We start from the raw sequence: 57533 nt of genomic DNA on the forward strand, positions 1-57533 counted from the left end.
CTATGGACAAAACATTCCTTTGCGTACGTTCGTGGCCGCCGCCCTCCCGCCCGGGGCGATCCGATCCGCCCCGATCACCGGACCGTCCTGGAGGCCGACCCCATGAGCGTGCACATCGGGGAGGTGCACTCGGACGTCTCCGCGCAGCCCCCGGCCGCGCCCGCCGAGACGCCCGGCCCGCAGCGGACTGCCGCCCAGCTGGCCGAGCAGCTGCGCGACGACCTGCGCCGGGAGCGGGACCTGACCGCCCGCCTGGCCGCCGAGGCGTTCGATGACTGAGGCACTGTTCTCCCCGGTCGCGCCCGCCTTCACGGTCGACGGCGACCTGGTCCGCCCGCTGGCCCGCGACTGCGCGAGCCTGGAGGTCAGTGAGGGGGTCGACGGCCTCAAACGGCTGCGCGCCGAGTTCATCGCGGTCGGCGGCCACGCGGTCGGCCCGCCCGGCGCGATGTACCACCTGGACGGCGCGACCGTCGACTTCGGGCGCACGCTGCGGGTGACGATCGGCCCGGAGGGCAACCAGCGGCACATCTTCGAGGGTCAGGTGTCGGCGCTGCAGGCGGTCTTCGGTGACGGCGATCCGCCGGCCGTGGTCGTGCTGGCCGAGGACGTGCTGATGCGGCTGCGGATGACCCGCCGGATGCGCACCTACCTGGACGCGACCGACGCCGACATCGCCACCGAACTGGCCGGCGAGCACGGGCTGACCGCCGACGTCAGCGCCGACGGCCCCCGCTACGACGTCGTCCAGCAGTGGAACCAGAGCGACCTGGCGTTCCTGCGCGAGCGGGCCCGGCTGATCCGGGCCGAGCTGTGGGCCACCGGCCGCACCCTGCACTTCCGCTCGCGCACCGACCGGCCGGGCACCACGCTGACCCTGACCCAGGGCGTCGACCTGCTCTGCGCCCGGCTCACCGCCGACCTGGCCGAGCAGCGCAGCGAGGTGGTCGTCACCGGCTACGACGCGACCTCGGGCAAGACGATCGAGGAGCGGGCCGGGGCCGACGCGGCCGACGCCGAGATCACCGCCGGGCGGTCCGGGCCACGCCTGGTCGCCAAGGCGCTCGGCGATGCTGTCTCCTACCGGGTCCGGGAGGCCGCGCTGACCGCCGACGAGGCGACCGCCTGGTCCCGGGCCGAGATGCTGCGCCGGGCCCGCCGGTTCGTGACCGCGCACGGCGTCACCCGCGGCACCCCGGAGATGGTGGTCGGCAGCCGGCTCACGCTGCGGCACGTCGGGGCGCCGTTCGAGGGATCCGGCTACTACGTCACCAAGGTCTGCCACCTGTTCGACCCGCCGCAGGGTTTCCGCACCCGCTTCGAGGCCGAACGGCCCAGCCTGAACGAGGTGAGCTGAATGTCCATGCCCACGCCGGTCGACGGCGGCGCGCCCGGCTACTTCGGTGTCTACCCGGCGCTGGTCACCGACATCGTCGACCCGGACTCGCTGGGCCGGGTCGAGGTCCGTTTCCCCTGGCTGGGCGCGGACGGGGACCGGGACGTGCGGGCCTGGGCGACGCTCTGCTCGCCGTACGCCGACGACCAGCAGGGGTTGCAGATCGTGCCCGAGGTGGACAGCCAGGTCGTGGTGGCGTTCGAGGCGGGCAGCCTGCGACGCCCGTACGTCATCGGCTGTGCCTGGAACGGCGTGCGTAGCCAGCCGCGGACCCCGGACGACGCGAACGACCTGCGGGTGCTGAAAACCCGGTCGGGCAGCAGCCTGGAGTTCGACGACGGCGCGGCCGGCGCCAAGATCACCGTGACCACCAGCGGCGGCAACAAGGTCGTCCTGGACGACGGGGACGGCTCGGCCGAGGTACGCACCGCGGCCGGCCACCACGTGACCATGGACCGGGCCCAGCTGACGGTGTCGCACGGGCTGGGCTGCTCGGTGACCCTGACCGCCACCGCCGTGCAGGTCAGCGGCAACGTCCAGGTGACCGTGACGGCGCCGATGGTCAGCGTGTCGGCGCCGATCGCCACGTTCAGCGGTGTCCTGCAGGCGACCACGATCATCGCGACGACGTCGGTGGTGTCGCCCTCGTACTCGCCGGGTGTCGGGAACATCCTGTGAGCCGGCCGTCCGTGCGGGTGCGGGCGCCGGTGGTGGTGCGCTACGACCGGCCCGACTGGGTGCCGCAGCTGCTGGCCGACCCGGCCGGGCCCGGGCTGGGGGCGCCCGAGGTGTGGCGCTACTACGTGCCGCGCCTGGACGACCAGCAGGTGGCCCGCACCGCGTTCCCGGTGCCGCACCCGACGGCGTTCCAGCCCAACCACGGCCGGTTCTACGCCGTGACGACCGACCTGACCGCGGACACGGCCGACGCGCTGCGGGTCAGCCTGGTGGTCCGGCGCGAACGCTACGAGGTGGTGCCCGGCGCGTCGCTGATCCGGCTGGCCCGGCAGATCGCGGTGGACCCGGGGCGGCGCATCGACGGGCGGGACCTGCGGGATCTCGTCGAGGCGGAGGCGTTCATCCCGGCCGGACTGCGGCTGCGGTACCGGCGGCTGATGCGGCGGCGCGGGGCGCGGCGACGGCGGCAGGCGTGGCTCGACCCCGTGGGGTGGTGGCCGATCAGCCCGGTCTGGCAGCGGCGGGAGATCCCGGGCGAGCGCGAATACCCGATGTGGCGGCGGACTGATCCCGTACGCCGGCAATGGTTCGGAAATCTGCCGACCGATGCGCCGTTCCGGGAACCGGGCGACGCCGATCCGGCCTGGACGTACCGGGTGCATTGCGTGGTGCGGTGGACACCACCGGCCGGCCGGCCGTTCTGCCCGCCCGGACTGTGGGTGAGCGGGCCCGGGGCGCCGATGCGGATCGCGACGCTCCGGATGCCCGCGACGGACCCGTGACGCCCGGCGCGGCAGCATCGGCGGATGACGACCGACTGGCTCGGTAACGGATTCCGGTTCCCCGTCGCGCCGTTCGCCTACGTGACCGGCCTCGACCTGGTCCGGCAGTCGATCGGCATCATCCTCGACACCGAACCGGGCGAACGCATCATGCTCCCGGCGTTCGGCTGCGGGCTGCGCCGCCATCTGATGGCCCCCAACAGCGCCGTGACCAGGGCGGCCATCCAGGAGGACGTGACCGAGGCGCTGACCCGGTGGGAACCGCGGATCCGGCTCACGAACGTTGCGGTGACGCCCGGCGACGATCCTGCACTTGTCTGGATCGACATCTCCTGGGTCCAGCTGCTCGACCAGCGTCCGGACAACCTGGTCTACCCGTTCTACCTGCGCTGAGGGGGTGCCGCGCGATGCCGCTGATCCAGCCCGTCCTGGACGACCGGTCCTACGAGGATCTCCGGCGGGAACTCATCGACCGGATCCGCGTCTACGCGCCCGAGTGGACCGACCACAACGAGAGCGACCCCGGCATCGCGCTGCTGGAACTCTTCGCCTACCTGGGCGAGAGCGTGCTGTTCCGCCTCAACCAGATCCCGGACGCCACCAAGACCGCATTCCTCAACCTGCTCGGCGCCGAACCACGACCCGCCGTCGCCGCGACCGCCCTGGTCGAAGCGGTCACCACCACCCCGGCCGGGACACAGCTGCTCGCCCGCACCGGACTGCGCGCGGGCAGCATCGATTTCGAGACCACCGGCGAGGTGTACGTGTGGCCGATCGGCGCGACCGGGGCGGGCAAGGTCGTGCGCGTCACCGGCGCGTCCGCGACCCCGGCCGAACGGCAGCGGATCCTGGACGCGCTGCGCCGGGCCAACCTGCCGGCCGGCCCGGCCGACGTGCAGGGGACCATCGCGTACGAGACGGTTCTCCTGCCCGCCGGTGGTGTCATCGACGTCGAGGCCACCGCCGACCACGCGCTCTGGGTGGCGCTCACCCCGACCCGGCACACCGACCTGCGGCTGCTGGCCGGCCAGTCGGTGTTCCTGGGCGTGGCCGTGGACGATCAGGTCGGCGAGCTCGAAGGGCCCACCCTGGAAGCCGGACTGGCCTTCGCCGACGACCCGCCCGGCATGCTCTGGCAGCGCTGGGACGGGCCCGGCGAATGGACCGACCTCACCGTCCTGCACGACACCACCCGCGGTCTGACCAGCACAGGCGTGGTGCAACTGGAAATGCCGGCCGTGCTGTCGCCGGTCCTGGTCAGTGGCGGCACCGAGGACGACCCGCCCGTCCTGGCCGACCCGGTGGTCCTGTGGCTGCGGGCCACCCGCCCGATCCCGCCCGGCAACGCCCCGCTCCCGCCGATGCCCAGGGTCGGCTGGGTCGGCGCCAACGCGGTCGACGCCACCCAGACCCGTACCGTCACCGCGCCCGAACTGCTCGGCACCGGCACCGGCGAGGCCGGGCAGAACTATCCGCTGACCAAGCCGGACGTGATCCCCGGAACCGTGCGCCTGGAGGTCGAGGAGGTCGGCGGCTGGCAGGCCTGGCAGGAGGTCGACGACCTGAGCCGCAGCGGCCGCGACGACCGCCACTACCGGGTGGAGAGCGCGCCCGGGATCATCCACTTCGGCGGCCCCGGCACCCGCCGCCCGCAGATCGGCGGCCGGATCCGGGTGCTGTCCTACCGGTACGGCGGCGGTGCGGCCGGCAACGTCGCCGCCGACGCCATCACCGCCGTCGTCAACGGGCGCGGTGTGAAGGTGCGCAACCCGCTGCCCGCCTCCGGCGGCGGCGACGCGCAAACCCTGGCCGACGCGCTCGACCGGGCCCCGGCGACCGTGCACCGGCGGGACCGCGCGGTCACCCCGGACGACTTCCGCGCGCTCACCCTGGACGTGCCGGGAGTGGGCCGGGCCGAACCGTTGCCGGCCGGACCCGGGGAGGTCACGGTGGTGGTGTTCCCGGTCGCCGACACCCGGCACCCCGACGCGCCGCGGCCCGACGCCGGCCTGCTGCGCCGGGTCGCCGCGTACCTGGACGCGCGGCGGCTGATCACCACCCGCATCGGTGTCGTGGCACCGGACTACCGGGAGATCACCCTGGCCGTCCGGGTGGTCACCCGGTCCGGCTATCAGATCGATGCCGTACGGCGGTGGGTCGCGCTGATCCTGCGGCAGTACCTGGCGCCGCTGCCGCCGTACGGGCCGGACGGCGCGGGCTGGCCCCTCGGCCGGACCGTCCGCGCGGCCGAACTGGTCGCCGTCGCCGGGCAGGTCGAGGGCGTCGAGTACGTCGACACGCTCACCCTACGCCCGGCCGGACAGTCCACCCCGGCCGACACCGTCGACCTCGGGCCGCTGCAGGTGCCGTCGATCACCGCGCTCGACGTCAGCGCCGGCACCTCGGGCGCGCCCGCCCCCGCCCCGGCACCGCCGCCCCCGGCGACCCGGCACATCGTGGCCTACCCGCCGTCCGACTGCTGATGAGCGCCGACCGGGGCCTGAACGTCCTTACCGACCTCGACCAGTGGAGCCGCTGCCACCACACCGGCACCGCGGTCTTCGCCGGCCCCGGCGACAGCGGCGGCATCCAGCTGACCTGGCCCGACCTCGAACCACCGGCGGTCGCGGCCGGTCCGCCGGCGCGGTGCGGGCTGGCGTTCGACCAGTGGGGACACGCCTACGTGAACCGCGGCCCGGACACCGGCCACGTCTGGCGCCACCTGTCGCCGGTCGAGGTCGAACCGTTCCCGGCGGCCGACGCCGGACGGCCGGTCGCCCTGGCCGTCGACGCCGAGCAGCGGCTCTACGCGGCGCACGACGGCAGCGGCCAGATCGTGACCGTCGACATCTACACGCAGAAACGGGTCGGCACCACCCCGGTCGGGCCCGGCCGCCCCATCGACCTGGCCGTGGCCGGGAACGACGTCGCCGTGCTGACCGAGGAACCCGTCGAGATCGTGTGGCTGCGCGACCGCCGCCGCACCCCGGTGATCGGGCCGCGCTGCCCGGAAGGCCTGCGGCCGTGGCGGCTCGGCGACGGCGGGGACCTGGTGCTGTGGCGGCACCCGGAGGAACGGGTGGCGCTGATCTGCCGTACCGACGGCACGGTGGTCCTCGAACCGGACGGGGCCACCGGCTTCGCCGTCACCCCCGACGGCGTGCTCGTCGTCGCCGGTGAGCCCGGGCGGCCGTTCCGGCGTTTCGCCGCGGGACGGGAGATCGAGCCGGTGCGGGCCGACACGTACGACGGCGGGGCGGTGGCGGTCAGCGCCGACGGAGCCGTCGGATTCAGCACCGCCGGCGGGGTGGGCTGGACCGCCGGCTCGGCCGCCGACTACCGGCCGTCCGGCACCGTGATCGGCTACCGCCTGGACAGCGGCCGCTACCGCAACCGGTGGGGCCGCGTCTTCCTCGACGCGAGCCAGCCCGTCGGCACCACCGTCGAGATCGCCGCCCTGACCACCGACGAGGACGACGTCACCCAGCCGCTCGACACGTCGCCACCGGCCCGCGGCGGCATCACCGGCCGGCCCGGAACACCGCCGCTGCCACCGGCCACGTTGTGGGGCGAGGTCACCTGGCAGCCCCTCTACCGGCTCTCCACCTCGGCGTACGAGGCGCCGGTGGCCCAACCGGCCGGCCGCTACCTGTGGATCGGGCTGCGGCTGACCGGAACCGGTGCGGTGACACCGCGGGTACGTGAGGTGCGGGTCGAGCGCACCGGACACCGCCTGCTCGACTACCTGCCGCGCCACTGGTCCCGGGACCCGGTCGCGGCCGGCTTCCTGTACCGGTTCCTCACCCCGGCCGAAGGCCTGCTGCACGACGCCGGGGAGCAGGCGGCGCTGCGATCGGCACTGCTCGACCCGGCCGCGACCCCGCCCGAGACGCTGCCGTGGCTGGCCGGGCTCACCGGGCTGACCCTGGACGACAGCTGGCCCGAAGCGGCCCGCCGAACCCTGGTCGCCGAGGCGTACCGGCTGTTCGCGGCGCGGGGGACCGTGGGCGGGCTGACCCGCATGCTGGAGATCTTCCTCGGGTACCGGCCCGCCCTGATCGAACGCTGGCGGATACCGGGCGAGGTGGATCCGGCCCATCGGTTCGTGCTCTACCTGCAGGCGGCCCTGGACGATGATCGGCGGCGGATCGTCGAGGGCATCCTGCGCGCTCATGCCCCGGCCCACACGTCGTGGGAGATCCGCGAACTGGGGGCCGGGCCCGGGGTGGGCGAGGACATGCGGGTGGGGGCCAACACGGTGGCGTTGGCCGGGGCCCTGGGGACGCCGTTCGTGATCGGCGACTCCGCCCTCGGCGTCGACGGGCTCCTCGGCGGCGGCCCGTCATGACCCGGCGACCTCTCTCAGCGCGGCGACCCCCTCCTCTTCGGCGGCCCCTTCCTTTTCAGCGGCCCGTCATGACCCGGCGGACTACCGGGAGGCGCGGTCGTGGCGCCGGCGTTCTGTGGCTTTTCGGTGGTGGCTCGTGGTGAGCCGGGCGGTGGGTGCCGACGTTCGGATCGGGCTGCTCAGCGTGACCCTTCCGGCCGGAACCGACCGGGTGCGGATGGACGCCGCGCTCCGCCGGGTCGCCGGGACCGGACTGGACTCGGCCCTCGCGGCTCTCGGCCTGCCGGACGGCGAGTGGTGCGTGCGGCGGCTCGACGTCCCGGCGCGGCTGAACCTGGAACACAGTGCGGAGCGCGTCGCCGAGGAATGGGCGTCGGTGCTCGCCTTCGCGCTGCGACAGATGCTCGTGGGGACGGGCGAGAACGTCCTGCGCTACGAGTCCGTCCGGGGCGCCGCGACCGATCTGATCAGCTCAGTGGCGACCGGGCGATGGGATCGGGCCTGGGCCTGGCGGCAGCTCGGAGTGCTCCGGCCCGGCGCGAACTCACCCGCCGCGGCGATAGCCGGTGCGCTGGCGGTCATCGGCGATGACGCGCTCGGGGCGCTGGTGACGGCGGTCGAGGCGGCGGGGGTGGCGGCGCTGCATCGGGCGCTGGGACCGGCCGGATGGGCCGCGGTCGCCGACGTGGCGACCGGTACGCCGTCGGCCTTTGGCCACGGTGACGACGGAGGAACGGCGAATCTTTCCCGCACTGTGACCGCAACCTCCACGGGTGACAGCGGGTCGCCCGCAACGGCTCGGCCCGATCGCGCCGGCTCGGACCGGTCCGCCAAGGCTGGGCCTGCTACAGATCTCCTTCGCCGGTCGCGGTTTGCCGCCGCTGTAGCGAAGTCGGGAGTCCGGCCGGACCCGGCGACCGCCGCGGCGTGGGCCCGGATCATCGCGGTCGAGGCCGATCCCGTGATTCTGCGCCGCGCCGACCACGCCGAAGTTGTGGGCGCGATCGCGTTCGTCCTGGAGCAGCTGGCGGAATCATCGAGCCGTGCAGAGGAACGTCCAGAGTCGTCGAAATCGTCGGGGCCGCTGGAAGAACCGCCGAGCCGCGGGGAAGGTCCAGTTGCGGCCACCACGGCCGCGCCTACAGGGGGTGGCGACGACGCTTGGCGACTGAAGCCATCGCCGGCCGAATTGCCCGGGAGCGGCATATCCGAAATAGAGGAAATATCGGGGCCGCGAGTTGCGGAAGCTTCTGCCGACGGCTTGTCATGGCCCTCCGGCGGCGCTGTGTCCGAATCGGCGACAGCCCTCGATCGCGGCTCAGACCAGGCGCACCCTGCGCGCGGCTCAGACCAGGCGCAGTCTGAGCGTCGCTCGGGCCTGGCACAGCCTCGGCGCGGCTCGGACCGGACGCAGGCTGCGCGCAGTTCGGACCGAGCGCCGGCCGCGGCGAGAAAGGTCGGGCCCTCGACCGAAAACGGTCAGCCAAGACCAGCGAGGCCGACGGCACCGGCCGTCGATGTCGGGGGAGCCCCGGATGGCCGCGTCGGCGTCCCTACCGCCTGGGGTGGCCTGCTGTTCCTGCTCAACACCGCGTCCGAGGCCGGCCTCCCGGACGCCGCTTTCCGGCCTACGCTCACCGGCCGCAGCATTCGATGGATCGTGCACGAGCTGGCCACCCGCCTGGCCCCACTGTCGCCGGACGATCCGGCCGCCCTGGCCCTCTGCGGCCTCACCCCACATGATCAGCCGCCGAGTGAAATCGGCGAGAAGGCGACCGCCAGAGAGCGCCGCGCCCTTCAGCGCATCGCCGACCGCTGGATCATGAAGACCGCCGCCCTCCTGCCCGCTGACGGTGACGCTGCCCGGGTGGTTGGCGAGTTGGCCCGCCGCCCGGCTGTGATCGTCGCCGATCCCGGCTGGATCGAGATCCGGCTGCCGCTCGACAGCGTCCGCCTGGATGTTCGCCGGGCCGGCCTGGATCTCGACCCGGGTTGGGTTCCCTGGCTGCGGACGGTCATCCGATTCGTCTACCGCGGGGGCGACGATGGCTGATCCGGTCGTGCTGTCGAGCCGCAACGGCCACCGGGTAACTGACGGCCGGCGAGGCCTGCCGCTCGGGGACCGGCTCGCGCCGCTGGTCCGGGGTCTGGCCGATTTTGTCCAGGACGGATTTCTGTCGACGTTCGCCACGACGCTCACCGCGCCGGGTATCCCGCCGGTGGACGCCGTGGCACTGGATCGCCTGGCCGGCCGGCTCGGGCTCAGCGGTACCGAGCAGGGCCTGGTGCTGCTGGCCGGTCTGGCCGACGAGCACGAGGGGATGGCGGCGATCTTCCGGGCGCTGCACCCGTCCGGCGAGCCCTGGCCCACCGCCGGTCTGGCCGCTCAGCTGGTCTACCCGAGGGCCCGCGACCGGGCGGCGATCCGGCACGAACTGGCCGCCGGCGCCGCTGTCACGAGCGGTCTGCTGCAGGTGAGCGGGGACGGCCCCCTGTTCGAACGTTCGTTGCGGCTGGCTCCGGCGGTGTGGGACGTGGTCCACGGCGTGGACGCCTGGCCCTCGCACATTCCGCGCCTGATCCCCGAGGTCGTGGCGCTGCGGGATTGGCGGGAGCTTCCGTCCGTACGCGGAATTCGCCTGGCCCTTTCCGGAGGCGAACCGTTGCGCGTGCTGATTCCGTGCGACGACGAACGCATCGGCCTGAGCCGCGCGTCCGCTCTCGTCGACGGCCCGACCGTGGCCGGACGGGTCGCCGCGACCGACGGGTCCGGCGCCGCGCTGATCGCCCTGCACGCCGCCGCCCGCGCGGCCCGGCCCGTCCTGGTGCTCAGCGCCGGCGGCGACCTCGCGGTCCCCGGTCCGATCCTGGTCGTGACCGCGGGCCACGCGATCCGCCCGGTCGGCCCGGCGCCGGTCCTCGCGGTCCCGTCCGGCCCGGCCTCGGTCGGCGACCGCCGCCGCGCCTGGCGTGCCGCCCTACCCGACCTGCACGAACCCGAAGCCCGGCCCAACCTGCGGGATTCCGCAACCGCCCCGAAGGTGGCGCCTGAACTGTGGGAACGCGCTGCCTCGCCCATTCTGCGGGATCCCGCCGCCGACCTGGCGGCCCGCCACCCCCTGGACCCCGCGGTGATCGCCGAGGTGGCCGCCGACGTCCGGGCCGCCCGGCGCTGCGGCGCCCCGATCTCCGGCGTTTCGGCCGCCATCCGCACCCGGGCCGGCGCCGAACTCCCGCCCGGTGTCCGATTGAGCACACCGGCCCGGGACCGGTCGCGGCTGGTGCTGCCGGATGACGCCGCCGACCAGCTGAGCGCGGCCGTCGACCGGTTGCGGCTGCAGGCGACGGTGATCGAGGACTGGGGTTTCCGCGCCGGTGCCGGGGCCGACCGCGGTGTGCGGCTGCTGTTCACCGGCCCGCCCGGCACCGGGAAGTCCCTGGCCGCCGAGGTGATCGCGGCCGAGGCCGAGACCGATCTGATCGTCGTCGACGTGTCGGCCGTGGTCTCGAAGTGGATCGGCGAGACCGAGAAGAATCTCGGGGCGGTCTTCGACGTGGCCGAGCGGACCCGGGCGGTGCTGCTGCTCGACGAGGCGGACGCCCTGTTCGGTGCGCGCACCGAGGTCGCCGACGCGCACGACCGTTACGCCAACCTGGAGACCGCCTATCTGCTGCAACGCCTGGACCGGTTCGGCGGCCTGGTCGTGCTGGCCACCAACGTGCGGCAGAACATCGACGCCGCTTTCATCCGCCGGATGGACCACGTGATCGAGTTCGGTCTGCCGGACGCCGCCCGGCGTCACCGGCTGTGGCGGCTGCACCTGCCGGCGACCGCCCCGCTGGCCGCCGACGTCGACCTGGAAGCGCTGGCCGCGACGTATCCGGTTCCGGGCGCCTGGATCCGCAACGCCGCCATCGCAGCCGCATTTCAGGCGGCGGCGAACAACGAGGCCACCGAAGAGCCGGGGAGCGCGGCGATCGGCATGCGCCACCTGATCACCGCCATGCAGAGGGAGTACACCAAGGCCGTCCGCCCCTACCCGGGCGACCCGGCGAGAGGGACCCATCGATGACCCAGTCCACCGAAACCTTGCCGTCCACGCCGTTCAGCCTGCCCCGGATCACGTACGGAATGCTGCTCGGGGTTGATGATTTCCGTTCGATCCTCGGGCATCCCCGCGGCAAGCATCTGCTCCACCAGGCCTGGCTGCACGGCCCGGGCGTGATCCGCGGCTACGCCGTGACCACCGACCAGCACCAGGTCACCGTCCGGCCGGGTCTGGCGATCGACGCGATGGGCCGTGAGCTGCCGCTTCGCACCGCCCAGTGCATCGACCTGGCCGACTGGCTGAGCGCCCGCCATCGCCGGTTGAAGTCGAATGCGAAGCTGCGTCTGGACGTGGTTGCCACCGCCGGTCACGACTTCACCGATCCGGTGCCGCATCCCGGTGGCGCCCTGCTCGACCCGCTCGATCCGGCCGCCGCCGCGTCGCGCTACGCCGAGACGGTCACCGTCGATCTGGCCGAGAGCGCGCGGAGTGCCGACGGCGATCCGTTCCGGCGTCTGCGTGTTCTGCTCGGCCTGGCCCGGCCCCGGCCCGCGAACATCGAGGACGCCGAGGCGGCCGGCGAGTCCCGCCGCATCGCGAAACTGCCGCCGGGGGAGCGCCCGCGGGCGTTGCTGGCCGCGTTCCGTGACTTCACCGATCGGGCGGTCGCCGCGCTCGGCCCGCCGGACGACTGGACCGACACCGACGCGTTCCCGGCCACCGCCGAGACCGGGCTGCTCCTGGCCCGGGTGCTGGTGACGCCCGGTACCGGCGGCACCCCACTGCTCGGCCGCCCCGACCTGAGCGTCCGCCGCAGTCTGCTCCCGACCGGCCTGCTGCAGGACCTGCTCTGCGGCCTGGGTCCCGGGTTCGCCGACCGTCCGCCCGATGCCGGCGGTCCGCAGGTGATCCGTTCCTCGGCCGGGTGGGCCGACCCGCAGACGATCACCGCCGAGGTCACGGCCGCGCTCCGGCCCGCCTCGGTGACCGCGGACGCGGTGGCGGTGACCTCGGTGTCGGCCGAGGGGCACTGGGTCGTCGAGGAGGTCGCTGACGCGACCTTTCACGATCACATCATTGCCGTACGTCTCAGCCGGCCGCCCCGTCACGACCTGGTCCGCTGCCGCGTCCGTGGCACCGGCGACACGCCCGTGCTCGGCGCCGACGGATCACCCCTGGCCGGCCTCGACAACGGCCCGGCGGCCACCGGCGACGACGGCCGCGACGCGGTCTGGCAGATGCCCGGCCCGAACCAGGAGTGACCGGCCCGAACCAGGAGTGACCGGCCCGAACCAAGGATGGCCGGCCCGAAGCGCGACCGAGACGAGGGGAACGACCAATGACTGACACGATCGTGCGCCTGCACCCCTTCGACGGGCTGTTCTTCCGGGCCCGCCACCTCGACCTGCTGCAGGACTACGTCCGGGCCCTGTCGGCCGACAGCGCGATCGCCGGCGGCAGCGGCACGGTCCACGGACTCGACGTCACCGTCGACGGCACCGACCTGGTCGCCGCGCCCGGTCTCGCCGTCACCGGGGAGGGCCGTCTGCTCGCCTCCACCCGGGACGTCCGCATCCCGCTGCCCGCCGCCCCGGCCAACGGCGTCGCCGCGTGGCTCCTCGAAGCGGTCGCCGACGAGGTCGAGGGCGAGCCGGACGAGCTCACCTACAGCCGGGTGCCCGGCGCCACGGACGGCGGCCGGCGCAGCTCGACGACGATCGAACGCCTCGGCCTGCGGGTCAGCCCGGTGGCCGTGCCGCCCGGGGTGCCGGCCGCGAAGGTGCGGTCGGCCCTGGCGGCGGCCCGGTTCGCCGCCGAGCGGCCGGGCCCGGGCCTGCCGGACGGGCGTCCGGCGGCTGCTCCGGGCGCTGCTACCGCCGTACCTCTGGCAATTGTTTTCTGGGTTGGGGGTTGGGTTGTCGATGTGTGGGCGGCGCGGCGGGATCGCGGGCAGGCGCTGCCCGAGCGGGCCGGGCAGCTGGCGCTCGGGTTGCCGGCGGCGGCGACCGCCGAGGCCGGGCTGCGGCAGTTCCAGGCGCAGCTCGGGGCCGGGCCGGTCGCGTCGCCGCTGGCCGGGCTCGGTTTTGTCGAGCTTCCGCCGGCCGGGTTCCTGCCGATGCCGGCCGGTGATCGCCGCCCGGCCGACCTGCGGGAGATCTTCGGCGGGGGGACCGGCATCCGGGTGTTCGCGTGCGACGAGGCGACCGCGCGGGCCCGGGTGCAGGGTGCCCGGCGCCGGGACCGGATCCCGCTGACCGGGCCGGTCACGGTGGACGTCCTGGTGCCCGGCACCTGGTCGGCGGGCGGTGCGGTGACGTCGGCGACGCCGTGGGTGGCGTTCGCCCGGCCCGAGGTCGTCGTGCCCGAGCCGGCACCGGTGCGGTACGAGTTGGACCTGTTCGCGGTGCAGACCAAACCGGTCGACTACGCCGACGCGATCGCCGACGCGAAGGTGCACGCCGGCCCGGCCGATCAGCTGGTCACCACGCTGCGCGGGACGACCGTCCCCGGGCTCGACGCGTATCGGACGGTGGCCGCGCGGATCGACGGCGCCAACCGCATGACCCTGCTGGTGGTCGCCGCCACCGACGAGGAGTTGCCGGTCGCCGGGCAGCGGGCGGCGCGGGTCCTGTCCGGGTTCGGCGGGGTCGCCGCGACCGCCGACCGGCTGCCCGGGGTGGCGATCGCCGGGCTGGCCCGCCCGGCCATCCGGATCATCACCGAACAGCCCTGACCAGCACCGGGAGCAGCAGTCGGGTCAGGGTCGGATGCGGTTCCACGCCCAGCTCGGCGGCGAGCAGCCGCCGGTACGCGGTGAACTGGTGGACCGCCTCACCCCAGTTCCCGTGGGCGATGTGGGCCTCGATCAGCGCCCGCTGCGCGCTCTCGCGCAGCGGCTCGGCGGTCACCGCGACCAGGGCCGCGCTGACCGCCTCGCCGGGGCTGACCTCGGCCAGCCGTGCGCTCATCACTTCGAGGGCGTGCAGCAGCCGCTGCCGCAGGCGGTCCCGTTCGCCCAGCACCCAGTCGTCGTACCAGCCCGGCAGCAGATCGAGCGCGGCCGTCCCGGACGGGTGCACGGCCAGGTCGGGCCCGGTCGCGACCCCGGCCTCCAGGCGATCGGCCCACGCGCTGACCAGGTCGGCGTCGACCAGCACGCCCTCGCGCAGGGTCAGCGTCGCCTTGTCGGCGTCGACCAGTTCGGCGCAGTGCCGGTTCAGCCGCCACAGCGACGACCGCAGGTTCCCGGCCGCCCGCAGGTCGGCGACGTCCGGCCACAGTGTCCCGGCCGCGTGCCGCCGCGACACCCGCCCGTCGTTGAGCGCGACGAACGCCAGCAGCCGCTTGCTGCCCTCCGGGACGTCGACCCGTCGCGCGCCGATCGACACGTACGGGCCACCCAGCAGGTGCACCACCATGGTGGCAGCGTCGAGTCGTTCGCCCAGCATCGTTCGTACCCAGTCACGCACCGCTCTGCCCTCCGCGCCGGTGTCACCCCATGCCCGGGACGGACGCTAGGAGGCTGTGCGTCAACGATTCGTCACAGGAAGTGGGGGAGGCGTTGACGCCGCGGTGACGCCGAGCGCCGCGCACAGGGCCCGCAGAGCCCCGTCCCAGGCGCTGTCGGACAGGGCGCCGAAGTTGACGACCAGGGCGTCCTCGGTGATCGGCGGGCCGGCCCGGAACCGGCTGAGCCCGTTGATCAGCAGACCCCGGGCGGCGGCGGCCCGCAGCACGGCCCCCTCGGTCCCCGGCGGCAGCCGCAGCACCGCCTGCAACCCGGCCGCCATCCCGGTCACCCGGACGTCCGGGGCGGCCCCGCCCACGGCGGCGATCAGCTGGTCGCGGCGGCGCCGGTAGCTCTGCCGGCGCGCTCGCACGTGCCGGTCGAACGCCCCCGACGTGATGAACTCGGCCAGCGTCAACTGCTCCAGCACGCTCACCGTCTCCACCCGCCCCTTGGCCGCCGCGAGCGCCGGCAGCAGGTGACCGGGCGCCACGATCCACGACAGCCGCAGGGCCGGCGCCAGGGACTTGCTGGCCGTCCCGAAGTAGACCACCCGGTCCGGGTCCAGCCCCTGCAGCGCGGCCACCGGCTTGCGGTCGTAGCGGAACTCGCCGTCGTAGTCGTCCTCCAGGATCAGCCCGCCGGTCGCCCGCGCCCAGTCGAGCACGGCGGCCCGCCGCCCGGCCGACAGCGCCACCCCGGTCGGGAACTGATGAGCGGGCGTGAGCAGCACCGCCCCGGCCGACGCGGTCAGCTCGTCGACCCGGGCGCCCTCCTCGTCCACGGTCAGCACCGGAGTGTCCAGCCCGGCCTCGGCGAGCAGCGTGCGGTAGAGGTCCAGGCCGTACGACTCCACGGCCACCGCGCCCCGCAGCACGGACGCGACCAGGGCCAGCCCGTGATGGAAGCCGGAGCAGACGACGATGCTGCCGGGCTCGGCCGTGACCCCGCGGACCCGGGCGAGATACTCGGCCAGCGCGACCCGCAACTCCATCAGCCCGAGCGGATCGCCGTAGCCGAACGCCCCGTGCGGGGCCGTGCTCAGGGCCCGGCGGGCCGCCGCCAACCAGGCGGTACGCGGAAAGTCGGCGAAGTCGGCGGCCCCCAGGGCCAGCCCGTGCCGCGGCCGAGCGGCCTCGCCCACCGCCGTCACCCGCCGGGGAGCGGCCCGCCGGGCCACCCGCGTCCCCGACCCCTGCCGGGCGGTGAGCCACCCCTCGGCGACCAGTTCGGCGTAGCACTCCGTGACCGTGCTCCGGGAGACCCCGAGGTCGGCCGCGAGCGCCCGCGACGCGGGCAGCCGGGTGCCCGGCGCGAGCCGCCCGGACCGCACGGCCTCGCGCAACGCGGCCGACAGCCCGGCCCGCAGGCGGGTCCCGGCCAGTTCGAGATGCAGGTCCACGCCCACCGAAGTGGTCTGCTCCTTGGCCACGGAAATGGACTCTACTCGCAGGCCATTCGCCACTTAGCGTCATGGGTGTGCGAACGAAACTGCTGCTGGCGGGCGCGACCATGGCGTTCACCGGCCTGTACCTCGCGGCGGGCGCCCTCACCCCGCTGCTCGTCCTCTACCAGCATCGACGCGACTTCCCGCCGGTGCTGCTGACCGTCGCGTTCGCGGTCTACGCCCTCGGGTTCCTGGCCGCGGCGCTCACCCTCGGGTCGCTCTCCGACCACGTGGGCCGGCGACCCGTGCTGCTCGGCGGCCTGCTCCTGCAGCTGACGTCCAATCTGATCTTCCTGTACGGCGACAGCGCCGGCTGGATCGTCGCGGGCCGGGTCGTTCAGGGCCTGGCGGGCGGGACGGCGACCGCGGCGTTCACCGCGGTGCTGGTCGAGCTGGCCCCGGCGCACCGCAGACGGCTCGGCCCGGTCCTCGGCAGCGTCGGGCTGACCGGTGGCCTGGCCGCCGGCTCCCTGCTCGCCGGCCTGGGGATCCAGGTCACCCCGCGAGCCGACACGATCGTGTTCGTGCTGCTCAGCGTCCTCACCGTGGTCGGCGGCGCGGTGGTTCTGGCGTTGCCGGAGACCGCCGGGCGGCGGCCGGGCGCGCTGCGCTCGATGATCCCGGACCTGACGATCCCGCCCGCGGCCCGCGCCGAGTTCCGCGCGGCCGCCCCGGTCGTCGGCGCGGTCTGGATGCTGGCCGGGCTCTCCGGCGGGCTGGCGCCGAGCATGGTCCAGACCGTGTTCCACCGCGACAGCGGCCTGCTCGACGGTGTGGCCGGTTTCATCGCGCCGGCCGTCTCGGTCGCCGCCGGTCTGGCCCTGGCCGGTGTGCGCCCGCGAACCGCGATGACCACCGGGATCCGCGCGGCGATCGCCGGTGCGCTCGGCATCGCCGCCGGGGCGTACGCCGGAAGCCTGTCCTTGATGTTCCTGGGCCAGGCGGTGGCCGGTGTCGGGTTCGGCGCGGCCTTCACCGCGGCCCTCGCGCTGGTCGTGCCGCTCGCCGGGGACGAGCGCCGGGCCGGGGTCGTCGCCGCGATCTACGTGGTCGCGTATCTCGGCCTGGGCGTGCCCGTGGTCGCCGCCGGCGCCCTCACCGGCGTGGTCGGTGTGGTGCCGGCCGTCGGCTGCTACAGCGCGGTCGTCGTGCTTCTCTCGCTCACCGGTCTCGTCGCGCGACAGCGCCGGGGCCACCCCATCACCGTGGAAAGGTAGTCACATGTCCTCGATCTCTGCCGCCGGCAATCGCGTGTTCCTGGCCGGAGCGTCCGGTGTGCTCGGCCGGCGGCTCGTCCCGCTGCTGGTCAAGGCCGGTTACGTCGTGGCCGGCATGACCCGTTCGGCCGGTCACGTCCCGCTGCTGCGTGACCTCGGGGCCGAGCCGGTCGTCGTTGACGTCTACGACCGTGACGCGCTGTTCCGGGCGGTCGCCGGTTTCGCGCCGAGCCTGATCCTGAACGAGCTGACCGACCTGCCGGACGACGCGGCCGAGCTGCCCGCGAGCGCCGAGCGCAACGCCCGGATCCGCACCGAGGGCAACCAGAACCTGATCGACGCCGCCCGGAGGGCCGGTTCGCCGAGGATTCTGGCCCAGACCGTGGCCTGGCCGCTGGCTCCCGGCCCGGGGGCCGACGCGGTGGCCGAGCTGGAGCGCGCGATCCTGGCCGAGAACGGCGTGGTCCTCAGCTACGGCCAGTTCTACGGCCCCGGCACGTATCACGAGCTGGCGGTGCCGGCCGAGCCGCGCGTGCACATCGACCGGGCGGCCGAACTCACGGTCGAGGCCTTGACCGCCCCTTCCGGCGTCGTCGTCATCACCGACTGACCCCGCTGTTTTTGGCGACAACCTGTCGTAAACTTTTTACGACAGGTTGTCGCCAAAAAGGGGTGGGGCATTGACCGAGAACCAGCTGATCGTCGTGACCGGAGCCTCCACCGGACTGGGCGCGGCCACCGCCCGCGAGCTGTCCCGCCAGGGCTTCCACGTCCTGGCCGGAGTGCGGCGCGAGCGCGACGCCGACGCGATCCGGGCCGCCGGGGTCGAGCCGATCATCCTCGACATCACCGTTCCCGAGCAGATCGAGGCACTGGCCGCGCGGGTCGCCGCCGATCCGCGCCCGCTGCGCGCGGTCGTCAACAACGCCGGCATCCAGGTCAACGCGCCGGTCGAGACCCTGCCGATGGGGGAGTGGCGGCGGGTGTTCGAGGTGAACCTGTTCGGCCACATCGCCGTCACCCAGGCGCTGCTCCCGGCGCTGCTGCGCAGCCGGGGCCGGGTGATCAACATCAGCTCCATCGGGGGACGGATCGCCATGCCGACGTACGGTGCGTACGCCGGCGCCAAGTTCGCCCTGGAAGCGGTGAGTGACTCGCTGCGCCGCGAGGTCGCGCCGCTCGGCGTCGACGTGGTGGTGATCGAGCCCGGCGGCGTGCGTACCGAGATCGCCGGCCGGGGCATCGCCACCGCCACCGACCTGGCCACGCGCATGACGCCGGATCAGAAACAGCGTTACGGTTCCCTCGTACGGGCGATCAATACGCTCATGGACACCGGCACCGCGTCGGGCCTGACCGCCGACGCCGCCGCCCGTGCGGTCGCCCGGGCCGTGACCGTTCGCCGTCCCCGGGCCCGCTATCCGATCGGCCGCGACGCCGCCGTGCTCCTGCGCCTGGCCCGGTTCCTGCCCGACCGGATGCTGGACCGCATCAGCGCCGCCAACCTGCGCCGCCACCGGCCGGCGCCGGCCGCCGTGTGAGGATGACCGGATGCCGCGGATCCGGGGAGCCAGCATCGAGCAGCACCACGAGATGGTGTGGGCCGACCTGGCCGAGGCGATGCGGGGCCTGCTGCTCGAACGCTCCTACGACGCGATCACCATGGGGCACATCGCGGCTCGGGCCGGCCTGGCCCGCAACACCCTCTACAACTACGCGCGGGACAAGGGCGCGCTGGTCCTCGCGCTGACCGAGCGGGCCGCCGGCCCGACCGTCGAGCGGGTCACGGCGATCGCCGGGCGGGCCGGGGAGCCGGCGGCGCAACGGATCCGGGAGATCGTCGAGGCGGTGCTGACCGCCGAGGGCATGCGCCTGATGTTCCAGCCGGGTTCGGCGGTCGCCGAGGTGCCGAAGGGGCCGGACAACCCGTTCACCGCGATCGTCGTGGCGGTGGAGAGCGTCGTGCGCGACGGCATCGGGCGGGGCGAGTTCCGCGACGTCGGCGACGTGCAGCTGACGGTGGAGCTGCTCGCCGGTCTGATGCGCGCGGGCGCCGAACGCGTCGGCCGGGACCCGGACGCTCTCGCCGGCACCGTCGCCGCGGCCCAGGACCTGGTCCGGGCCGCGCTGATCGTCAATTCATAGGGAGCTTCCCGAAGCGGGCCCCGGGCCCTGGCCCCTAGCGTCGGAGCCCATGACGACATGTACGCGGGTGCGGCTGATCGGCGGCTTCGGACTGACCCTGCCGGCCGGGCCGGCCACCGTGGCCGAGTCCCTGCAACGGCTCATCGCGTTCGTGGCGCTGCGCGGGCCCACGCCCCGCACCGCGATCGCCGGCACGCTGTGGCCGGCCACCTGCGACGACCGTTCGCTGGCGAGTCTGCGGACGGCCGCGTGGCGGCTGCGGCGGCAGGCGCCCGGGCTGCTGGCCGGCACCCCGGGCGCGCTGGGCCTCGACCCGGCGGTCCGGCTCGACGTGGCCCGGCTGGGCGAGTTCACCGGCCCGGCCTGGCCCGACCTGCTGCCCGGCTGGTACGACGACTGGGTGGTGATGGAACGCGAACGTCTGCGCCACCGCTACCTGCGCCTGCTCGAAGCGGACGCGACGAGTGCGATCGCCGCCGGGCGCCCGGCCGCCGCCCTGGACCGGGCCCTGGCGGCAGCGGCCGCCGATCCACTCCGGGAGAGCGCCCACCGCCTGGTCATCCGGGCGCTGCTGGCCGACGGGAACCTGGCCGCGGCGTACCGTCACCTGGGTCTGGTCCGTGCCCTGTTCCGGGAACAGCTGGGCGTGGCGCCGACCGAGCAGCTGACCGGCCTGTTTCAGAGGGTCAGGCCCAGCCTCCCGGTGGTGGCCCGGGCCGCCAGCTCGGTCAGCGCCTTGGGCCCGTCGGCCAGCGGATAGGTGGTGACCTGCTCCGGGCCGAGCACGCCGGCGCCGACCAGCCGGAACATCTCGCCCATGACCGCGCCGAAGACCTGCGGCGCGGCCTGGATCAGGGTGCCGAGGTTGAGCCCGATCAGGTGGATCTGATGCTTGTAGACCAGGTCCCAGTTGGTGATCGACGCCGTGCCGCCGGCCAGCCCGAAGACGACGACGCGGCCGGTGACCGGCTTGGCCGCGGCCAGGCTCGCCTCGAACGTGGGACCGCCGGTCGACTCCAGGACCAGGTCGACGCCGCCGGTCCGGCGCAGGACCTCGGCGGCCAGGTCGGGGCGGCGCGCATCGAGGACGTGATCGGCGCCCCGACGCCGTACCACATCGTGTTTTTCCGGCGAAGCCGTCGCGATGACCGTCGCGCCGTAGTGTTTGGCGATCGCCACCGCGGCCTGACCGGTCGCGCCGGCCGCCGCGTGGATCAGCACGCTCTGACCGGCGGCGACGGTGCCCATCAGGGCGGCGACCGCGGTCGGCCGGCTCACGGCCAGGCCCAGGGCCTGCTCGTCGGTCCAGCCGGCGGGCACCGGGATCGCCGCCGCGGCCGGCAGCACCAGGTATTCGGCGAAGGCGCCGCCGGCGATCGAGGCGCCGACGACGCGCCCGTCACCGCCGGAGACGATCTCGCCCACGGCTTCGATGCCGGCGATGTACGGCGGCTTCGGGCCGTGCGGGAAGACGCCGGTGGCCTGCTGGACGTCGACGAAGTTGATCCCGGCGGCCGTGACCCGGATCAGGATCTCGCCGGGTCCGGGCGACGGCATCGGAGCGTCGGTGATCAGGCGCAGGTCCCGCGGGCCGTTCAGGGACGTCTGCTGCAGTGCGCGCATGGGGTTTCCTCCGGTTGGGTGACGACCTACACCCAGGAAGACCCTCCGTCGCCGGCAAAGGAATCGATCAGACCCGGATCACCGAACGACGAGATGCGCCGGATGCCCTCGTCGGTGACGGTGAGAACACATATGCCGTACGGCCGGCCGTGCGTGAGGACGACGGCCGCGGGCTGCCCGTTGGCGCTGGTCGGCCGCATACGCCAGTCGCCCGGGGCGCCGAGCAGGTGATCGCGCAGGAACGGGAGGCAGACGGTCCGCCCGGTGAACCAGGTGCGCAGCGGGGTCGCCTCCAGCGTCGCGTCGGCCAGCAACAGGCGCTCCAGCGCGGCCGGGTCGGCGTTCTCGAACGCCTTGATGTACTGGTCGAGCAGCTCCCGGGCCCGCCGCTCGGACGGCTCGGCGACCTGCCGGTCGTTGAGGCCGAGCTCGTCCATCCGTGCACGGGCCCGCTGCAGTGCGCTCTTGACCGAGGCCGTCGTCGTGCCCAGCATGCCCGCGACCTCGCCGGCCGGGAACGCCAGGACGTCGCGCAGCAGCAGCACCGCCCGTTGCCGCGGCGGCAGGTACTGCAGGCCGGCGATCAGGGCCAGCCGCACCGACTCGCGGGCCGTGACCACGTTCGCCGGGTCCAGCACCTTGGCGTCCGGCGCCGGCTGCAGCCAGCGCACGCCGGCCTCGGCCGCCTCCATCGGCGCGTCCGGATCGGCCTGCGGCGCTCCGAGCCCGGACGGCAGGACCCGCCGGGACTGCCGGGTCAGCTCGGTCAGGCACCGGTTGGTGGCGATCTGGTGCAGCCAGGTGCGCACCGACGAGCGTCCCTCAAAATCTTCGAAAGAGCGCCAGGCCCGCAGGTACGTCTCCTGAACCACATCCTCGGCGTCCTGAATCGACCCGAGCATCCGATAGCAGTGCGCCACGAGTTCGCGCCGGAACGGTTCCGTCGCCGCCACGAACCGGTCACCATCAGGCACGATTCACACCGCCCGGATCGGGGAGCGCGGCCGGACGCCGGACCGCGGTTGCCGTCACCGTCCGAGCTGGATCCATCCGGCCATTCTGCCCGTTGTCGCGTGACCGGGTCCATCGTGAGTGTGTTTCTCAAAGAATCGCAGGTCACGGGCCTGTTTGCTGAGAGCCGTGCCTCTGCCGGGTCCCATCGGGAATGTGCTTAACTTAGTGCAGCCGGTGTTGCCGCACCGGCCGCACCAGTCGGCGTGTTTGCACCATCAGTTGATCAACCGCCTTGAGCAGAGATGTTCGTCGAAGATGACCACCTCCCTTCGGGCGGGAGTTATACGGTGAGACCTGTTGATCAGTGAAGAGGAAGAGGTGTCACCGCCAGTGAATCCATGATGACTGATTGCCCGGGCAATTGCCACAGTCGTTTGCCGATTGGCATTGCCAGCAGCAATTGCCATGTGGCAGATTGAAACATGGCTTTGTTTGTGGCTGCGATCAAGGAGGTGACGATCATTACCGGTCAACCCGGTCCCCTGGTCAGTCGCCGACAACTCGGGGTGGCGCTGCGGCAACTGCGCGTCGAGTCCGGTCTCAGCCTGGGCGAAGTGGCGAAGCGATTGCTCCTTTCGCCCTCGAAGATCAGTCGAATCGAAAATGCGCAGCGGAACATTTCCGCGCGTGACGTACGGGATCTTCTGGACCTTTATCGCGTCACCGATCCCGCTGTCCGGGACGAGCTCATGAGGCTCGTCGAGGAGAGCCGGGAATCGCCGTGGTGGGCACAGTTCAGCCTCGATCAGGGCTACGAGCGCCTGATCGGGCTCGAAGCGGCGGCCGAGACCATCTCCGATTACCAGATCGGAGCCGTTCCCGGGCTGCTCCAGACAGCGGACTACTCGGCGGCCGTGATCGGCGCCTGGATCGCTGATCCCGAGGTGATCAGAACCAAGGTCGAGGTGCGGATGGCCCGCCAGCGACTGATAGGCAAGAGCACCAAGCTGAAGTTCGTCGTGGACGAGTCCGCAGTGCGCCGATCGGTCGGGGGCCGCGACGTGATGCGCGACCAGATTCGGAAGCTGATCGAGGTCAGCGCCGGATCACACATCGAATTCCAGATCATTCCCTTCTCGGCCGGCGCCCACCAGGGCCTGGTCGGCGGCTTCATCGTTCTGCAATTCCCGAATTCAATATCAGCCGGCCCGGCTGCCAGTATGTCCGACATCGTCTACCACGAGGGCGTTGTCGGCGCAGGCACGTATGTGGAGCAGTTCGAAGAGGTCAAAGCGTACCTGGACGCCTTTACCGAGCTGCAGGGCAAAGCGCTCACCCCGTCTGCGTCGATCTCTTTCCTGGAAACGCTCCTCAGGGAATCCTGAGCGTCGGCCCTGGTCCGGCCGGCACAGCTCAGGAGGCACATCATGCATGAAGAAATGACCGATTCCCTTTCGTGGCAGACCTCGTCCCACTGCACCAACGGCGCCTGCGTGGCCGTCGCTTTCTCCGGTGATTCCGTGCTCGTCCGCGACACCAAGACGACGAATCCGCCGTTCGTCTACACGGTGGGGGAATGGCGTGACTTCATCGCCGGCGTCAAGGGCGGCGAATTCGACGCCTGACGCGTCGTGACCCGGGCGGGGTCACGACCGGATCCCGCCCGGTACCCAGGTGACCATCGCGTGACGGGGGCGGCACTACCGTCCGCGCATGTCACCGTTCACCCGCCCGGGCGGATGACCGACCCGGCGTTCCTCGCCCGCGTGGCCGCGCTGCTCGTCGCCCGCGCGTCCGCCCCTGACGTGCGATCGGAACCGGACAGCGACGCCCGGCGCGTGCTCGACGCGATCCGGCGGCTGCTGGACGGTGAGCCCGCCGACCCCGGGCGCCTGACTGTCAGGATGGCGACCGACGCCGGATTCGCCGAGGCGCTCCGGACCGAGATCATTCGCGCGTACGCGATCCCGGCCCTGGCCCGCCACCTCCCCGATCCGTCCCCGGCAGCCCGTCCAGAGCGCCCGGAATCTGGGTACGGGAACTGATCCCCAGCTTCCGGTACACGCGCGACAGATGAGCCTCCACGGTCTTGCGGGACAGGAACAGCAGCCCGGCGATGGCCGGATTGCTCAACCCGCGCCCGGCCGCCAGGGCCACCTGCAGTTCCTGAGGCGTCAGCTGTTCCGCCTCGACCGCCGGCCGGGCCGTCCCGCCGGCCGCCGCCAGTTCGGCCGACGCCCGGTCCGCGAACGGCCGCGCCCCCAGCCTGCGGAACGTCTGCTGAGCGTCCGACAGCGCCGCCCGCGACCCGGCGATCCGCCGATACCGCCGCATCACCTCCCCGTGACACAGCGCTGTCCGGGCCTGCTCGAACGGCCGATGACAGCGCTCGTGCAGCACCATCGCGGCCCGGAAGTGCCGGTCCGCGGTCGCCGCGTCCCCGGCCAGCAGACCCCGGCACCGCTGCACCGCCGCCCCGGCCGTGGGCAGCCCGGTCGCCGCCGCCCGCCGCCCGAACGACTCCAGCAGCCGGGCCGCCGCGTCGGCCCGCCCGGCCCGCCAGTACGCCTCCACCAGATCCGGCTCCCAAAACACCACGCACGGATTGCCCACCCCGTGCCGCTCCGCGAACTCCCGGGCCGGCTCCAAAGAGTCGATCGCCTCCTGCGGACGCCCACCGGCCAGGTGCAGCAACCCGAGCACACCCCGCTCGTAGAGCACCAGCCCACCGGTCCCGAGCGGCCCCGACATCAGCCGCGCCTCGGCCAGCCGCCGCTCGGCCGTCGCGTCCCGGCCCTGCGCCGCGTCCAGCCGCGCCAGCAGCACCTGCACCAGGCCGATGGTCAACGGCTGCCACACCTCCCCGGCCAGCCGCAACGACTCCTCGCCGTCGGCGTGCGCCCGCGCCCACTCGCCGGCCTGCCGAGCCGTCTCGCACCGATGGCTCAGCGCGATCGCCAACGGCCCCAGCGCCCCGGCCCGGCGGCACGCGTGCACCACCCGATCCAGGGTCTGCCGCGCGTCGACCGGCCGATCCAGCCACCCCTGCGCGGCGCCGAGCATGCTCAGCACCATGCCGTCGGCCACCGGGTCCAGCCCGTCCCGAAACGACCGGAGTTCCCCGATCGCGGCCAGCGCCTCCCGCGTCCGCCCTTTCAGGGCAAGAGCCTGCGCGCGTACGAGTCGTGCCCGCCCCCGCTCCTCGACCGCCCCGGCCCGGTCGGCCAGCCGGACCGCCCGCTCGCACAGGGCCACCCCGTCGTCGATCCGGCCCTCGGTGAACGTCGGCAGCGCGGCCTCGCACAACAGCCGGGCGGCGCCGCGCGGATCGCGTCCGGCCACCGTACCGGCCGCCCCGGTGAGCACCTCCCGGGCGATGGCCGGGGTGCCGCGCACGGTGAGGGCCCGGCCCCGGTTGAGTTCGATCCCGGCGATCAGCCCCGGGTCGGCGGTCAGTTCACGGGCCGTCTCCAGCCAGCCGGCGGCCTCGTCGGCGCGACCGGCGATCAGCGCCGCCGTGGCCGCGTCGAGCAGGCGGCGGGCCCGATGCTCGGGGTCGGCGGTCAGGGCGGCGGCGCGATGCAGCATCCGGGTGGCGTCGGCGAACCCGAGCCGGTCGCGGCGGCCGGCGGCGGCCACCTCCAGTTCGGCCGCGAGCGCGTCGTCCGGCCCGGTCGCCCCGGCCGCGCGGTAGAGCAGGGCCTGGTCGCCGGTGGAGGTCGCGGCCAGAACGCCGTACGCCGCAAATCGGTCCTTGATCGTCGCATCGGCCTGGACCACGGAACGGATCAGGGGATGGGCGAAGCTGACCCGGCCGTCCTGAAACGTGAGCAGGTCGGCGTCGCGGGCCGGGCCGAACGCGGACATGTCCAGGCCGAGCGCACGCAGCGGCGGGAGCAGCCGCTCGACCGCCGACGACGAGCTCAGGGCCAGCACGAGCAGGGCCGGCCGGGTCGCGGCGGGCAACGAGTCGAGGCGTGCGGCGAACATCCGGCGGATCTGCGCACCGACCGGCAGCGGATCGGGCATGGCCAGCCGGGCGGCCAGCTCCGGCGGGCTCAGCCGGCGGCCGATCTCACGCAACGCCAGTGGATTACCGCCGGTGACCGTGTGCAGCTGATCGGCCACGGCCGGGGCGACCGGATCGGCGCCCAGCGTCGCCAGAAGTGCGCTGCTCGCATCCCGGTCCAGGCCGGCCAGGTGAAACGCGGTGAGACCGGTCGCGTCGAAACTGCGCCCCGGCTCACCCCGCAACGCGACGACGACCAGCACGGCATCGTTCTCCAGGCGGCGGGCCGCGAACATCAGCGCGGCGGCCGACTCGGCGTCCATCCACTGCGCGTCATCCACCACGACCAGCGTCGGACGGGCTTCCGCGGCCAGACTCAGCAGCGTGAGCAGGCCCTGACAGACCGCGTACCGGCCAATTCTTCTCGATCGTCGGAAGTCCAGCGCGAGCGCGGTCCGCAAGGCGGTCGCCTGCGGCGGCGGCAACTCACCCAGGCGCGCCAGCAGCGGCCGCAGCAGATCACCGAGCGTGGCGTAGGCCAGGGTGGCCTCGGAGTTCAGCCCGGTCGCGGCCAGCACCCGCATACCCTCGGCCCGGGCCGTCACCGCCCGCAACACGGTCGTCTTGCCGATCCCGGACTCGCCGAACAGCACGACACCACCACCGTGCCCGGCCCGCGCCGCGTCCAGGAACCCGTCGAAGTGGCTGAGCACCCGCTCCCGCCCGACGATCCGGTCGACCGAGACAGTCATGCTGCCACCTCCCGGCGCGTCCCGACCCCGGTCCCGTCAGCATGCCCCACCCTCGCGCGAGGAAGTGTCGGGTTTCATCCATCGGTGGATGCGTGGCGTTGCCCACCCGCGTTACGTTGCGGGTGGATCGCGGAGGTGCACTTGAGACGGTGGGTACCGTCGACGGCGGTGGGGTTGCTGTGCGGCCTCGCGTTCGCCCTGGCCGGCAACCTGGCCACCAACACCGTCGCACCACCGGATTCCTGGACGTGGTGGCCGGCCGTGGTCTGGGCCGTCGTCGTCCTGCTGATCGCCGTCTCGGTGTGGGTCCAGATCGTGCAGAGCCGGCCCGCACGCCCGGCCGGGCCGGACGATCAGGTACTCGCCGACCTGGCCGCCCGCCTGAACGGGGACTGGTCCGACGAAGCGGCCCGGCTCGACGTCACCCGGCCGGCGCCCCTGAGGGTGGCCTGGTCGTCGACCGGGCGGCCCGGTCTGGCGGCCAGTCGTCAGGCGGTGCTCGACGATCCGCTGGGCGGGGACTGGCAACAGTATCCGCTGCACGGGCACGTGGGCACGCCCATAGACGGCATCAATCAGGACATCGTGACCGCGTTTCGCGCACTGCCCCGGCGGCAACTGGTGGTCCTCGGCGCGCCGGGCGCCGGCAAGAGCGTGTTCGCGATGCTCATGACGCTCGGGCTGATCCGGGACCGGGTCGACGAGCCGCTGCCGGTCCTGCTGGCGATCAACGTCTGGGATCCGGGCGAACCGGTGGAGGCATTCCTGGCCCGACGGGTCGCCGATGAGTATGCCGACGTGCTGGCGCCCTACGGTGATCCGCGGCAGGTGGCCGAGAGGCTGGTCGGGCACCGCCGCCTCCTCCCGGTTCTGGACGGACTGGACGAGCTGCCCGACCGGTCGATCGAACCGGCGTTGAAGACCCTCGATCGGTACGCGGCGGCCGGGCGGGCCCTGGTCGTGACGTGCCGCATCCGGGAGTACGAGCAGACCGTGGCCCGCAGCGAGACGATCCTGGCCACCGCCGCGGTGGTCGAGTTGACGCCGGTCGGCGTGGATGCCGTCATGGACTACCTGTCGTTCCCGGAGCGGGCGCGTCCCCGGTGGGAGCCGGTCTTCGCGCACCTGCGGGAACAGGCGGACAGCCCGCTGGCGCAGACGTTGGCCTCGCCGTTGATGGCGGCACTGGCGCGCACGGCCTACCAGGACCCGGCGACCCGGCCGGCCGAGCTGCTGGACTTCTCGTCCCGGCAGGAGGTCGTCGGGCGGTTGATGGACGCGTTCGTCACCGCCGTCTACAGCTCGTGGGCGGCCGCGGATCGCACAACCTATCCGGCCGGCAAGGCGCGTCGCTGGCTGACGTGCCTGGCCTACCACCTGGATCAGTCGGGCACACTCGACCTGCACTGGTGGCAGATCCGGCCCGACCTGCTTGCCGTCCGCCGTCGGTGGGTGCGGGCGATGACCGTGTCCGTCGCAATCCTGGGCGCGGCGCTGATCGGGGGATTCGCGGGCGGGATCCGGACGGCGGCGGCCGGGGCGATCATCATGATGGTCGCGGCGGGCGGCCTGTTGCGGCCTCTTTTTCCGTACGGCCTACCACCCTTTATCCGGACGACGTTCCGCAGCCGTCGCCGGCGTCGGGTCGAGCGCGTGGCGCTGTCGGTGTCGTACTCGCTCGGCGGTGCCGTGCTGGCCGGGTCCATCACCGGCGAGATGGGCTCCGCGATCCTCGGCGGTCTGGCGTTTATGCTGGTCACGCTGGTGGTGCCGGCCTGGAAGCCGGGCGCCCCGTCCCGTCGGACGACCAGGGTGGAGCTGGTTCACAACCGTCGTACCGTGGGCATCTCGTTTGTTCAGCAGGCCGTGGGCAGCGGCGTGGTGTTCACCCTTGCGGCCTGGGCGGCCGGAGTTCCGCCGGCACCCATCGGCATCACGGCCGGCCTGATCTTCGGGACGACAGCGGGCCTGACGACAGGTGGTTGGGCCTGGATCCGGTTCCGCGTCGGCCACGTTCGGCTCGCTCTGGGCGGCCGGCTGCCCTGGCGACTGGAGAGTTTCCTCGCCGATGCTCACCGGCACGGCCTGCTTCGCCAGGCGGGAACCGTCTACCAGTTCCGTCACGTCCTGCTTCAGCGGTATCTGTCTCGCACCTTTCAGCCGCGTTACTTGCGTGACCGTGCGGCGACAGCGGCGAGCGAACTGGCCGATCTGGGGCGGATCGAGGAAGCGATCGACCTATTGGCAGGCTTGGGCGGTTGGCCGGCAGCCATTGAACGTGCAGATCTGCTCCGGGAAAAGGGCCGTGTCGATCAGGCCGTCGGCGTTCTGAAAGTCTGGTCGAAACGTAAGGTCGGTGCGGTCACCTATCGGCTGGCGGATCTGCTGGCTGAACAGGGTCACCTCGAGGAGGCGATCGAGGTCCTGCAGACCCAGGCCGATTCCGGCGATCGAGGTGCTGCCCATCGGTTGATCGACCTGCTTGCCGACTTCGGCCGCATCTCCGACCTCAGGGATCTCACCGAGGCCGGCGACGGTTACGCCGCCGTCAGGTTGGTCGACTTGCTCCTTCGGCAGGGCAGCCTGGACGAGGCGATTCAGATCCTGCGGGCTCGTGCGTCGGATGGGGACCGTACCGTCGCCGAGCCGCTGGTCCGGGCCCTGCTCAGGAAGGGCTGCACAGATGACGCGATCCAGCTCCTGCAGACCTGGAACGACCGCGGTCCTTACACCTTCGTTCATCAGGAATTGATCCGTCTGCTCACGGCACATGATCGTATCGACGAACTTCGAGATTTGGCCAACTCGGGGGATCGGGCCGCGAGTTCGAGCCTCAGCAAGCTGCTGGCCAAGCGGAATCAGGTTGATGAGCTGAGGGTGTGGGCCGAGGGCGGCTCCACGGCTGCCGCGGATCGATTGGCAGAACTGCTCGTGAAGCAGGGGCGCTTCGACGAGGCAGTTCGCCTCCTTGAGGCGAACATCATGTCGGGCAGTCATTCCGCAGGCGACACGCTGGTCGATGTCTTGGTCGGCGCCGGCCAGGTTGACGAGGCTATTCAGCTCATGATGGGAGAACTGCTCGTAGGTCGCTCGATTTCTCTCGAAAAATTGGTCGGCCTCCTTCTCAGCCGAGACCTTGTCGACGAGGCCATTCGGGTTTTGCGACGTCAGGTCAAGGTCGGTTCCTGGGGGGCCGCTACCTTGCTCGCCGATATCCTCCTGGGGCAGGGCCGTATCGAGGATGCGCTGGGCGTGCTGCGGGTCCGTGCCGACGCCGGCGAATCGACCGCGGCGGAGAAACTGGTCGAACTGCTCACCGAATACGGTCGTATGGACGAGTTGCGGGCCCGGGCCGACATCGGCGACCGGACCGCCGCCGCGGCCCTGGCCCGGCTTCTGGCGGCGCGGGGCAGCTTCGCCGAATTGCGTTACCGGGCGGATGCCGGCGACCGGGCCGCCGCCCGGGAACTGGCCCGGAGGCCGCCCGAGCCGTGACGGGGCCGAGGAGAGCGCGAGTGCTGGATGGCCTATCCCCCGCACGAGCGGAGGTCCCCGATTTGAACGGAGATCGAAGGAAGCACCCGCATGGCCTCGGCCCGCACGGTCAGGCGGGGATCAGTTCAGCTAGCCGATCAAGCGTATAGGCCTGCGACCCGTCCGGCAGCCCTTCCGGCGCCTCCAGGCCGATGAACGTGACCGGCTGTTCCGGCAGCGTCACACCGTCCCAGGCGATCACCTCGGCCTTCGCCCGCCACCGGTCCACCAGGTACGACATGGTCAGGTAGCGCCGTTCCAGCAGCGCCTTCACCCGGTCGGCCGTGGTGAAGGCGTTGCCCTCGACCCGGTTGAACCGGGGGTGGCCGTTGAGGTACAGGTGCAGCCAGATCGCCTGCCAGCCGTCCGTGCCCTTGGCGAAGACGATCGGCAGTGCGACCCGCCCGGGCCCGCGCATCTCCGAGCGGGCCCGCACGGTGCGCGGGTCGAACGGGGCGCCGCCCTGGTCGCCGGTTCGCGTCTGGTAGCCGAACATCGACTCGGCGACCTTGTCGAACGATTCGCCGTCGAAGATGTTGACCTGCGGGACGACGTACTGGCCGCGGACTTCCAGGGGCACGTCGATGAACTCGGTCGCACCGTCGGGCGCCTCGGTCAGGTCCCCGGAGTGGACCGCACCGTCGTGGTGGTAGTTCGTCCACGACACCTGCCCGGCGCTGTCGAAGTTCTCGTCGAGCAGCAGCACCGACAGGTCGAAGTCGGTGCGCGCGCTCGCCTGCCGCCAGTACGTGAAGAACCGCAGCCGTTCGCCCGAGACGGCCGACCGGGAGCCGCGCGGCAGCACCGCGAATCCGCCCTCGGACGCCTTCCCGGACAACGGCAGGGCCACGTCGAGGACCGCCGGGTCGACCAGCAGCGGCCGGTCGAGTTCGGGCAGCCGCGCGCTGACCTCGGTGTCGAGTCGCGCCGACAGTTCGTCGACCAGGTCGGCGGGCAGCGGCGGGCGTTCGTCCGGGCCGACCCAGGCGCGGCGCGAGCGGCTCGCGTACATCCGGGCCGAGGCCGGCGTCAGCCGGTTGCCGACGTGTTCGCGCAGCGACAGCAGCACCCGCCCGGACGCCGAGCCGAGCGCCTCGGTGATGGACGCGACGACGGCGGGCCGCTCGGATTCCGGGGCCAGGCGCAGCAGCCGGTCGGCCGAGCGCAGCAGCATGCCCGGCGCGGCCGACAGCACGGTGGTGGCCGCGCCGATGTCGCCGTCGCGGAACGCGGCCTCGGCCCGTCCGGCCAGGTTGCGGACGTGCCGTTCGCCGCGGGCGACGGTGAACACCGCCTGGGCGTGGGTCCACCGGCCGAACTCGTGCGGGTGCAGCCGCTCGCCGAGCCGCTTCCACCGCTCGGCGTAGCGGGCGATGTCGCCGAGCTTGGCCGGGCCGGCCGCGATGACGTCGTTCAGCGCGGCCAGCAGCACCCGGCGTTCCGGGCGCCGGAACGAGCGGAACTTGGTCGGTTCGGCCAGCGAGACGTCCCCGCCGGAGGCCTGGCAGGCCAGGCGCAGCACGTCGGTGGTGGTGTCGATCGCGACGAGCGGCCGGCCCAGCACGAGCCGGACGCTGTTGAGCACGGCCCGGTTCTCCCGCACCGGGATCGCGGCCGGCTGCTCGCCGTCCACGCAGGCGGCGGCCAGTTCGCCGAGCAGGGCCAGGTCGGCCTCGCCGTGCGGCGTGGTGCTGCCGGCCAGGGCCAGGTAGAGGCGCTCGGCCTCGACCTCGGCGCGGTCGCCGAGGTGCAGCACGGTCAGCCGGTCGCCGGCCGAGGCGATCAGGTCGTCGCGAAGAACCAGCATTTCCGCGTACGTGTGCTGGTAGGTCCCGTAGCCGGGAAGGTCGAGCAGGTTCACCCCGCCGCCGGTCACCGCGGCCCGCAGTTCCTCGTCGCTCGCCTCGCCGCCGCCGGTGAGCACGGCCGCGCGCAGCCGGCCGGCCCAGAACTCGATCGTGTCCGGAACACCGTCCGGGAACCCGATGAAGTACGGGTTGTGCTGCACATGGTCCCCGACCAGTTCCCGTACGGCGGTCACGACGGTCGCGGCGAGGTCCATGGCCGGCGCCGGCGCGAGCCCGCCGACGTGCTCCAGCAGTGCCCGCGTGGCCGAGAACCCGGCATCGAGCAGCGCCGCGTCCAGCTGACGGGCCACGGGCGTGCCGTCCCCGGCCGCCCCGGCACCGGCCGGCACCCGCAGCGTCTTCTTGATGATCATCGTCTCGAGCATCGTGTGTACCCCCGGTTCCCAGCGAAGTGGGCCGCCGGGGACTCGAACCCCGAACCCTTCGATCCGAAAGGAGAAGGAAGTGCCCCCATGACCGCTCTCGCGGGGGGCGGACGCACTACCAATTCGAATGCTCTGCCAGTTGAGCTAGCGACCCGCCCCGGATCTTTCCACGCCCGGTTCGGCGGCAGCCACCCGATTTCCCCGGATCATCGGGGGGATGCGGGCACGGTGGCCTCGTACTCGGCCACGATCTTGCCCTGGACGAGCAGGAGCAGGGTCGCCGGATTTCCCGGCACGAGGCGCATCTCGGTGGCCTCCCCGACGACCTGCCCGTTCCGCGGATAGATCCCGCGGCCGTCGATGCTGCCGATTGCCGTGGTGGCGACCTGACCGGACTGGAAGCGCCCGTCCGGCGACACGCTGAACTCGGCCGACGAGTAGTTCAGCCCGTCGCCGGCCCCCCACATGGCCGTCTCGAACGTCACACCGAGCGGCTTGCCCGCACGGTCCCGGACGTCCCGCATGTCCTGCCCGTCGAGCATGATCGTCCGCCAGGAGCCGACGAGCTGATCGGCCCGCGTGACCAGCGTCCCGGAGGTGTCCGGGGCGGGCGCCACCTGAGTGACGGCCGGCGTCGGCGCCCGGTGACGGCCCGGCCCCACGGCCACGGTGGTGATGCCGGCGACCGCGAGCACGGCCGCCGCCGACACCAGCACGACCCGTCGCCGCCGCCGGAACCGGCCGGTACGGATGCTGGCGTCGATGTCCACGGTGTCCGGGGGCGGCCCGGCCAGAACCGTGTCGAACAACCGCCGTACGTCGTCGCTCATGCCTGCTCCTCCGAGTGGTCGAACGCCGTGGGCTGGTCCAGCGCCGCCCGGAGCGTCGCCAGACCACGACTGGTCTGCGACTTCACGTTCCCGGTGCTGGTGCCGAGGGCATGGGCGGCCTGTTCGACCGACAGGTCCTCCCAGAACCGCAGGACCAGCACCGCCCGCTGCCGTGGGGGCACCTGACGCAGCGCGGCGAGCAGTTTGTCCCGTTCGTCGCTGCCGTCGCCCGCGGGCGCGGCGTGATCCGGTATCCGGTCGGTCGGCCGTTCCCGCCGCCCCGGCCGCCGCCGGTAGTCCAGGTACAGGTTCAGCAGCACCCGGCGCGCGTAGGCCGTGATCTCACCGTCGCGTTCCAGCCGTGACCAGGCCAGATAGACCCGGACCAGCGCCTCCTGGACCAGGTCGTCGGCGAGGTACCAGTCGCCGGACAGCAGGAACGCGGTCCGGCGCAACCCACTGCGCCCGGCCACGGCCCACCCGCGAAACTCCTGCTCGTCCACGCTCGCACCCCGTCAGCTCAAGCCCTGTCCCGCGCTGTTCACGGAATTCGACCGGCCGCAGGTTGCATCGTTCCCCACCAACTTCAAGATCAAGAGCATTTGCGCGTACGGCGATCAGCCGCCCGAGACCGAGACGGTGACCGCCGGCCGTGGATTGTTGAGCTGTTGCTGCTGCTCGTTGATGCGCTTCTGCTTCTGGAACGCGCCGTAGACCGCGATCGCCGCGATCACGATGGCGACCGCACCCACCCCGGCGAGCACGGCCGGCCAGATCCGCCGGCGTTCCCGCCAGCTCTGCCGTGACCCGTGCAGCAGCGCCGCCCGCAGTTGCCGCCGCCGCAGGCTGTCCGCCTCCAGCAGGTACCGCTCGGCGTTGGGCCGCGGAGGGTGCGCGGGCGAGGGGCCGGGCCGAGGCGGCTGCCCGGTGGCAGCGTCGGGCCAGGGGGAGTGCCCGGGTGAGCTCACGACGGTCCGCCGTGCCCGGGGTAACCCGGCGGCGGCGGGAGCGGCCGGCGCGGATCGTTCGGCGGCGCCACGGACGCGACGCCCCGCACGTTCCCGGCTCCGGGAGCGACCGGCCGGGCCGTGACCGGTGGCCGCGGCGGCGCGACCGGCGGCGGCGCGGGCAGCGGGGACGGCCCGCCGGGCCGGGCGGCCGGGCGCGGGCCGGCGAGAACCCCGGCGATCCGCAGGTACGCCTCCCGGGTCGCCGGGCGCAGCCGATCGGCGCGCAGCAGATCGCCGGTGGCCAGGTACGGGTCGAACGGCACCGGGATCAGCCGGTCCGGGTCCAGCCGCAGGTCGGCGTGCAGCCGGATCGCGGTGTGCCGGAACTGCCGGGCGGTCAGGCAGACGACGGCCACCACGATGGTGTCCAGCCGGTGCGGGGCCAGCCGGTGGATCCGGGCCAGGGTGGCCCGGGTCGCCGCCGCCGCGTCCGGCCACGGGCTGCTGACCAGGACCGTCCGGTCGGCCCGGGCCAGGGCCGCGTGCCCGTCCCAGTCGATGTCGTTGCCCAGGTCGGCCAGGGTGAACGTGAACCGGTCCTTGAGCTGGTCGAGCACCTCGACGACCTGACGGCCGGTCGGCGGCCCGAACCACGGCGGCCCGTCGATCACGCCCAGCCGCCCGTCCAGCAGCATCGGCTCGGCCGGGGCCTCGACGCGCTCGCCGCGGCCGGCGCGCGGCCGCAGGTCGGTGACGGTGGGCGCGGCCCGCCCGGCCAGCCGCCGGCCGATCGAGGCGGCGCCCTGCCGGGTGTCGACCACGGCGGTGAGGTCGGTGCGCAGGGCGGCCAGGGTGAGCGCGGTCCCCAGCGCGGTCGTGGTCGTCCCGACGCCGCCCTTGCCCGCGATGAACGCGACCGTCCGGCCCTCGCGCCGGCGGGTCCGGGCCCGGGCCACCAGTTCCCGTTCGCGTTCCATGGCGGCGGCCGCGCCGGGCTGCGCGAGCCCGAACGTCACGGCCCGCACGGCCCGGTGCATCCGGCCCGGCACCACGATCGTCGGCGTCACCGCGGGCGGGGCCGAGGCCGGCCGGAAGTCCTCGGGCGATCCGGTGTCGCGCCGCCCGGGCGGCTGGATCGCGCCGAGCGGGCGGCTCAGCACGCTGGCGATCCGGCCCGGGGGCAGCGCGGTCTCGGCCGGCGGGGGCGCGAGTTGGCCGGAGAGCGCGTGCAGGCGCCGGCCCGGGTCGGCGAACTGCGGTGGCGGCGCGGGCAGCCGGTGCCCGGCCGCGCCGTCCTCGTCGGACCAGCGCGGGGCGGGCGGGCGCGGCCCGGCCGTCGCGGGCGGGGCCGCCGGGTCCAGGCCGAGCACGGCCGGGTCGATGCCCATCCGGGCCAGTTCACCGGCCGCCGCCTGCGCGGACTGCCGATCGTGGTCCTGCGGCGATTCGTCGTCGCGTTCGGTCATTCTCTCCACCCCCCGGTGTGGTCGGTCGTCTCAGCCGGTGAGCCGGCCGGCCCACGCGTAGACGCCGACCGCCCCGGCCATCAGCACGATCATGGCGATCACGACGACCCGCTCGACCCGGTTGAGCGTCTCCTTGACCCGGGCCCGGGTCACCTCGGACAGCGGCACGGCGCTGACCGCCACCCCGATCGCCGCCGCGGCGGCGCCCAGCACGAGCAGGTACGGCCGCAGCGCCGGAGTGTCCAGGATGTACCACAATCCGTGCAGCGTCAGCACCACCAGGCCGGCCAGCCGCAGCGGCAGGATCGACGGGATGCGGGAGAACGCCCGCGAGCGCAGGATCAGTCCGACGCCGAGCGCCACGCCGAGCCAGTGATCCCAGGTCGTGCCCCGGGTCAGCAGCGCACCGCACCCGGCCGCGACGACGGCCGCGGCCAGCAGCCCGCCGTAGAACAGGTCCCGGCTCTGCCGGAACCGCTCGCCGATCTCGTCGGCCGAGATGGCGCCGAAGTTGCGGATCCGGAAGTCGGCGCCGGCCAGGCCGCCCACGGTCAGTGACAGCCGGGGCATCACCCCGACGGTCAGCACGGCCAGGACGGCCAGGACGCGGACCCCGGTCATGGTCTCGGACCCGGCCCGGCCGCACACCGCGACGACCACCCCGGAGGCGGCCAGCAGCAGCCAGCCGGCCAGGTGACCGGTGGCCTGGGTGCTGGCGGCCCGGGCGAAGCAGGCGACCGTCAGCCCGCCGATCAGGGCGACGGCCAGAGCGGTGGTCGGCTGCCAGGTGCCGAATCCGGCGGCCAGCCACCCGGCCAGGGCCCCCCACAGCGTGCCGGTGGCGAACATCAGCGGCCCGGCGATCCGGTGCCCGCGCTGCGCGGCCCAGCGGCCGGCGCCGACACTGAGGACGGCGAGCAGGACGGCCCCGGCGACCGCGTTGCCGTCGTGGGGAGCGCGGGCCTGCGGGACGGCGGCCAGCGCGGCCAGCCCGATCGCGGCCGTCACCAGCGCGAACGTCTCGGTGGTGCGGGGCTCCCAGACGTGCCCGGCCGCGTCGACCAGGTCCTCGACGGCGTCGCGGACGTCCTCGACGTATGCCGAACGCGGTGAATCGGACGCGGAGCGCAGTTCGAGGACGTCGCCGTCGACCACGCCGCTGTCGATGAGCGTGCGCGCCGGGTTGATGCTGGGCCCGCCGACCCGTCCGATGCTCCACGTCGCCGGGGTCACCACGTCCTCGGCCGGCGCGCACAGGCGCAGCAGTTGCGGCATCAGGTCGGCGACCGGCAGCACACCGGGTAATGCCAGGTCCACCCGCCGGGAGCCGTTGAGCAGGGTGACCCGACTGTAGGCCGTTGGCACGCGCGGCTCCGTCCATAGGTCGAGGGCTACCGATGTCACGCTACGGTATATCTGCCACCGCTACGAGTGATCTTGCGCTGTCATCCGGCGCCGACACGGGGAGCTCATGACCACGACACTGGTGAAACGGCCGGCCCGGACCACGCCACCCGGCGTCCGCGCGACCGAGATCCTGATCGCCGAGCCACCGAAACCGCAGGCCGCGCAGCCGATGGCGGCCAGTGCCTCGATGGTGATCATGCCGGTGATCAGTGGGGCCGGTTCGCTGCTGGTGGCCATCACCAATCCGGGGCGGCCGCTGTTCGCGGCGGCCGGCCTGCTCTTCCTGGTCGCCTCGGTGGCGCTGGGCGGCGTGATGATCTTCGGGCAGCGCAGCGGTCCCCGGCGGATGCTGCGCGAGGCCCGCGAGCGCTATCTGGACTATGTGGAGGATCTGCGGCGGCAGTTGCGGGCGACGGTGGCCGCGCAGAAGGCGGACGGCGAGTGGCGCCACCCCGACCCGTCCCGGCTGCTGGACATCACCCGGATGGACGCCCGGCGCTGGGAGCGGCGGGCCGGCGACGACGACTACCTGGTCCTGCGGGCCGGCCTGGGCGATCAGCCGCTGGCCACGACGCTGACCATGTCGGCCGACGACGGCCCGCTCAACGAGTTCGACCCGGTCTGTCTGGAGGCGGCCCGGCAGCTGCGGGCCCGTTACAGCAGCCTGCGTGACCAGCCGGTCTGTGTCGACCTGCGCGGGGTCGGCGTGCTCAGCGTGGTCGGCGACCGGCCGGCCGGGCGGCGCCTGGCCGGGGCGCTGGCCGCGCAACTGATCGCCTTCCACTCGCCCGAGGAGGTCCGGCTCGGCGTGGTGCGGGCCTCGGCCCGGGCGGCCGACTGGGAGTGGCTCAAGTGGCTGCCGCACGCCATGCACCCGAGCGCCACCGACGGTGATCTGCCGGCCCGGCTGATCGCCTCGACCGTGCCGGCCATGGCCGAGCTGATCGGCGCCGAGCTGGAGGCCCGGTTCGAGGAGCACCAGCGCCACCGGGGCCGGCGGGCGACCCAGCGCAACCAGCTCGTGATCGTCGTGGACGGTGAGAACCTCAACGGGGTGTGGGGCCTGGAACCGCCCGAGCGCGGCGTCTCCCTGGCCGACCTCGGCATCCACCTGATCCTGCTGCTCGGCCACCGGCGCGAGGAGCCGGAGGAGGTGCACGCCCGCATCGTGCTCGACGAGCAGGGTCAGGCCCGGCAGGAGTGGTCCGGGCTCGACCTGCGGGTCGACGATCCGGCCGACGGGCTGCTGACCAGCCTGGCCCGGCAGTGCGCGCCGCTGCGGCTGGTCACCGAGGAGGCGTCGGGTGCGCTCACCGGCACGGTCGGGCTGCCCGAGATCCTCGGCGTGCCCGACGTGGCGACGCTCGACCCGGGGGTGACCTGGCGGTCCCGGATCCCGCGGGAGCTGCTGCGGGTGCCGATCGGGGTGGGCGGCACCGGCAACGCGGTGATGCTCGACCTCAAGGAGTCCGCGCACGGCGGGATGGGCCCGCACGGGCTGATCGTCGGTGCGACCGGCTCGGGCAAGTCCGAGATGCTGCGCACCCTGGTCACCTCGCTGGTCATCGGGCATCCGCCCGAGCAGCTGGCGCTGATGCTGGTCGACTTCAAGGGTGGCGCCACGTTCGCGCCGATGGCCGAGCTGCCGCACATCGCCGGGATGGTCACCAACATCGAGAAGGACCTGACCCTGGTCGACCGGATGCGTGACGCCCTCTACGGGGAGATGCGCCGCCGTCAGGAGATTCTGCGCGCGGCCGGCAACCTGCCGAACGTGACCGCCTATCAGGCGCTGCGCGACGCCGGGGAGCCGCTCGACCCGCTGCCGCACCTGCTGGTCATCATCGACGAGTTCAGTGAGCTGCTGACCGCCAAGGCCGACTTCGCCGAGCTGTTTGTGGCCATCGGCCGGATCGGACGGTCGATCGGTGTGCACCTGCTGCTGGCCACGCAACGCCTGGAGACGGGCAAGATCCGTGGGCTGGAGTCCCACCTGTCGTACCGGATAAGCCTTCGCACTTTCTCGGAGGCGGAGAGCCGGGAGGCGATCGGGGTGCCCGACGCCTACCACCTGATGCCGGAACCCGGCGTCGGCTACCTCAAGGTCGACACCACGGTCTTCGAACGGTTCAAGGCGGCCATGGTCTCCGACGTCTACACCTCGCCGCAGGACGTGCCCGACGTGGTCGTGCCCGTGGTGCCGTACCTGGCTCTCAACGGCCTCGGCCGATGGCTGGCGGCCGGGATCGAGGCCACGCCGGCGTCCGGGCCGGACGGCGGGCGCCCGGCCCCGGCCGGCCGGGAGAGCGTGCTGGACATGGTGGTGCGGCGGTTGTGCCTGGCCGAGGCCCCGCCGACCCGGCCGGTGTGGTTGCCGCCGCTGCCCGTGGCGCTCCCGCTCGACCGCATCCAGGAGCCGGCCGAGTTGGCCCCCGCCGGTACGGTCTCGGCCCTGCTCGGCCTGGTCGACGACCCGGCCGCCCAGCGGCAGTTCCCGCTGGAGTGGGATTTCACCGGCGGGGGAGCGAACCTGCTGGTGGTGGGCGCGGTCCAGAGTGGCAAGAGCACCCTGCTGCGGACGCTGGTCAGCTCGATGGCGTTGCGGTACGCGCCGGGCGACGTGGCGTTCTACGTCATCGACTACGGCGGTGGCAGCCTCGGTCCGCTGGCCGAGTTGCCGCACGTCGCCGGTGTGGCCACCCGGGCCGACCCGGAGCGGATCACCCGGACCGTGCTGGAGGTGGCGGCCGCGGTGGAGGCCCGCGAGGAGTTGTTCCGGCAGCACGGCTTCGACTCCCCGGCCGCGTTGCGGGAGGCGCGCACCGCTGGCCGGATCGGCGCCGAGGTGCCCGGCACGATCCTGCTCGTGGTCGACGGCTGGGGCAGCTTCCGGGAGGACTTCGACCTGCTGGAGGCCCGGGTCGGTGAGATCGCCGCCCGCGGCCCCAACTACGGGGTGTACGTGCTGCTCTCGGTCGGGCAGACCATGCAGCTGCGGATGCGGATGCAGGCCGCGTTCGGCGGCCGGCTCGAACTGCGGCTCAACGACCCGTTCGACAGTGCCTTCGACCGCAAGGCCCAGGGGCGTCTCGACAAGAAGATGCCCGGCCGCGGCCTGATCCAGGGCAGTCTGCAGTTCCACGTGGCCCTGCCCCGGGTGGACGGTGTCGCCGCGACCACCGAGCTCGGCGCGGCCCAGCGCGAGCTGGTCGCGCTGGCTCGGCACCGCTGGCCGCGCGGCGCCGTCTCCCCGGTGCAGGTGCTGCCCACGCGTGTGCTGCAGAGCGAGCTCCCGCTGGTGGATCCGGAGCGCGGGCTGGTCCCGATCGGCATCTCCGAGCGGCGGTTGCAGCCGGCCGCGGTGGACCTGACCCGGGGCGACCCGCACCTGCTGGTCTACGGCGACGGCGAGACCGGCAAGTCGAACCTGTTGCGCGTGCTGGTCGACGGGTTCCGCCGGCTCTACCCGCCGGAACGGCTCGGCGTGGTGGTCGTCGACTACCGGCGCGGCCTGCTCGGCGCGGTCCCGGAGGAGTACCTGCTGGCCTACTGCGGCACCCCGCAGAACACCCTGGCGGTGGCCCAGGAGGTCGCCGCCTCGGTGACCAAGCGGCTGCCGGGGCCGGAGGTCACGGCCGAGCAGCTGCGCCGGCGCAACTGGTGGAGCGGCCTGGAGGTGCTGGTCGTGGTCGACGACTACGATCTGGTGGCCAACTCCTCGGGCAATCCGCTGCTGCCCCTGGTGGAGTTCATCGCCCAGTCCCGTGACATCGGGCTGCACCTGGTCCTGGCCCGGCGTACCGGCGGCATGTCCCGGGCGATGCTCGACCCGCTGATCCAGCGGCTCAACGACGTCTCGACGCCCGGGTTCCTGTTCTCCGGCGACCGGATGGAGGGCCGGCTGATCAACGGGGTGGCCTCGCAGCGCCTGCCCGCCGGCCGGGCCCTCTACGCCACCCGTGGCGGCGGCTTCCAGCAGATCCAGGTGGCCGTGGCGACGGGGGAGTGAACATGCGGACGGCCGTCCCGCCGGTGCGGAACGGCCGTCCGGGCGCTGGGCTGGATTACCCGGAGGCGAGGATGTTGCGGGCCATCTCCCCGCCCTGCCGGAACGTGTCGTGGACCTGGGTGGTCGAGCCCTTGAACTGCTGGGTCGCCTGGATGTGCTCGTCGATCAGCCGGTCGGCGATCTTCATGACGGCGTCGTGCTCGTCACTGCCGAGACCACCGTCGAAATTCGAGATCGCGAGGGAGACGTGCTGCTTGAGCGTTTCCCGGTAGCTCTCGATATTGCCGGCGTGCGTCCCCTGATCGGCGGAAAGTTGATCGAGGGTGCCGAATTCGGCCCGGAGCTGGTTGCTGGCCATGGATGGAGCCGTCCCTTCTGGGGAAAGATCGTTTGAGGATCAGACGTTGATCGGCCGGCTGACCGCCGACGCGTTGCTCTCGATGGTGTTCTGGGTCCCCGACTGGGCCGAATTGGCGTCCTCATCGGCCGAGACCAGCGTCTTCTCACCGCGGGCGGCCCGGACGGCCTGCTCGGCGATCCGGTTGGCCAGCTGGGTCAGGTTGGCGGTGTGTGAGTCCGCCACGTTCGTGAAGGTCGAGCCGGCGTTGCCGATGAGCCCTCGCTGCGAGGCGTCCATCTTGCCGGAGAACGACCGCGACTCGCTCGCCTTGTCCTCGGCCACGCCCTCATAGCCCTGGGCCGACCGGGTCAGCGCGCCGACATCATTGAGGTTGACGAAGTCCGACACCTGGATTTCCTTTCCGAGAGAGGCCCCGCTCCCTCTCGCGGAGGCGGGGAATGACCAGCCTTCTGGATCAAGGCGGTGCGCTTGGTGCGCTGCGAAACTGACCACGACCGTAACCCCGGGTCGCCACATTTGCGATCCCGTGAAAGCCTGTCGGGCAAAGCTTTTCGAAAGATGCGCGGATCGCTTCGAACCCGATCCGGGAGGCCGGGGTTCTCTATGTCGGACGGGTTCGACAATCGGGTGTCGTCAATGTGGATCAATTCCGGGGGAGGCCGGCATGAGACCGGATGATGGAGGAGGGGCGGGGATGACCCCGTTCGACAGGCATGCGGCGAACACCGGGGAGATCGAGGCCCGGGCCGCCGACTTCGAACGGCTCGCCGGCAAGGCGCTGGACCTCAAGACCGTCACCGACAAGGCCTTCAAGCCGGCCGAGGCGGACTGGGACGGCATGTGCGCCGAGGAGTTGCGGGCGGCGCCGGAACCGTTGCGCCGTGACGCGCAGGAGAGTTCGGCCGCGCTGGCCTGGGCCGCCGCGCCGCTGCGCTACTGGGAGGGCCGGGTCAAGGCGTTCAACACCGAGGTCGACCGGATCACCGGGGACCTGGCCGGTGGCGCCAAGGACCACTACGGCGCCAAGGGGGTGGACGGCAAACCGCCCACCGACGCCGACGTCACCGAGGCCCGCCTGACCGCCGAGGCCGGGGCCCGCCAGAAGTGGTGGACGGCCTACAACACCGACATCGTCGAGGGCGCCGGCACGGCGGCCGGCATGTTCCGGGACGGCCCGACCGAGGCCAACCTGAAGGCCGCCCGGGACGCGGGCGCGCTGCCCAGCACTCCCGGGGTGTTCTCGGTCTTCCCGGCCTACTGGCACGAGATCAACATGGAGGCGGCGGCCAAGCGGGCCGACGAGCTGGCCAAGAAGTTCAAGGACCCGACGTATCACCCCACCAACGCCGAGCTCGAGGAGCTGCGCAACCTGGTGCGGGACTACGGCAAGGACAAGGTCTTCGCCTACAACTTCCTCAACGACCTCGGGCCGCGGGGCCTGCTGGAGCTCAACGGGGCACTGGCGACCTACAACCTGGACCGGCCGGGCGACGACGTCGACTCCGGGCTGCTCGACCCGCAGTCGGCCGACCTGGTCCGCGATCTGCAGATCGGTCTCGGCGTGGCGCTGGCCACGGCCACCACCGCGACCGGCACCCGCAGCGGTCCGCGGGGCGAGAACTACTACCCGGGCAAGTACGAGTTGTCCAACCAGTGGGTCACCGACCTGATGATCGCCGGGCGCAGCAAGATCGACATCGGCGATCCCAGCAACACCCTGTCGTACGTGCCCGGCCTCTACGGCTATCAGCTGCTCGGGCCGCTGCTCTACAACGGCGACTACGACGCCCGCTTCCTGTCCACGGTCGGCGGTGACATCGTCGACTTCGAGATCGCGCAGGGCAAGAACAGCAACCTGTGGAACAACGACACCGTGGACGACCTGCGCCTGGACTGGACGCACGGGCACACCGACAACACCGTGCCGGCCGGGCACGACCCGGTGACCGCCCTGATGGACGCGCTGTCGCGCAACGGCGACGGCGCCCGGGACCTGTTCACCGGCGTCACCACCTACACCAGCGACGGCCCGGAGGGCGGGCGGCTGCCCCGGCTCGACTACCTGCTGACCGACCGGGACTGGAAGCCGCTGGCCGACACCCCCGGCGGGATCGACTGGGCGGGCGAGCTCACCCAGCACGGCGACGACTACAAGAGTGTCGGCCTGGACAAGCTCGGCATCGCCCTGGAGCACGCCACGACCGACCACGCCGGGCCGGACGCGCGGCGCCTGGTCGAGTCGATCATCTTCGAGACCAACGTCGACGAGCAGGCCTCGGGCTACGAGAACGGCGTGCGCCTGGACTCCGAGCACGGGGCCAAGAGCAACGTGAACGCCGACCTCATCCACCCGGAGATCCGCGACTCGATGGCCAACATCATCAAGGCGTACATCTTCGACGTGAACCGCAACATCTCCGACTCGGACGGCGCGATCCCGGGTCAGACCATCGACGTGAGCCAGACGCACCTGGTCCGCTTCCTCACCGACCTGGGCAAGGACGAGGGCGCGCACCAGACCGTGGCCCAGGCCGAGGGGGTCTACGCCGTCGCCGAGTACGGCACCAAGCTCGACAATCCGGCCATCACGCCGGCCCTCAAGTTGAGCGCGCTGGACAACATCTCGTCCAACTACGGCCACGTGCTCGGCGCCCTCGACTACGGGGCGACCGTGGCCGAGCACGAGACCAGCGCCGAGAAGGACGCCAAGTACAACGAGAGCGTCGAGGACCGGTACGCGATCATCAGCAAGGTGGTCGACCAGGTCGTCGGCAAGGCGACGGACAAGATCCCGGTGCCGGTCGTCGGTGACCTGGCCGGCGAGTTCGTCAGCGACGTGGTGTCGCAGGCCGAGGAGCAGGCCAAGGTCGACAACCTCGGCCGGACCAACTACCAGGTCGGCGAGATGCTCGGTGGCAGCCGCGCCACCGCGGCCAACCTCGTCGAGGCCGCGTACTACAACAGCGGCCCGCCCGACCTGCCGCCGCGGCTGCTCGTGGACGGGCATCCCAAGCCGATCGACAGCTGGGACCGGGAGGACATCGCGGCCTGGCAGGCCTACAAGGAGGGACCCGGCACCCAGGCGGCTACTGCCGCGAACCACGCCGGTGACTCCTACCAGAACGGGGTCGCGTGGGCGGAAACGATCATCGGACGAGCGAAGTGAGAGTTGGTGTGGGGTTGCCCCGGCTGAAGGTGCTCGCCGCGGCGGTCGTTGCCGCGGCGATGGGTCTCACCATGGTGAGCTGCTCCGGCGACGACCCGCCGCCCGACAAGCCGGCTCCGAGCGCGCCGGCCGGTGCCGACGGGTCGTCCATGACCTTCGACGAGGCGTACCGGAAGGTGCCGATGAACGGCACCGCGAAGCTGCCGATCTCCTGGGAGCTGGCCGGGGTGCCGGACGTCGACGACGTCCTGGCCGCCCGGCGGAGCCTGGCCTACAGCTACTGGTTGTACCAGGAGGCCGACTGGACCTCGGCGATCCCGCTCGGGAAGTACGTCTTCACCGACCGGTACTACACGAAGGTCCTGGCGCCGTTCGCCACGACCTCGGCCGACTCCGATCCGTCGGTCGGTCCGATCTGGGCCAAGGTCATGAACGTCGAGAAGACCGGCGTGGACCGTTCGGTCGTGACGTTCTGCACCGACGTCGGCTACTGGCACCGGGCGAGCGAGAAGAATCCCGGCGTCCGCAAGGAGCGGGGCGAGGTCGAGTCGTACGAGATGGAGAACGTCCAGACCGGCGACGGCGGGATGCGCTGGCTGGCCGACCGGCGCCTCGACCCCGACCCCGACCGCAAGGCCGAGTACGGCGCCGCCTGCGCCGACTGGGCGCAGCACAAGCCCTGACCGAGGAGGAGGACGACGATGGCCGACAACTATGTGGACCTGCACCCGCCGGTGGTGGTCGCCGCCGGCACGAGCACGGCCGGTACCTCGACCGAGTGGCAGTCCTGGGGGACCCAGGCCGACACCACCCTGCGCGAGACGTCCGCGCAGGTCGGTGACGCGGTGCTGAGCCTGGCCGTGGAGAACTACACGACCTCCTGGAACCCGCGGATCCAGGGTGTCGCCGTGCAGGTGGACGCGCTGGGCGTGAACACCCGCACGGCCGCCAACACGATGACCAGCGCCGACGGCGACGCGGTCAACGCCCTGATGCCGGTCGGCGCCGCCGCGTCGACCCAGGGTTCGGTGCTGAGCCGCCCGATCGCCGTGTGAGCCGTGCGAGCGTCTCAACGTCACGATCAAGAGCGGTTTCCCGTACGGCGATGAGCCCGGCCGGATCCCGCTGAAGTCCCGCCCCGCCCCCGTTCGCCGCCCCGGCGAGCGGGGGCGTTCGTGTGTCGACTTCGGTCATCATGATTGTCAACAGCATTCCTCGCAATCGTGGATACGAATGCCGGCCGACGCCGTACGCAGGCAATGTCTTTTAATTGTTAGGAAAATGTCAGGTTGACTGGCGTGGGTGTGCTAACGGAAAGAATTCTCGCCACCTCACATGAATTTCACCGTCTATTTGCGAGGGTCTGCGCGCATCGCCAATCGACGGGGAGGAATACTGACCGTGGGTCGATATCGAAAGTGGGGGTGGGGGCTCGGCATCGCGTCGGTGACCGCCGTGACCGCCTTCAGCCTGGCCTCCTGGCAGGCCAACGCCACGCCGAGCACACCGCCGGCCAGCCCGGCGGCCGCCGCCGACCAGGCCCGGGTGTCCGACCCGAGCCCGGTCCCCGAGGCCGCCACCGGGACCGGAAGTGATCCGCTGACCACCGGCGAGGTCGACAAGGCCCGGGCGGCCGCGCTGACCCCGCAGCTGGCCGCGGACGCGCAGGACGTGACCGGAAAAGCCGGTCCGGAGTACCTGGCCGCGGAACTGGACGCGGACGGCGGCCGGCAGGCCGAGCTGTACTACTACGACTACAAATCCGAGAAGCTGTTCAAGCAGGTCGTCGACCTGAAGACCGGCAAACTGGCGAAATCCTATTCGGCCGCCGGAATGCAACCACCGGCGTCGCCGCAGGAGGCGAAGGTCGCGCTCGAATTGTTCGTCGCGAATCCGCTCAGCGCCGACTTCAAGGAGGCCTATCGCAAGGCCACCGGCCAGACGTTCAACGGCACCGACGGGATCGAGCCGATCGCGCACATCTACACCGCGAAACCGGCCGACCAGGGTGCGAACCAGTGCGGTAAGAGCCGTTGCGTGCAGCTGATCGTCAAGACCGCCGACGGTCACTTCATCAATGTGACCGAGATCGTCGTCGACCTGTCCGGGCGCACAGTCGCCCGCCTCAAGTGAGCGGAGAGCGCACCACCATGACGTACCGAATGATGGCGGGAGCGGCCGCACTGGTGACCGCGGCGGCGCTCGCGGCGACCGTGCCCGTCGCCGCCCAGGCGGCCCCGGCGGCGGCGACACCCTGCGGCGCCTCGGCCATGGTCAAGGAGACCCTGCCCAACGGCACGACCTGGCAGATGTGCTGGCGCATCAACGACAAGGCCGGGCTGGTCCTGGACCACGTCTTCGTCGCCACCAAGCGGTACCCGACACCGGTGCAGGTGCTCGACTCGATCCGGCTGGCCCAGCTCAACGTGCCCTACGACAACGGTGACACCGAGTACAACGACCTCACCGCCATCGGCATGGGCGGGTACGACATGGAGACGCTCACCGGCGACGACTGCAAGGGCGGCTCGATCCGGGTCGGCTCGGACGGCAGCGGCGAACCGGAGCAGCGCAAGGTGCTCTGCGTGAGCGCCGAGCCGCGCGGCCTGGCCTACCGGCTGCACGAGCAGGAGTGGGACGACACCACCGACCAGCCGAAGGACACCATCTACTCCCAGCAGGGCCACGACCTGGTCCTGCGGACGATCAGCAAGCTCGGCTGGTACGAGTACGTCACCGAGTACCGGCTGCACGACGACGGGCAGATCTCGGCCCGGCTCGGCGCGACCGGCGACCTGGCCCCCAACGAGTACTCGGTGGCCAGCAACGGCTGGCCGATCGGCAAGGGCGCCAAGGACTACGCGACCATGCACTACCACAACGCGTTCTGGCGGGTCGACTTCAACATCGCCGGCAAGGGCGGCGAGCAGGTCGAGCAGTACGACACCACGACCGACGGGCGCGGCAGCATGACGGCCAAGCTCAAGACGTCGCGTACGGCCATCGCCAAGGAGGGCACGTTCACCAAGGTGAACCAGCGGTGGTGGCGCCTGGTCAGCCCGACCAGCAAGAACGCCGACGGGCACGCCCGCTCGTACGAGATCGTGACCACCGGCGGCGACAAGTACGAGGGACACCCGGAGACCAAGCCGGACGTCACCTTCAGCCAGAAGGACCCGTGCGAGAAGTGGGCCAGTGACAACGCTTCCGACCCGGAGTGCCCGCTGGACATCCAGACCGTCGTCGACTTCGTCAAGAACAAGCAGAAGCTGACCGACCCGGTCGCCTGGGTCCGCGTCGGATTCCACCACGTGCCCCGCGACGAGGACCAGAGCCCGATGCCGATGCACTGGCAGGGCTTCGAGCTCGTACCGCGCGACTTCACCGAGATGAACCCTCTGACCCCCGACGGGCGTACGGGCGTGAACGGCAACCAGTACCCGCAGGACTGACCCGCACATGGCCGGCCCGGGGCGACCGGGCCGGCCATCCCCGGAAGGACCTCCGTGAACGTTCGTCACCTGGCCGCGGCCCTGGTCCTGGCGGCCACCGGCGTGATCGTCGTCTGGACGCGCGGCGGGGATCCGCCACCGCCCGAGCCGGCTCCGGCGTCGCCCTCGGGCATCGACGTGCACTACGCCCAGATGATGGTGCGCCACCACGAACAGGCCGTCGCGATGAGCCGCACCCTGATCGCCAAGGGCGCAGTCCCGGAACGCGTCCGCCTGATCGCCGAGTTCGTCATCCAGGACCAGCAGCAGGAGATCGACCAGACCAACGACTGGCTCACCGCCTGGAACGAGCCCCCGGCCGACCCGGCCGACGACGGCGCGGCCCACGGCATGCTGACCGCGGCCCAGCTGACCGACCTGGACCGGGCCGACCGCGAGCACGCACCGGCCGTGTTCCTGCAACTCATGATCGAGCACCATCGCGGCGCGATCACGATGTCCCGGTCACTGCTCGACGGCCCGCCCGGCAACCCCTACATCCACACCCTGGCCAAACACGTCGTCAACGAGCAGACCTCGGAGAACGACGCCATGACGGCACTGCTGCAGCAGCCGCAGACCGGTTGAGACCATTCGCTCCGGCGCCGGGCCGCCGGCTGGTCGTCAGGGGTGCCTCCGCGGTGCCGAGACACCCCTGACAGCCGGCCGAGGGGCGACCGTCAGGCGCCGGTCGGCTGGGGGACGGCCGGGGCCGGAACGGCGGCCGGCGCCGGGGTGGCGGCGACCGGGTGGGTGCGGCGGATGAACAGCAGCACCAGGGCGCCGCCGACCGCGAACACGGCCGCGCCGAGCACGTAGCTGATCCGGTACGCGTTCTCGGTGGGCAGCGCCACCGTCCCCACCAGGTGGGTCTGACCGGCCAGGATGGTGATCACCAGGGCGCTGCCGATCGTCCCGCCGATGGTCCGCATGATCGAGTTGACCGAGTTGGCGATGCCGGTGTCGTGCGGGTCCACGTACAGCACCAGCAGGGCCGGCATGGACGCGTAGGCCATCGCGATGGCGCAGCTGGCGACCACGAACGCGGCGATGACCGCGCCCTTGCTGTCGTGCAGGAACGCCAGCGACGCGGTCGCCAGGGTGGCGATCCCGCAGGCCAGCACCAGCACCAGCCGCGGCCCGATCTTCCCGACCAGGCGCCCGGCCAGCGGGCCGACCACGATGCTGGCCGCGGCTCCCGGCAGCAGGAAGACCACGCTGGTCTGCAGCACCGTGGCGGTGAACCCGAACCCGGTGTACGCCCGCGGGCTCTGCACGAAGTAGCTGGTGGCCAGCTGCAGCGCGAACATCGCGAACCCGACCGCCATCGCGGCCAGGTTGGTGATCAGGATCGGCCGGTGGCGCAGCAGTTCGACCGAGACCAGCGGCGCGGCCAGACGGCGTTCGAGCAGCAGGAACCCGGTCAGGATGACCGCGGCCGCCGCGAACAGGATCAGCACCCGGGGCGAGCTCCAGCCCCAGGTGTGCCCCTGGGAGATCGGCAGCAGCAGGCTGACCAGCCCGGCCGAGAGCACGACGGCGCCGACCAGGTCGACCTTGCCGCCGGCCCCGGCCCGCCGTGGCAGGGTCAGCGAGAGCGCCAGTGCCAGCGCGCTGATCAGCACACACAGCCAGAACACCCGTCGGTAGTCGGCGCCGTCCTGGGTGAGCAGCCCGGCCGCGACCAGGGCGACACCACCGCCGACGCCGAGGGTCGAGGCGACCACGGCCATGCCGTTGGTGAGCTTGTTCGCCGGCAGTTCGTGGCGGAGCAGGCTGATGCCGAGCGGGAACAGCCCGAAGCTGGTGCCCTGCAGGATCCGGGCGGCGATCAGCCAGCCGATGTCGTGCACGGTCGCCGCGAGGACGCTGCCGATCAGGGTCAGGACCAGGGTGCCCACGAAGACCGGCTTGATGCCGAGCACGTGCCCGAGACGGCCGAGCAGGGGAGTGCAGGCCGAAGCGGCCAGGAGCGTCGCGGTGGTCACCCATCCGACGGTGGTGGCGTCGACGCCGAGCTGCTGCGCGATCTGCGGCAGCACGGGCACCGGCACGGACTGGATCAGGGAGAGCAGGAAACTGCCGGCCGCGGCCGCAAGAAGCAGCAGCGCCGGGCGTACGGGGCGTGTCACGCCGTCATGCTAGAGCGGAAAGTTGACGTACCGTCGAATTTTCCCGTCAAGCGTCGAGTATCACACCGGTAGGGTGGTTGATCATGGGTGAGAGCAGGCGGCGCACCGGCCCGTCCAAGGGCGACCTGCGCGAGGCCGCGATTCTCGAGGCAGCCCGGCGACTGTTCGCCGAGCAGCCCTACGACGCGGTGACCATCGACGACCTGGCCCGGGCGGCCGGGCTCTCCCGGACCGGGTTCTACTTCTATTTTCGTACGAAAACCGCGGTCCTCACCGCGTTGATGGCGAACTTCTGGGATGAACTCGGCGACTCCCACGTCTGGTTCGACAGCACGGGCCCGTCGCCGGAGCTGTTGCGCGACCAGCTGCGGGTCTCGGCCCGGCTGTGGCGCGAGCACGCCGGAATCCTGGCCTGCGCGCCCACGTCGGGTGAGCTGCGCGAGTTCACCGCCCGGGTCAAGGCCCGCTACGACGAACGGGCCGCCGACAAGATCCGCCGCGACCAGGAGCGGGGCGTGGCGACCACCGCCATCGCCGCCCCCCGCCTGGCCGAGATGATCTCGGCGATCCGGGACGCCCGCTACGAGCACCTGGCCCGGGCCACCGACGAGGAACTGGAGGCGGCGGTCGCCGACCTGGCCGAGGCCATCCAGCGCCTGGTCTACGCCTGACGCAGGGCCCGCGTCAGGGCGGGGATCATGATCGCGGCGGCGACGAGATGCAACCCGAGCAGGGCGGCGATCGTGGCGCCGTTCGCCCCGACCAGCAACGGCGGGACCAGCGAGATCACGGTCAACGGCACCGCAATCCACAGGAATCGTCGGGCCGGGTTCGAACTCCAGCGCCGCAGCGCGACCGCGATGACCACGCCCAGCACCGCGAAGAACCCGGTCACCACCGCGAACCCGGGCACCGGGATCGTCTCGCCGCCGTCCGGGACCTCGAAGTCCACCCCGGCGGCCCGGGCCAGCGCGGCGGCCAGGGTCGTGACCACCACCGCCGCGACCGTGGCACCGATGGCGGCCCGGGTCACTCCGTGCCGTCCGCGGGCAGTCGCTCCGGCAGCCCGAGCCCGGCGAACCGGTCGGCGTCGAACGTGAACAGCTCGGTGATCACCCCGTCGCTGACGCGCAGCACGTCCAGGGTCAGCGGCAGATACGCGTTCTCCTGCTCGCGCCACAGATAGAAGGCGACGGCCGGCTGCCGGTTCACGAACGTGGGGACACCGCGCAGACCGGTCATGCCCTCGAAGCCGTCCTGGACCCAGTCCTGCACGACCGCGTCACGGCCGAGGCGCAGTCCCGGCGTCGGCGGCATCGAAGCCCGGACGTCGTCGCGCAGCATCGCGGCCAGCGCCGGGACGTCGGTGGCGACACTGGCGTCGGTGAAACGCCGAACGAGATCGCGGGTCCTAGGGTCTTCCTGATTGCCGGCCCAGTCCTGCCGCTCGGCCGGCAGGTGCTCCCGCATGCCGGCGCGGGCCCGCTGCAGCGCGCTGTTCACCGAATTGACGGAATCCCCGAGCAGGTCGGCGACATCCTTGGCGGGCCAGCCGAGCACGTCCCGCAGAATCAGCACGGCCCGCGTCCGCGGCACGAGATGCTGGACCGCGACCAGGTAGGCCAGCTCGATCGTCTCCCGGGCGACGGCCACCGCCTCCGGCTCGTCCCCGTCCGCCGCGGGCAGCTCGTCGAGCAGCCGGTCCGGATAGGGTTGCAGCCAGCGGACCTCCCCGCCGGACGCGGGCTCGGGACGCCGCTTGCCCAGCAGGTCCAGGCAGGCGTTGGTGGCGATCCGGTAGAGCCAGGCCCGGAACGTGGACCGGCCCTCGAAGGTCTCCCGCCGGCGCCACGCCCGCAGGAACGTCTCCTGGACGGTGTCCTCGGCGTCCTCGAACGATCCGAGCATCCGGTAGCAGTGGACGTGCAGCTCCCGCCGGTGCCGCTCGGCCAGCCCGGCGAACGCCGGCTCGTCGACCTCATCCAGGTTGCTCACGTCCAGGCCTTCCCGCCGCGTATCCGTACTCATGCGCCATCCTTCCGCCTCGTCACATCCCGACAACAGGTATGACGGCCAAGCCCCCGGCAACTCATCACCGCGGTCCGACCGGCGAGAATGGCGCCATGAACTTCGATCCGGTGATCGTGGCCATGATCTGCGCCTTCGACATGCTCGACCACGCGCCGGCGGACCAGGTCGATCCGGATTTCGCGGTCGAGGTCCAGCAGGCGATGGGCGCCTATCTGGGCGAGCTGTCCGCCGAAGACGCACCCGAATTCCGCGAGATCCTGCTCCGCATCGCGGCCGAACGTTCTTCGGCCGACCCGGTGATCGCCGACTATCTGCGCAGAGTCGCCGATGGATACACCGCACGAGAGTGACGAGCGCAACGACGACTTTCTCGAAGCTCTGCTCGACGAGGCGTCAGCGGTCTTGCGGATACCAGCGCAGCTCCACCGTGTTCGAATCCGGGTCCCGGACGTAGATCGACACGGCGTCCCCGCGCGCCCCGAACCGCCCCACCGGCCCCTCCAGCACGGTGAACACCCCGGACGCGATCACCGCCTCCCATTCCAGGGGCTCGACCACCAGGCAAAGATGGTCCATGTTCGACTCTCCGCGCGGCTTGCCGACCAGATCGATGATCGTGTCCGCGCTCACCCGCACCGACGGGAACCCGACCCGACCGGCCCGCCACTCGTCGACGCGCACCGGCGCCAGCCCGAGCACCCCGCAATAAAACCCCAGCGCCCGCTCCACATCCGCCACCTTGAGAACCACATGATCAAAGGCGGTCACCCGCACCACATTCGTGTTCATGCCGTTCACGATTCCCCGGCCGAGGATCAAGACCAAGACCCGATTCGCGTACGATCGTTGACCCGGATTCAACGAAGGGCGGCGTCTTGCTGGAGCGGCACGAGGTCGAGACGTTCCTGACGCTCGCCGAGGAACTGCATTTCGGCCGCACCGCGCAACGCCTGCGCGTGACCACCGGCCGGATCAGCCACGTCATCAAGAAGCTGGAGCGACACGTCGGCGCCCCACTGTTCGAACGCACCAGCCGCCGCGTCACCATCACCGCCATCGGCCGCCGGCTGGCCGAGGACCTGACGCCCTTGGTCGAGCAGATGGATGCCGCGCTGCTGCGGGCGATCACCGCCGGCCGCGGGGTGACCGGCCGCCTGCGGGTCGCGTTCCTCGGCGAATATGTCGCCCCGGTCCTGTCAAAAGCGGTCACCCTCTTCACTGCCCGCCACCCCGATTGCGACGTCGAGGTCCGCGAGGTCCAGCTCTACAACTCGCGTGCCAGCCTCGTCGACGGCTCGATCGACGTCCTGATCGCGTCGTTCCCGTTCGACGGCATGGCCAACGGCCCGATCCTGATGACCGAGCGCCGCCTCCTGGCCGTCCCCGCCGATGACCCGCTGGCCGCCGAGAAGTCCGTATCCCTGGAGGTCCTCGCCGATCACCCGGTGATCCAGTATCCCGAGATGACGTCCGAGGAATTCAAGAAAAATCGCACCCCTTCGCGTACGCCGTCAGGCCGTCCCGTCCCCAAAGGCCCGCCCGGCACCACCTTCTCCGAGATGTTGTCCCTGGTCGCGATGGGTAGGGGCGTGCTGCCGGTGGGGGAGCAGACCCAGCGCTACCACCCGCGACCGGACATCGCCTACGTCCCGATCCGCGACGCCCCGCCGATCGAACGGGGCCCGGTCTGGCTGGAGTCGAACACCACCGCCTGGGTCCTGGAGTTCGTCCGGGCCGCCGCCGACAGCGTCAGGTGAGCCCGGCGTGGAACCGGAGCAGCCGCACCCGGTCGTCCCCGAGAGCCGGCCGCGCCCGCTCGATCAGCTGATCGAATCCAGCTCCGGGCCGCCCGTAGCTGGTCGCGGCTTCCGAGCGCAGCCAGGCCGCGAGATCGGAGCGCGCCGCGGCCCGCAACCGCCGATCCGGGTCGTCGATCACCCGCAGGTCCGTGGCCAGCCGCTCCCAGACGTCACCACCGGTCAGCAGCCCGAACCCGGCGAACCGAACATGCGCCGGATTCCCCTGGCCGAGCAACGAGCCCAGCACCTCGGGGTCCACGAACTCACGGCGCAGCGACCGAACCGCTTCCCGAGTGACCGCGGCCGACTCGTCCCGAAGCAACGGCACCAACAGTTCGGCGCGGGTGACACCCACGCGCCGCAAGGCCCGGACCGCCTCGGCCCGCCCCCGCGCCCACGGATGCGCGAGCCCTCGAATCAGCAGTTCAGCGTCCTCAGGCCCACCGGTCTCACCGAGCCCGGCGATGATCGACGGCTCGGCCGGCACGAGCTCCATGAGCCGGCGGTAGTAAACGGCCGAGTCCGCGGTCTGAACGATCTCCCGAACCCGCGAACTCCGGTCGCTCAACGCCGCCTCGACGACCTCACCCCGCGCGACCAGCGCCCGAACCGCCTCTGCCCGCACCAGCGCGGTACGCCCGGCCGCCATCGCCCGCAGTTGCGCCACGTCGGCCCCCGCCACTGCAGCACGCGCACACATGGTCCGGATCACCAGGTCGGGGTCCCGGACCGCGGCCTCCACCAGGCGTTCCTGATCCCACCGCCCGGCCGCGATCGCCGTCCGGCAGGCAGCCCGCCGAACCCGCCGATCCGGCGCCCGCATCAACTCGTCCAGGGGCATGTCCCGCATGGACGCCTCGACATGCGAGACCAGCCAGGCACCCTCACGCCGTCCACCCAGCACGAACGCCAACGCCACGAACGGCAGCGCTTCCCGGCCGGCGATCACCGACCGAGCGGCCCGCCGAACCTCCGGCACCCAGTCCCCGGCCCGCAACGCCAGCACCGCCACCACGGCCGCTTCCGACCGCCCGGCCAGCCGCACCACCGCTGCCTCCCGCACCCGCCCGTCGCGGTGACAAGCCTGCACCACCAGCCGCAACGTGTCCGAGATGTCCCACACCCGGCCCGGCGAATACCGAAGCGCCTGGTCAAGGGCCGGCCACCGAGGAGCCGCGATCCCGCCGAGCACGTCCAGGGCCGCACCCCGCATGTTCTCGTCCTCATCGGCCGCGAGAGCCAGAATCGCGCCCCCGTCACCGATCCGGGCCAGCGCCAGCCGCCGGTCCACCGGCCGAGGTGAACGCTCGTCGGCCGCCCACCCCAGCCGACGCCAGACCCGGTTGATCAGATTCCTCACGGGGTGAGATTGTGCCGCCGTCCGGGCCACCTGAGCGACCGCATTCAGGCTGCCGGCGGCGTGACCGTCTCGCGTTCGGGGAATCGGCCAGGGAGGGCGGCAAATCCTCCGAGAGTTCGAGTGACGTCGCTGTAACCGTAAGCGATGATGCCTGTCGTCACCGGCACGATGGCGCGGGCCCGCGCCGAGCAGATCCGCGCCTACCCCCAGCTGGTCAGCGACTTCCAGGAGTTCCTCGGCCTGGTCGGTCTCGACCTGCGCACCCGCACCGGCCGTAAGTATGCCCGGGTGGTGATCTGCATCGACGAACTGGACAAGATCTCCAGCGCTGAGCAGGCCGAGCAGTTCCTCAACGAGGTGAAGACCGTTTTCGGGGTGGACGGCTGTGTGTTCCTGGTGGCGGTCTCCGAGGACGCGCTGTCGAGTTTCGCCCGGCGGGCGCTGTCGGCGCGGACGACGTTCGACACGGCGTTCGACGATGTCATCACGCTGCGGCGCTTCGACCTGGCGGACACCCGGCGGTTGCTGGTGCAGCGGGTGTTGCGCCTGCCCGAGCCGTACATCTGGCTCTGTCATTGTCTTTCCGGGGGTCTGCCCCGGGACCTGAATCGGATCGTGCGTGTCCTCTACGACGTCTCCGCCCATCGGGGTGTCACCGATTTCGCCGAGCTGGCCGCCGAGTTGGTCCGGCGGGACGTCGATTCGGTCGCGCACGCGCAGTCGCTCCGGCTGACCGAGCAGCCGGATTCGGTCACGGCGGGGCTCGTCCGATGGTTCGTCGGTGCCCGGCGTCTGAGTCTGACCGCGACGGCGATCCGGGACTATGCCCGCGACGCGCCGCCTTCGGACGATCCGGCCAAGGGTGCGCTCGTCGAGCAGTTCCAGGCGTATCTGGCCTATATCGCGGCCGTGCGGGAGCATTTCTGCGAGCGGACCGCCGGGACGATCGACCGGCTGCGGCGATCAGCTGATGATCGCGGCAATCCGGTCCGGCATCTGGCCGACGCGCGGGCCGCGTTGTCGGCCGACGCGGTGGAGGCCCGTGCGGCGGTCGAGCGGTTCCTGCGGGAGATGGCCGAAAAATAGTCGGGTGAGGTTGTCGGGTCGGCCGGTCGGCGTTCGTAGCTCGGGTGAGAGGCTGCCCGGGACGGGCGCCGCGAGCCATGGGAGATGAAGCGCGATGCAATATCTGCTTTCCGTGATCGATGATGGGACCGGGCCGTCCACCCCGGCCGAGGACGCGGCGATCGACGTGTTCAACGCCGGGCTTCAGGCCGGTGGGTACTGGGTCTACGCGAACGGGCTGACCACGCCCGACATGGCCACCACGATCGACAACCGGGACGGGGCCGGGCTGATCACCGACGGGCCGTTCGTGGAGACCAAGGAGTACCTGATCGGTTTCTGGATCGTGGAGGCCGAGGACCTGGACGTGGCGCTCAAGCTGGCCGCCGACGGGTCGAAGGCGTGCAACCGCAAGGTCGAGGTGCGTCCACTCCATTGAGCGACTTCGACGTGCGGGCGGTGATCGCGCGGGCTCACCAGCAGGAGTGGGCTCGCGTCGTCGCCGCACTGACCAGACGGTTCGGTGATCTGGACATTGCCGAGGAGTCGGCCGCGGAGGCGTTCGCGACGGCGGTGGAACGCTGGCCGGCCGATGGTGTGCCGCCGAATCCGGGCGCCTGGCTGACCACGACCGCGAACCGCAAAGCCATCGACCGGCTCCGCCGTGAGGCCAAGCGCGACGACAAGCACAGGGAGGCATTGATCGTGTACGACAACGAGCCGCCCGAGCCGATCGGCGCCGTCGAGGACGAGCGGCTCCGGCTGGTCTTCACCTGCTGTCACCCGGCGCT

General features: G+C 72.2%; 51 protein-coding genes and 1 tRNA gene (2 of these 52 running past the window's edge). 33 read left to right on the forward strand and 19 right to left on the reverse strand.

Annotated features, from left to right (window positions below; genetic code table 11):
- The 12 genes from ACSHV8_RS11365 to ACSHV8_RS11420 form a co-directional block, all read left to right on the forward strand.
- A protein-coding gene (locus ACSHV8_RS11365) for a CIS tube protein (RefSeq protein ID WP_436532110.1) crosses the window boundary here: on the forward strand, nt 1–106 show its 3' end. 1109 nt of this gene lie to the left of the window's left edge; only the last 106 of its 1215 coding nucleotides appear in the window; the start codon falls outside the window, past its left edge; it ends in the stop codon at nt 104–106.
- Complete coding sequence (locus tag ACSHV8_RS11370; protein WP_436532111.1) at nt 103–279, forward strand: hypothetical protein; 177 nt, start codon at nt 103–105, stop codon at nt 277–279. Before ACSHV8_RS11365 ends, ACSHV8_RS11370 begins: the two co-directional genes overlap by 4 nt.
- A complete protein-coding gene (locus ACSHV8_RS11375; protein WP_436532112.1) occupies nt 272–1357 on the forward strand; it encodes a phage late control D family protein in 1086 nt (361 codons plus the stop codon). Before ACSHV8_RS11370 ends, ACSHV8_RS11375 begins: the two co-directional genes overlap by 8 nt.
- Complete coding sequence (locus ACSHV8_RS11380; protein WP_436532114.1) at nt 1358–2074, forward strand: phage baseplate assembly protein V; 717 nt, start codon at nt 1358–1360, stop codon at nt 2072–2074. It begins immediately after the preceding gene.
- Entirely contained in the window at nt 2071–2856 is a 786-nt protein-coding gene (locus ACSHV8_RS11385; protein WP_436532115.1) for a hypothetical protein, read from the forward strand. Before ACSHV8_RS11380 ends, ACSHV8_RS11385 begins: the two co-directional genes overlap by 4 nt.
- 24 nt (nt 2857–2880) lie before the next feature.
- Nucleotides 2881–3249: a GPW/gp25 family protein gene (locus ACSHV8_RS11390; protein WP_436532117.1), complete on the forward strand. Its 369-nt coding sequence runs from the start codon at nt 2881–2883 to the stop codon at nt 3247–3249.
- Between the two features lie 14 nt (nt 3250–3263).
- Nucleotides 3264–5339, forward strand: a complete 2076-nt coding sequence (locus ACSHV8_RS11395; RefSeq protein WP_436532119.1) for a putative baseplate assembly protein — start codon at nt 3264–3266, stop codon at nt 5337–5339.
- The gene (locus tag ACSHV8_RS11400) at nt 5339–7204 is read left to right on the forward strand and encodes a phage tail protein I (protein WP_436532121.1); all 1866 of its coding nucleotides are present in this window, start codon (nt 5339–5341) and stop codon (nt 7202–7204) included. Before ACSHV8_RS11395 ends, ACSHV8_RS11400 begins: the two co-directional genes overlap by 1 nt.
- Before the next feature lie 139 nt (nt 7205–7343).
- Nucleotides 7344–9257: a hypothetical protein gene (locus ACSHV8_RS11405; protein WP_436532123.1), complete on the forward strand. Its 1914-nt coding sequence runs from the start codon at nt 7344–7346 to the stop codon at nt 9255–9257.
- Complete coding sequence (locus tag ACSHV8_RS11410; RefSeq protein ID WP_436532125.1) at nt 9250–11277, forward strand: ATP-binding protein; 2028 nt, start codon at nt 9250–9252, stop codon at nt 11275–11277. The genes ACSHV8_RS11405 and ACSHV8_RS11410 overlap by 8 nt, the downstream gene beginning before the upstream one ends.
- Nucleotides 11274–12515 (forward strand): hypothetical protein, encoded by a 1242-nt coding sequence (locus ACSHV8_RS11415; protein WP_436532127.1) that lies wholly within the window; start codon nt 11274–11276, stop codon nt 12513–12515. The genes ACSHV8_RS11410 and ACSHV8_RS11415 overlap by 4 nt, the downstream gene beginning before the upstream one ends.
- A 77-nt stretch (nt 12516–12592) precedes the next feature.
- A complete protein-coding gene (locus ACSHV8_RS11420; protein WP_436532129.1) occupies nt 12593–13987 on the forward strand; it encodes a hypothetical protein in 1395 nt (464 codons plus the stop codon).
- Here the strand turns inward: ACSHV8_RS11420 and ACSHV8_RS11425 are convergent.
- Together ACSHV8_RS11425 and ACSHV8_RS11430 are read right to left on the reverse strand one after the other, a co-directional pair.
- Nucleotides 13971–14702: an AfsR/SARP family transcriptional regulator gene (locus ACSHV8_RS11425; RefSeq protein ID WP_436532130.1), complete on the reverse strand. Its 732-nt coding sequence runs from the start codon at nt 14700–14702 to the stop codon at nt 13971–13973. The two genes, ACSHV8_RS11420 and ACSHV8_RS11425, sit on opposite strands and share 17 nt — an antisense overlap.
- Nucleotides 14703–14783: 81 nt before the next feature.
- The gene (locus ACSHV8_RS11430) at nt 14784–16193 is read right to left on the reverse strand and encodes a PLP-dependent aminotransferase family protein (RefSeq protein WP_436532132.1); all 1410 of its coding nucleotides are present in this window, start codon (nt 16191–16193) and stop codon (nt 14784–14786) included.
- Nucleotides 16194–16240: 47 nt separating this feature from the next.
- On the opposite strand from ACSHV8_RS11430, the gene ACSHV8_RS11435 reads away from it, so the two are divergent.
- The 5 genes from ACSHV8_RS11435 to ACSHV8_RS11455 all read left to right on the forward strand — a co-directional run bounded on the left by ACSHV8_RS11435 (nt 16241) and on the right by ACSHV8_RS11455 (nt 20330).
- Complete coding sequence (locus ACSHV8_RS11435; RefSeq protein WP_436532134.1) at nt 16241–17425, forward strand: MFS transporter; 1185 nt, start codon at nt 16241–16243, stop codon at nt 17423–17425.
- A 4-nt stretch (nt 17426–17429) separates the two neighbouring features.
- Nucleotides 17430–18035, forward strand: a complete 606-nt coding sequence (locus ACSHV8_RS11440; RefSeq protein ID WP_436532136.1) for an SDR family oxidoreductase — start codon at nt 17430–17432, stop codon at nt 18033–18035.
- Between the two features lie 70 nt (nt 18036–18105).
- A complete protein-coding gene (locus tag ACSHV8_RS11445) occupies nt 18106–18966 on the forward strand; it encodes an SDR family NAD(P)-dependent oxidoreductase (RefSeq protein ID WP_436532138.1) in 861 nt (286 codons plus the stop codon).
- A gap of 10 nt (nt 18967–18976) precedes the next feature.
- Nucleotides 18977–19570, forward strand: a complete 594-nt coding sequence (locus ACSHV8_RS11450; protein WP_436532140.1) for a TetR/AcrR family transcriptional regulator — start codon at nt 18977–18979, stop codon at nt 19568–19570.
- A gap of 49 nt (nt 19571–19619) precedes the next feature.
- Nucleotides 19620–20330 carry an AfsR/SARP family transcriptional regulator gene (locus ACSHV8_RS11455; RefSeq protein WP_436532142.1) on the forward strand — a complete coding sequence of 237 codons (711 nt, stop codon included), beginning with the start codon at nt 19620–19622 and terminating at the stop codon, nt 20328–20330.
- Here the strand turns inward: ACSHV8_RS11455 and ACSHV8_RS11460 are convergent.
- Together ACSHV8_RS11460 and ACSHV8_RS11465 are read right to left on the reverse strand one after the other, a co-directional pair.
- Complete coding sequence (locus tag ACSHV8_RS11460) at nt 20249–21193, reverse strand: zinc-binding dehydrogenase (RefSeq protein ID WP_436532144.1); 945 nt, start codon at nt 21191–21193, stop codon at nt 20249–20251. The two genes, ACSHV8_RS11455 and ACSHV8_RS11460, sit on opposite strands and share 82 nt — an antisense overlap.
- A 26-nt stretch (nt 21194–21219) precedes the next feature.
- Entirely contained in the window at nt 21220–22167 is a 948-nt protein-coding gene (locus tag ACSHV8_RS11465) for an RNA polymerase subunit sigma-70 (protein ID WP_436532146.1), read from the reverse strand.
- 462 nt (nt 22168–22629) lie between these two features.
- Between ACSHV8_RS11465 and ACSHV8_RS11470 the strand changes: the two genes are divergently transcribed.
- Both ACSHV8_RS11470 and ACSHV8_RS11475 read left to right on the forward strand, forming a co-directional pair.
- Nucleotides 22630–23532: a helix-turn-helix domain-containing protein gene (locus tag ACSHV8_RS11470; protein ID WP_436532147.1), complete on the forward strand. Its 903-nt coding sequence runs from the start codon at nt 22630–22632 to the stop codon at nt 23530–23532.
- A gap of 54 nt (nt 23533–23586) precedes the next feature.
- Nucleotides 23587–23772 (forward strand): DUF397 domain-containing protein, encoded by a 186-nt coding sequence (locus ACSHV8_RS11475; RefSeq protein WP_436532149.1) that lies wholly within the window; start codon nt 23587–23589, stop codon nt 23770–23772.
- A 322-nt stretch (nt 23773–24094) separates the two neighbouring features.
- Here ACSHV8_RS11475 and ACSHV8_RS11480 read toward each other — a convergent pair whose 3' ends face one another.
- The gene (locus ACSHV8_RS11480; protein ID WP_436532151.1) at nt 24095–26908 is read right to left on the reverse strand and encodes an ATP-binding protein; all 2814 of its coding nucleotides are present in this window, start codon (nt 26906–26908) and stop codon (nt 24095–24097) included.
- 168 nt (nt 26909–27076) lie between these two features.
- Between ACSHV8_RS11480 and ACSHV8_RS11485 the strand changes: the two genes are divergently transcribed.
- Nucleotides 27077–30403, forward strand: coding sequence for a tetratricopeptide repeat protein (locus tag ACSHV8_RS11485; protein ID WP_436532153.1), 3327 nt, complete (start codon nt 27077–27079; stop codon nt 30401–30403).
- Nucleotides 30404–30512: 109 nt separating this feature from the next.
- Here the strand turns inward: ACSHV8_RS11485 and ACSHV8_RS11490 are convergent, their stop codons facing one another.
- The 7 genes from ACSHV8_RS11490 to eccD all read right to left on the reverse strand — a co-directional run bounded on the left by ACSHV8_RS11490 (nt 30513) and on the right by eccD (nt 37286).
- Complete coding sequence (locus ACSHV8_RS11490; protein ID WP_436532155.1) at nt 30513–32675, reverse strand: hypothetical protein; 2163 nt, start codon at nt 32673–32675, stop codon at nt 30513–30515.
- 27 nt (nt 32676–32702) lie between these two features.
- Nucleotides 32703–32829 (reverse strand) — tRNA-OTHER (locus ACSHV8_RS11495).
- 52 nt (nt 32830–32881) lie between these two features.
- The gene (locus tag ACSHV8_RS11500; RefSeq protein ID WP_436532157.1) at nt 32882–33505 is read right to left on the reverse strand and encodes a hypothetical protein; all 624 of its coding nucleotides are present in this window, start codon (nt 33503–33505) and stop codon (nt 32882–32884) included.
- The gene (locus tag ACSHV8_RS11505; RefSeq protein ID WP_436532159.1) at nt 33502–34008 is read right to left on the reverse strand and encodes a SigE family RNA polymerase sigma factor; all 507 of its coding nucleotides are present in this window, start codon (nt 34006–34008) and stop codon (nt 33502–33504) included. Before ACSHV8_RS11505 ends, ACSHV8_RS11500 begins: the two co-directional genes overlap by 4 nt.
- Before the next feature lie 114 nt (nt 34009–34122).
- Nucleotides 34123–34473, reverse strand: a complete 351-nt coding sequence (locus tag ACSHV8_RS11510) for a hypothetical protein (protein ID WP_436532161.1) — start codon at nt 34471–34473, stop codon at nt 34123–34125.
- Nucleotides 34470–35921 (reverse strand): hypothetical protein, encoded by a 1452-nt coding sequence (locus ACSHV8_RS11515; RefSeq protein WP_436532162.1) that lies wholly within the window; start codon nt 35919–35921, stop codon nt 34470–34472. The genes ACSHV8_RS11510 and ACSHV8_RS11515 overlap by 4 nt, the downstream gene beginning before the upstream one ends.
- Nucleotides 35922–35951: 30 nt before the next feature.
- Entirely contained in the window at nt 35952–37286 is a 1335-nt protein-coding gene (eccD, locus tag ACSHV8_RS11520; RefSeq protein ID WP_436532164.1) for a type VII secretion integral membrane protein EccD, read from the reverse strand.
- A gap of 106 nt (nt 37287–37392) precedes the next feature.
- Between eccD and eccCa the strand changes: the two genes are divergently transcribed.
- Nucleotides 37393–41337: a type VII secretion protein EccCa gene (eccCa, locus tag ACSHV8_RS11525; RefSeq protein WP_436532166.1), complete on the forward strand. Its 3945-nt coding sequence runs from the start codon at nt 37393–37395 to the stop codon at nt 41335–41337.
- A 55-nt stretch (nt 41338–41392) separates the two neighbouring features.
- On the opposite strand, the gene ACSHV8_RS11530 is transcribed toward eccCa, so the two are convergent.
- Together ACSHV8_RS11530 and ACSHV8_RS11535 are read right to left on the reverse strand one after the other, a co-directional pair.
- Complete coding sequence (locus ACSHV8_RS11530; protein ID WP_436532168.1) at nt 41393–41695, reverse strand: hypothetical protein; 303 nt, start codon at nt 41693–41695, stop codon at nt 41393–41395.
- A 39-nt stretch (nt 41696–41734) separates the two neighbouring features.
- Nucleotides 41735–42085, reverse strand: a complete 351-nt coding sequence (locus tag ACSHV8_RS11535; RefSeq protein WP_436532169.1) for a hypothetical protein — start codon at nt 42083–42085, stop codon at nt 41735–41737.
- 307 nt (nt 42086–42392) lie between these two features.
- Between ACSHV8_RS11535 and ACSHV8_RS11540 the strand changes: the two genes are divergently transcribed.
- From ACSHV8_RS11540 to ACSHV8_RS11565, 6 genes are all read left to right on the forward strand, one after another.
- Nucleotides 42393–44864, forward strand: a complete 2472-nt coding sequence (locus ACSHV8_RS11540) for a hypothetical protein (protein WP_436532171.1) — start codon at nt 42393–42395, stop codon at nt 44862–44864.
- Nucleotides 44865–44872: 8 nt separating this feature from the next.
- On the forward strand, nt 44873–45547 hold the full coding sequence (locus ACSHV8_RS11545) for a hypothetical protein (RefSeq protein ID WP_436532173.1): 675 nt from the start codon (nt 44873–44875) through the stop codon (nt 45545–45547).
- A gap of 18 nt (nt 45548–45565) precedes the next feature.
- Nucleotides 45566–45919 (forward strand): hypothetical protein, encoded by a 354-nt coding sequence (locus tag ACSHV8_RS11550; protein WP_436532175.1) that lies wholly within the window; start codon nt 45566–45568, stop codon nt 45917–45919.
- Nucleotides 45920–46265: 346 nt separating this feature from the next.
- Complete coding sequence (locus ACSHV8_RS11555; RefSeq protein WP_436532176.1) at nt 46266–46997, forward strand: hypothetical protein; 732 nt, start codon at nt 46266–46268, stop codon at nt 46995–46997.
- 17 nt (nt 46998–47014) lie between these two features.
- Nucleotides 47015–48316 (forward strand): primary-amine oxidase, encoded by a 1302-nt coding sequence (locus ACSHV8_RS11560; protein WP_436532178.1) that lies wholly within the window; start codon nt 47015–47017, stop codon nt 48314–48316.
- Nucleotides 48317–48370: 54 nt separating this feature from the next.
- On the forward strand, nt 48371–48943 hold the full coding sequence (locus ACSHV8_RS11565) for a DUF305 domain-containing protein (RefSeq protein WP_436532179.1): 573 nt from the start codon (nt 48371–48373) through the stop codon (nt 48941–48943).
- A gap of 92 nt (nt 48944–49035) precedes the next feature.
- Here the strand turns inward: ACSHV8_RS11565 and ACSHV8_RS11570 are convergent, their stop codons facing one another.
- Nucleotides 49036–50487, reverse strand: coding sequence for an MFS transporter (locus tag ACSHV8_RS11570; RefSeq protein WP_436532181.1), 1452 nt, complete (start codon nt 50485–50487; stop codon nt 49036–49038).
- Nucleotides 50488–50570: 83 nt separating this feature from the next.
- Here ACSHV8_RS11570 and ACSHV8_RS11575 point away from each other — a divergent pair, with 83 nt between their 5' ends.
- Entirely contained in the window at nt 50571–51158 is a 588-nt protein-coding gene (locus ACSHV8_RS11575) for a TetR/AcrR family transcriptional regulator (protein WP_436532183.1), read from the forward strand.
- Here the strand turns inward: ACSHV8_RS11575 and ACSHV8_RS11580 are convergent.
- Nucleotides 51149–51520 carry a DUF6069 family protein gene (locus tag ACSHV8_RS11580; protein WP_436532185.1) on the reverse strand — a complete coding sequence of 124 codons (372 nt, stop codon included), beginning with the start codon at nt 51518–51520 and terminating at the stop codon, nt 51149–51151. The two genes, ACSHV8_RS11575 and ACSHV8_RS11580, sit on opposite strands and share 10 nt — an antisense overlap.
- A complete protein-coding gene (locus ACSHV8_RS11585) occupies nt 51517–52515 on the reverse strand; it encodes an RNA polymerase subunit sigma-70 (protein ID WP_436532187.1) in 999 nt (332 codons plus the stop codon). The genes ACSHV8_RS11580 and ACSHV8_RS11585 overlap by 4 nt, the downstream gene beginning before the upstream one ends.
- Nucleotides 52516–52610: 95 nt before the next feature.
- Between ACSHV8_RS11585 and ACSHV8_RS11590 the strand changes: the two genes are divergently transcribed.
- The gene (locus tag ACSHV8_RS11590; protein ID WP_436532189.1) at nt 52611–52868 is read left to right on the forward strand and encodes a hypothetical protein; all 258 of its coding nucleotides are present in this window, start codon (nt 52611–52613) and stop codon (nt 52866–52868) included.
- Nucleotides 52869–52911: 43 nt separating this feature from the next.
- On the opposite strand, the gene ACSHV8_RS11595 is transcribed toward ACSHV8_RS11590, so the two are convergent.
- Nucleotides 52912–53337, reverse strand: a complete 426-nt coding sequence (locus ACSHV8_RS11595) for a VOC family protein (protein ID WP_436532191.1) — start codon at nt 53335–53337, stop codon at nt 52912–52914.
- Nucleotides 53338–53393: 56 nt separating this feature from the next.
- Between ACSHV8_RS11595 and ACSHV8_RS11600 the strand changes: the two genes are divergently transcribed.
- Complete coding sequence (locus ACSHV8_RS11600) at nt 53394–54275, forward strand: LysR family transcriptional regulator (RefSeq protein WP_436532193.1); 882 nt, start codon at nt 53394–53396, stop codon at nt 54273–54275.
- Here the strand turns inward: ACSHV8_RS11600 and ACSHV8_RS11605 are convergent.
- The gene (locus ACSHV8_RS11605) at nt 54268–55677 is read right to left on the reverse strand and encodes a hypothetical protein (protein ID WP_436532195.1); all 1410 of its coding nucleotides are present in this window, start codon (nt 55675–55677) and stop codon (nt 54268–54270) included. The genes ACSHV8_RS11600 and ACSHV8_RS11605 overlap by 8 nt on opposite strands.
- A 144-nt stretch (nt 55678–55821) precedes the next feature.
- Here ACSHV8_RS11605 and ACSHV8_RS11610 point away from each other — a divergent pair, with 144 nt between their 5' ends.
- From ACSHV8_RS11610 to ACSHV8_RS11620, 3 genes are all read left to right on the forward strand, one after another.
- On the forward strand, nt 55822–56763 hold the full coding sequence (locus tag ACSHV8_RS11610; RefSeq protein WP_436532197.1) for a hypothetical protein: 942 nt from the start codon (nt 55822–55824) through the stop codon (nt 56761–56763).
- A 94-nt stretch (nt 56764–56857) separates the two neighbouring features.
- On the forward strand, nt 56858–57181 hold the full coding sequence (locus ACSHV8_RS11615; protein ID WP_436532199.1) for a YciI family protein: 324 nt from the start codon (nt 56858–56860) through the stop codon (nt 57179–57181).
- On the forward strand, nt 57178–57533 hold the 5' portion of the coding sequence (locus tag ACSHV8_RS11620) for an RNA polymerase sigma factor (protein ID WP_436532201.1). The gene runs 877 nt beyond the window's last position; 356 of the gene's 1233 nt are visible here — the first part of the coding sequence; it begins with the start codon at nt 57178–57180; its stop codon lies beyond the right edge, outside the window. Before ACSHV8_RS11615 ends, ACSHV8_RS11620 begins: the two co-directional genes overlap by 4 nt.

Origin of the sequence: Actinoplanes sp. HUAS TT8, assembly GCF_051380535.1 — a bacterium.
Classification (GTDB): domain Bacteria; phylum Actinomycetota; class Actinomycetes; order Mycobacteriales; family Micromonosporaceae; genus Actinoplanes.

What these genes read in the sequence shown, in the direction of transcription:
- ACSHV8_RS11370 (WP_436532111.1), top strand. Translation starts at nt 103, where the DNA reads ATGAGCGTGCACATCGGGGAGGTGCACTCGGACGTCTCCGCGCAGCCC.
- ACSHV8_RS11375 (WP_436532112.1), top strand. Translation starts at nt 272, where the DNA reads ATGACTGAGGCACTGTTCTCCCCGGTCGCGCCCGCCTTCACGGTCGAC.
- ACSHV8_RS11380 (WP_436532114.1), top strand. Translation starts at nt 1,358, where the DNA reads ATGTCCATGCCCACGCCGGTCGACGGCGGCGCGCCCGGCTACTTCGGT.
- ACSHV8_RS11390 (WP_436532117.1), top strand. Translation starts at nt 2,881, where the DNA reads ATGACGACCGACTGGCTCGGTAACGGATTCCGGTTCCCCGTCGCGCCG.
- ACSHV8_RS11395 (WP_436532119.1), top strand. Translation starts at nt 3,264, where the DNA reads ATGCCGCTGATCCAGCCCGTCCTGGACGACCGGTCCTACGAGGATCTC.
- ACSHV8_RS11400 (WP_436532121.1), top strand. Translation starts at nt 5,339, where the DNA reads ATGAGCGCCGACCGGGGCCTGAACGTCCTTACCGACCTCGACCAGTGG.
- ACSHV8_RS11410 (WP_436532125.1), top strand. Translation starts at nt 9,250, where the DNA reads ATGGCTGATCCGGTCGTGCTGTCGAGCCGCAACGGCCACCGGGTAACT.
- ACSHV8_RS11415 (WP_436532127.1), top strand. Translation starts at nt 11,274, where the DNA reads ATGACCCAGTCCACCGAAACCTTGCCGTCCACGCCGTTCAGCCTGCCC.
- ACSHV8_RS11420 (WP_436532129.1), top strand. Translation starts at nt 12,593, where the DNA reads ATGACTGACACGATCGTGCGCCTGCACCCCTTCGACGGGCTGTTCTTC.
- ACSHV8_RS11425 (WP_436532130.1), bottom strand. Translation starts at nt 14,702, where the DNA reads ATGCTGGGCGAACGACTCGACGCTGCCACCATGGTGGTGCACCTGCTG.
- ACSHV8_RS11440 (WP_436532136.1), top strand. Translation starts at nt 17,430, where the DNA reads ATGTCCTCGATCTCTGCCGCCGGCAATCGCGTGTTCCTGGCCGGAGCG.
- ACSHV8_RS11450 (WP_436532140.1), top strand. Translation starts at nt 18,977, where the DNA reads ATGCCGCGGATCCGGGGAGCCAGCATCGAGCAGCACCACGAGATGGTG.
- ACSHV8_RS11455 (WP_436532142.1), top strand. Translation starts at nt 19,620, where the DNA reads ATGACGACATGTACGCGGGTGCGGCTGATCGGCGGCTTCGGACTGACC.
- ACSHV8_RS11460 (WP_436532144.1), bottom strand. Translation starts at nt 21,193, where the DNA reads ATGCGCGCACTGCAGCAGACGTCCCTGAACGGCCCGCGGGACCTGCGC.
- ACSHV8_RS11470 (WP_436532147.1), top strand. Translation starts at nt 22,630, where the DNA reads ATGGCTTTGTTTGTGGCTGCGATCAAGGAGGTGACGATCATTACCGGT.
- ACSHV8_RS11475 (WP_436532149.1), top strand. Translation starts at nt 23,587, where the DNA reads ATGACCGATTCCCTTTCGTGGCAGACCTCGTCCCACTGCACCAACGGC.
- ACSHV8_RS11480 (WP_436532151.1), bottom strand. Translation starts at nt 26,908, where the DNA reads ATGACTGTCTCGGTCGACCGGATCGTCGGGCGGGAGCGGGTGCTCAGC.
- ACSHV8_RS11490 (WP_436532155.1), bottom strand. Translation starts at nt 32,675, where the DNA reads ATGCTCGAGACGATGATCATCAAGAAGACGCTGCGGGTGCCGGCCGGT.
- ACSHV8_RS11500 (WP_436532157.1), bottom strand. Translation starts at nt 33,505, where the DNA reads ATGAGCGACGACGTACGGCGGTTGTTCGACACGGTTCTGGCCGGGCCG.
- ACSHV8_RS11515 (WP_436532162.1), bottom strand. Translation starts at nt 35,921, where the DNA reads ATGACCGAACGCGACGACGAATCGCCGCAGGACCACGATCGGCAGTCC.
- eccCa (WP_436532166.1), top strand. Translation starts at nt 37,393, where the DNA reads ATGACCACGACACTGGTGAAACGGCCGGCCCGGACCACGCCACCCGGC.
- ACSHV8_RS11530 (WP_436532168.1), bottom strand. Translation starts at nt 41,695, where the DNA reads ATGGCCAGCAACCAGCTCCGGGCCGAATTCGGCACCCTCGATCAACTT.
- ACSHV8_RS11540 (WP_436532171.1), top strand. Translation starts at nt 42,393, where the DNA reads ATGACCCCGTTCGACAGGCATGCGGCGAACACCGGGGAGATCGAGGCC.
- ACSHV8_RS11550 (WP_436532175.1), top strand. Translation starts at nt 45,566, where the DNA reads ATGGCCGACAACTATGTGGACCTGCACCCGCCGGTGGTGGTCGCCGCC.
- ACSHV8_RS11560 (WP_436532178.1), top strand. Translation starts at nt 47,015, where the DNA reads ATGACGTACCGAATGATGGCGGGAGCGGCCGCACTGGTGACCGCGGCG.
- ACSHV8_RS11575 (WP_436532183.1), top strand. Translation starts at nt 50,571, where the DNA reads ATGGGTGAGAGCAGGCGGCGCACCGGCCCGTCCAAGGGCGACCTGCGC.
- ACSHV8_RS11585 (WP_436532187.1), bottom strand. Translation starts at nt 52,515, where the DNA reads ATGAGTACGGATACGCGGCGGGAAGGCCTGGACGTGAGCAACCTGGAT.
- ACSHV8_RS11590 (WP_436532189.1), top strand. Translation starts at nt 52,611, where the DNA reads ATGAACTTCGATCCGGTGATCGTGGCCATGATCTGCGCCTTCGACATG.
- ACSHV8_RS11610 (WP_436532197.1), top strand. Translation starts at nt 55,822, where the DNA reads ATGATGCCTGTCGTCACCGGCACGATGGCGCGGGCCCGCGCCGAGCAG.
- ACSHV8_RS11615 (WP_436532199.1), top strand. Translation starts at nt 56,858, where the DNA reads ATGCAATATCTGCTTTCCGTGATCGATGATGGGACCGGGCCGTCCACC.